Origin of the sequence: Limnohabitans sp. Rim28, from assembly GCF_000293865.2 — a bacterium.
In the GTDB taxonomy this organism is placed as follows: Bacteria; Pseudomonadota; Gammaproteobacteria; order Burkholderiales; family Burkholderiaceae_C; genus Limnohabitans_A.
In genome coordinates this window covers 57,672-115,342 of record NZ_ALKN02000001.1, presented here as the reverse complement: position 1 = coordinate 115,342, position 57,671 = coordinate 57,672, and the positions used below count along the sequence as shown (strand labels likewise).

At 58.3% G+C, this 57,671-nt stretch carries 49 protein-coding genes and 1 tRNA gene (2 of these 50 cut by a window edge); 19 read left to right on the top strand and 31 right to left on the bottom strand.

Going from position 1 to position 57,671, the window contains the following annotated elements:
* The 4 genes in view from B472_RS00510 to B472_RS00495 are tightly spaced (at most 28 nt apart) and all read right to left on the bottom strand, a layout consistent with a single transcriptional unit that may run on beyond the window.
* Nucleotides 1-90, bottom strand: the 5' end (the start) of a protein-coding gene (locus tag B472_RS00510) for a rhodanese-related sulfurtransferase (RefSeq protein ID WP_026039711.1). The gene continues 864 nt to the left of window position 1, outside the view; 90 of the gene's 954 nt are visible here — the first part of the coding sequence; the start codon lies at nucleotides 88-90; its stop codon lies off the left edge, out of view.
* 28 nt (nucleotides 91-118) lie between these two features.
* Nucleotides 119-406, bottom strand: a complete 288-nt coding sequence (locus B472_RS00505) for a DUF1330 domain-containing protein (RefSeq protein ID WP_019427859.1) — start codon at nucleotides 404-406, stop codon at nucleotides 119-121.
* Between the two features lie 9 nt (nucleotides 407-415).
* Nucleotides 416-1,507: a patatin-like phospholipase family protein gene (locus B472_RS00500; protein WP_019427858.1), complete on the bottom strand. Its 1,092-nt coding sequence runs from the start codon at nucleotides 1,505-1,507 to the stop codon at nucleotides 416-418.
* Nucleotides 1,508-1,511: 4 nt separating this feature from the next.
* Nucleotides 1,512-3,878: a Tex family protein gene (locus B472_RS00495; protein ID WP_019427857.1), complete on the bottom strand. Its 2,367-nt coding sequence runs from the start codon at nucleotides 3,876-3,878 to the stop codon at nucleotides 1,512-1,514.
* A gap of 212 nt (nucleotides 3,879-4,090) precedes the next feature.
* On the opposite strand from B472_RS00495, the gene B472_RS00490 reads away from it, so the two are divergent.
* Nucleotides 4,091-4,483, top strand: a complete 393-nt coding sequence (locus tag B472_RS00490; RefSeq protein ID WP_238147351.1) for a hypothetical protein — start codon at nucleotides 4,091-4,093, stop codon at nucleotides 4,481-4,483.
* 55 nt (nucleotides 4,484-4,538) lie between these two features.
* Here the strand turns inward: B472_RS00490 and B472_RS00485 are convergent, their stop codons facing one another.
* The 15 genes from B472_RS00485 to B472_RS00415 all read right to left on the bottom strand — a co-directional run bounded on the left by B472_RS00485 (nucleotide 4,539) and on the right by B472_RS00415 (nucleotide 21,447).
* On the bottom strand, nucleotides 4,539-5,444 hold the full coding sequence (locus B472_RS00485) for an SDR family oxidoreductase (RefSeq protein WP_019427855.1): 906 nt from the start codon (nucleotides 5,442-5,444) through the stop codon (nucleotides 4,539-4,541).
* Nucleotides 5,441-6,376 (bottom strand): glutathione S-transferase family protein, encoded by a 936-nt coding sequence (locus tag B472_RS00480; RefSeq protein WP_019427854.1) that lies wholly within the window; start codon nucleotides 6,374-6,376, stop codon nucleotides 5,441-5,443. Before B472_RS00480 ends, B472_RS00485 begins: the two co-directional genes overlap by 4 nt.
* A 10-nt stretch (nucleotides 6,377-6,386) precedes the next feature.
* A complete protein-coding gene (locus tag B472_RS00475) occupies nucleotides 6,387-7,403 on the bottom strand; it encodes an NADP-dependent oxidoreductase (RefSeq protein WP_026039710.1) in 1,017 nt (338 codons plus the stop codon).
* 102 nt (nucleotides 7,404-7,505) lie between these two features.
* Complete coding sequence (locus B472_RS00470; protein WP_019427852.1) at nucleotides 7,506-7,928, bottom strand: PaaI family thioesterase; 423 nt, start codon at nucleotides 7,926-7,928, stop codon at nucleotides 7,506-7,508.
* A 16-nt stretch (nucleotides 7,929-7,944) separates the two neighbouring features.
* Complete coding sequence (locus B472_RS00465; RefSeq protein ID WP_019427851.1) at nucleotides 7,945-8,736, bottom strand: SDR family oxidoreductase; 792 nt, start codon at nucleotides 8,734-8,736, stop codon at nucleotides 7,945-7,947.
* Between the two features lie 28 nt (nucleotides 8,737-8,764).
* On the bottom strand, nucleotides 8,765-9,067 hold the full coding sequence (locus B472_RS00460) for a Dabb family protein (RefSeq protein WP_019427850.1): 303 nt from the start codon (nucleotides 9,065-9,067) through the stop codon (nucleotides 8,765-8,767).
* Nucleotides 9,067-10,908, bottom strand: coding sequence for an acyl-CoA dehydrogenase (locus B472_RS00455; protein ID WP_019427849.1), 1,842 nt, complete (start codon nucleotides 10,906-10,908; stop codon nucleotides 9,067-9,069). The genes B472_RS00460 and B472_RS00455 overlap by 1 nt, the downstream gene beginning before the upstream one ends.
* Nucleotides 10,909-11,006: 98 nt before the next feature.
* Entirely contained in the window at nucleotides 11,007-12,182 is a 1,176-nt protein-coding gene (locus B472_RS00450; protein ID WP_019427848.1) for an acetyl-CoA C-acyltransferase, read from the bottom strand.
* Nucleotides 12,183-12,241: 59 nt separating this feature from the next.
* Nucleotides 12,242-14,353 carry a 3-hydroxyacyl-CoA dehydrogenase NAD-binding domain-containing protein gene (locus B472_RS00445; RefSeq protein ID WP_019427847.1) on the bottom strand — a complete coding sequence of 704 codons (2,112 nt, stop codon included), beginning with the start codon at nucleotides 14,351-14,353 and terminating at the stop codon, nucleotides 12,242-12,244.
* 126 nt (nucleotides 14,354-14,479) lie between these two features.
* Complete coding sequence (locus B472_RS00440) at nucleotides 14,480-15,175, bottom strand: ABC transporter ATP-binding protein (protein WP_019427846.1); 696 nt, start codon at nucleotides 15,173-15,175, stop codon at nucleotides 14,480-14,482.
* Complete coding sequence (locus B472_RS00435; protein WP_019427845.1) at nucleotides 15,175-15,945, bottom strand: ABC transporter ATP-binding protein; 771 nt, start codon at nucleotides 15,943-15,945, stop codon at nucleotides 15,175-15,177. The genes B472_RS00440 and B472_RS00435 overlap by 1 nt, the downstream gene beginning before the upstream one ends.
* A complete protein-coding gene (locus B472_RS00430) occupies nucleotides 15,942-17,234 on the bottom strand; it encodes a branched-chain amino acid ABC transporter permease (protein ID WP_019427844.1) in 1,293 nt (430 codons plus the stop codon). The genes B472_RS00435 and B472_RS00430 overlap by 4 nt, the downstream gene beginning before the upstream one ends.
* A gap of 3 nt (nucleotides 17,235-17,237) precedes the next feature.
* Nucleotides 17,238-18,272, bottom strand: a complete 1,035-nt coding sequence (locus tag B472_RS00425) for a branched-chain amino acid ABC transporter permease (protein ID WP_019427843.1) — start codon at nucleotides 18,270-18,272, stop codon at nucleotides 17,238-17,240.
* A gap of 187 nt (nucleotides 18,273-18,459) precedes the next feature.
* Nucleotides 18,460-19,692, bottom strand: coding sequence for a branched-chain amino acid ABC transporter substrate-binding protein (locus B472_RS00420; RefSeq protein ID WP_019427842.1), 1,233 nt, complete (start codon nucleotides 19,690-19,692; stop codon nucleotides 18,460-18,462).
* 126 nt (nucleotides 19,693-19,818) lie between these two features.
* Nucleotides 19,819-21,447 carry a 3-(methylthio)propionyl-CoA ligase gene (locus tag B472_RS00415; RefSeq protein ID WP_019427841.1) on the bottom strand — a complete coding sequence of 543 codons (1,629 nt, stop codon included), beginning with the start codon at nucleotides 21,445-21,447 and terminating at the stop codon, nucleotides 19,819-19,821.
* 120 nt (nucleotides 21,448-21,567) lie between these two features.
* Here B472_RS00415 and B472_RS00410 point away from each other — a divergent pair, with 120 nt between their 5' ends.
* The 6 genes from B472_RS00410 to B472_RS00385 all read left to right on the top strand — a co-directional run bounded on the left by B472_RS00410 (nucleotide 21,568) and on the right by B472_RS00385 (nucleotide 27,322).
* Nucleotides 21,568-23,115 carry a YdiU family protein gene (locus B472_RS00410; RefSeq protein WP_026039709.1) on the top strand — a complete coding sequence of 516 codons (1,548 nt, stop codon included), beginning with the start codon at nucleotides 21,568-21,570 and terminating at the stop codon, nucleotides 23,113-23,115.
* Complete coding sequence (gene msrB / locus B472_RS00405; protein WP_019427839.1) at nucleotides 23,112-23,519, top strand: peptide-methionine (R)-S-oxide reductase MsrB; 408 nt, start codon at nucleotides 23,112-23,114, stop codon at nucleotides 23,517-23,519. Before B472_RS00410 ends, msrB begins: the two co-directional genes overlap by 4 nt.
* 43 nt (nucleotides 23,520-23,562) lie before the next feature.
* Nucleotides 23,563-24,120 (top strand): septation protein A, encoded by a 558-nt coding sequence (locus B472_RS00400; protein WP_019427838.1) that lies wholly within the window; start codon nucleotides 23,563-23,565, stop codon nucleotides 24,118-24,120.
* On the top strand, nucleotides 24,117-24,389 hold the full coding sequence (locus tag B472_RS00395) for a BolA family transcriptional regulator (protein ID WP_081504987.1): 273 nt from the start codon (nucleotides 24,117-24,119) through the stop codon (nucleotides 24,387-24,389). Before B472_RS00400 ends, B472_RS00395 begins: the two co-directional genes overlap by 4 nt.
* 84 nt (nucleotides 24,390-24,473) lie before the next feature.
* Complete coding sequence (locus tag B472_RS00390; protein WP_019427836.1) at nucleotides 24,474-25,247, top strand: peptidylprolyl isomerase; 774 nt, start codon at nucleotides 24,474-24,476, stop codon at nucleotides 25,245-25,247.
* A 92-nt stretch (nucleotides 25,248-25,339) separates the two neighbouring features.
* Nucleotides 25,340-27,322 (top strand): U32 family peptidase, encoded by a 1,983-nt coding sequence (locus B472_RS00385; RefSeq protein WP_019427835.1) that lies wholly within the window; start codon nucleotides 25,340-25,342, stop codon nucleotides 27,320-27,322.
* An 11-nt stretch (nucleotides 27,323-27,333) separates the two neighbouring features.
* On the opposite strand, the gene B472_RS00380 is transcribed toward B472_RS00385, so the two are convergent.
* The 6 genes from B472_RS00380 to B472_RS00355 form a co-directional block, all read right to left on the bottom strand.
* Nucleotides 27,334-27,684 (bottom strand): cystatin domain-containing protein, encoded by a 351-nt coding sequence (locus B472_RS00380; protein WP_019427834.1) that lies wholly within the window; start codon nucleotides 27,682-27,684, stop codon nucleotides 27,334-27,336.
* Between the two features lie 18 nt (nucleotides 27,685-27,702).
* Nucleotides 27,703-31,101, bottom strand: coding sequence for a DEAD/DEAH box helicase (locus tag B472_RS00375; protein WP_019427833.1), 3,399 nt, complete (start codon nucleotides 31,099-31,101; stop codon nucleotides 27,703-27,705).
* Nucleotides 31,102-31,113: 12 nt separating this feature from the next.
* Complete coding sequence (gene purL, locus B472_RS00370; protein WP_019427832.1) at nucleotides 31,114-35,133, bottom strand: phosphoribosylformylglycinamidine synthase; 4,020 nt, start codon at nucleotides 35,131-35,133, stop codon at nucleotides 31,114-31,116.
* A gap of 196 nt (nucleotides 35,134-35,329) precedes the next feature.
* On the bottom strand, nucleotides 35,330-36,673 hold the full coding sequence (locus tag B472_RS00365; protein WP_019427831.1) for an NAD(P)H-dependent oxidoreductase: 1,344 nt from the start codon (nucleotides 36,671-36,673) through the stop codon (nucleotides 35,330-35,332).
* Nucleotides 36,670-37,542 carry a phytanoyl-CoA dioxygenase family protein gene (locus B472_RS00360; RefSeq protein WP_019427830.1) on the bottom strand — a complete coding sequence of 291 codons (873 nt, stop codon included), beginning with the start codon at nucleotides 37,540-37,542 and terminating at the stop codon, nucleotides 36,670-36,672. The genes B472_RS00365 and B472_RS00360 overlap by 4 nt, the downstream gene beginning before the upstream one ends.
* Entirely contained in the window at nucleotides 37,539-38,225 is a 687-nt protein-coding gene (locus tag B472_RS00355) for a GntR family transcriptional regulator (protein ID WP_019427829.1), read from the bottom strand. The genes B472_RS00360 and B472_RS00355 overlap by 4 nt, the downstream gene beginning before the upstream one ends.
* A 156-nt stretch (nucleotides 38,226-38,381) precedes the next feature.
* Between B472_RS00355 and map the strand changes: the two genes are divergently transcribed.
* Genes map through B472_RS00340 form a run of 3 tightly spaced genes read left to right on the top strand, consistent with a single transcriptional unit; the run spans nucleotide 38,382 to nucleotide 42,414 of the window.
* On the top strand, nucleotides 38,382-39,197 hold the full coding sequence (gene map / locus B472_RS00350) for a type I methionyl aminopeptidase (RefSeq protein ID WP_019427828.1): 816 nt from the start codon (nucleotides 38,382-38,384) through the stop codon (nucleotides 39,195-39,197).
* Nucleotide 39,198: 1 nt separating this feature from the next.
* Nucleotides 39,199-41,838 carry a [protein-PII] uridylyltransferase gene (locus tag B472_RS00345; RefSeq protein WP_019427827.1) on the top strand — a complete coding sequence of 880 codons (2,640 nt, stop codon included), beginning with the start codon at nucleotides 39,199-39,201 and terminating at the stop codon, nucleotides 41,836-41,838.
* A 9-nt stretch (nucleotides 41,839-41,847) separates the two neighbouring features.
* The gene (locus B472_RS00340) at nucleotides 41,848-42,414 is read left to right on the top strand and encodes a flavin reductase family protein (RefSeq protein ID WP_116798546.1); all 567 of its coding nucleotides are present in this window, start codon (nucleotides 41,848-41,850) and stop codon (nucleotides 42,412-42,414) included.
* 51 nt (nucleotides 42,415-42,465) lie between these two features.
* Here B472_RS00340 and B472_RS00335 read toward each other — a convergent pair whose 3' ends face one another.
* On the bottom strand, nucleotides 42,466-44,868 hold the full coding sequence (locus tag B472_RS00335; protein WP_019427825.1) for a YgiQ family radical SAM protein: 2,403 nt from the start codon (nucleotides 44,866-44,868) through the stop codon (nucleotides 42,466-42,468).
* Nucleotides 44,869-44,934: 66 nt separating this feature from the next.
* On the bottom strand, nucleotides 44,935-47,208 hold the full coding sequence (locus tag B472_RS00330; RefSeq protein ID WP_019427824.1) for an arginine/lysine/ornithine decarboxylase: 2,274 nt from the start codon (nucleotides 47,206-47,208) through the stop codon (nucleotides 44,935-44,937).
* A gap of 196 nt (nucleotides 47,209-47,404) precedes the next feature.
* Between B472_RS00330 and B472_RS00325 the strand changes: the two genes are divergently transcribed.
* Nucleotides 47,405-47,495 (top strand) — tRNA-Ser (locus tag B472_RS00325).
* A gap of 106 nt (nucleotides 47,496-47,601) precedes the next feature.
* Here the strand turns inward: B472_RS00325 and B472_RS00320 are convergent.
* The 4 genes from B472_RS00320 to B472_RS00305 all read right to left on the bottom strand — a co-directional run bounded on the left by B472_RS00320 (nucleotide 47,602) and on the right by B472_RS00305 (nucleotide 51,160).
* Nucleotides 47,602-48,768, bottom strand: a complete 1,167-nt coding sequence (locus B472_RS00320; RefSeq protein WP_019427822.1) for a branched-chain amino acid ABC transporter substrate-binding protein — start codon at nucleotides 48,766-48,768, stop codon at nucleotides 47,602-47,604.
* Between the two features lie 111 nt (nucleotides 48,769-48,879).
* Nucleotides 48,880-49,143: a hypothetical protein gene (locus B472_RS00315; protein ID WP_019427821.1), complete on the bottom strand. Its 264-nt coding sequence runs from the start codon at nucleotides 49,141-49,143 to the stop codon at nucleotides 48,880-48,882.
* Nucleotides 49,140-49,574, bottom strand: a complete 435-nt coding sequence (locus tag B472_RS00310) for a DNA polymerase III subunit chi (RefSeq protein ID WP_019427820.1) — start codon at nucleotides 49,572-49,574, stop codon at nucleotides 49,140-49,142. Before B472_RS00310 ends, B472_RS00315 begins: the two co-directional genes overlap by 4 nt.
* Before the next feature lie 23 nt (nucleotides 49,575-49,597).
* Complete coding sequence (locus B472_RS00305) at nucleotides 49,598-51,160, bottom strand: leucyl aminopeptidase (protein WP_019427819.1); 1,563 nt, start codon at nucleotides 51,158-51,160, stop codon at nucleotides 49,598-49,600.
* A 24-nt stretch (nucleotides 51,161-51,184) separates the two neighbouring features.
* On the opposite strand from B472_RS00305, the gene lptF reads away from it, so the two are divergent.
* From lptF to def, 8 genes are all read left to right on the top strand, one after another.
* Nucleotides 51,185-52,294, top strand: coding sequence for an LPS export ABC transporter permease LptF (gene lptF / locus B472_RS00300; RefSeq protein WP_019427818.1), 1,110 nt, complete (start codon nucleotides 51,185-51,187; stop codon nucleotides 52,292-52,294).
* Entirely contained in the window at nucleotides 52,291-53,397 is a 1,107-nt protein-coding gene (gene lptG / locus B472_RS00295) for an LPS export ABC transporter permease LptG (protein WP_019427817.1), read from the top strand. The genes lptF and lptG overlap by 4 nt, the downstream gene beginning before the upstream one ends.
* Entirely contained in the window at nucleotides 53,394-53,795 is a 402-nt protein-coding gene (locus B472_RS00290) for a sirohydrochlorin chelatase (protein WP_019427816.1), read from the top strand. The genes lptG and B472_RS00290 overlap by 4 nt, the downstream gene beginning before the upstream one ends.
* Before the next feature lie 35 nt (nucleotides 53,796-53,830).
* The gene (locus tag B472_RS00285) at nucleotides 53,831-54,772 is read left to right on the top strand and encodes a CysB family HTH-type transcriptional regulator (protein ID WP_019427815.1); all 942 of its coding nucleotides are present in this window, start codon (nucleotides 53,831-53,833) and stop codon (nucleotides 54,770-54,772) included.
* Nucleotides 54,773-54,779: 7 nt separating this feature from the next.
* Nucleotides 54,780-55,949, top strand: coding sequence for a pyridoxal phosphate-dependent aminotransferase (locus B472_RS00280; protein WP_019427814.1), 1,170 nt, complete (start codon nucleotides 54,780-54,782; stop codon nucleotides 55,947-55,949).
* A 62-nt stretch (nucleotides 55,950-56,011) separates the two neighbouring features.
* A complete protein-coding gene (locus B472_RS00275; RefSeq protein ID WP_133176043.1) occupies nucleotides 56,012-57,022 on the top strand; it encodes an alpha/beta fold hydrolase in 1,011 nt (336 codons plus the stop codon).
* 31 nt (nucleotides 57,023-57,053) lie between these two features.
* Nucleotides 57,054-57,449, top strand: a complete 396-nt coding sequence (locus B472_RS00270; RefSeq protein ID WP_019427812.1) for a 5-fold beta-flower protein — start codon at nucleotides 57,054-57,056, stop codon at nucleotides 57,447-57,449.
* A 10-nt stretch (nucleotides 57,450-57,459) separates the two neighbouring features.
* Nucleotides 57,460-57,671 carry the start of a peptide deformylase gene (gene def / locus B472_RS00265; RefSeq protein ID WP_019427811.1) on the top strand. Its footprint extends 328 nt past the window's final position, so 212 of the gene's 540 nt are visible here — the first part of the coding sequence; the start codon lies at nucleotides 57,460-57,462; its stop codon lies off the right edge, out of view.

The window sequence follows — 57,671 nt, the reverse complement described above, 5'->3', positions numbered from 1 at the left end:
GGCTTGTAGAGGTGCTTGCAGATCGACGAAATCAGGCAGATCGACAAATTTATAGAGCGCAGCAGTGAGGAAAAGGGATTCTTTCAACATGCCATGATTATCCGCTTTGCCAACAGGGTCATGTGGCATAAGTGACCAAAACGACATCGGCGGCTTGTTGGCGCAATGGAATCAATTTCTGGTAATCCGCAGATCCATGCCAGCCCTCTGCCGCTGGCATAGAGGGGAAACGAATCACCACGATGTCAGGATGTGGGCAAACACCCGAAAAGGCGTTGACCTGCTCTCCTCGAAAGACCAGTTCTCCCCCAAAAGGCAGCAAGGTGGCCAAAACCTGCGATCGGTATTCGGCCCATTTCTCTGGGTTTTTCACAGTCATTTGACCGACGACGTAGGCTGGGGTCATGGGAAATCCTTAAAGCGCTTGAACCCAAGAGGGATCGGGCTGATGCAACCAGGCGTTGAATTCATCGGCCAATTGCTGACTGGCGCTTGTGGCTGCCGACCACACTTTCACCCTGCCCGCCACATCGCGGTCGTAATGCACAAAATCGTGACGGTCCGGCAATTTACCGTTGGGCAGTGTTTTGACCCATTCGGGGTTGGGGGCCAGAACCACGATGTTGTCTAAAAAGGCGGTCGAGCCATGCCGCCACTTGAGGGCTTTGTCGAGCCAGCCGGGCACCACATTTTTTTGGAAATGCGGATACAGAACAAGGGTGCGTTCCTGGCCTTGCTCGGGCTTTTGCGCGGTCCAGTTGAGGTGCAAGTGGTAGTCGGTGATGCCGCCATCCCAATACGCGCCTCTTGGTGCGCCGGGTATGTCGTGCACGGCTTTCAGGGCAAATGGAATGGCGCAACTGGCTTGAAGGGCGGCCATGAAGTTGCCCTCCTCCAGATTCACCGTCCGGGTGCGAAAGTCTCGCGCGTCAAACGGCAATGGCGCACCCTGCCCAGAAAAAACCACGCGCTCGAGCCAGGCGCCCAAAGCTCTGCGGCTGAGTGCGTTGCTGAGGTAGGCACCGGCATAGCCCAATGGTGTGGCCAGGGGATGTTCGCGTTGCAACATGTGCCGCCCTCGTGAGGTCACGATGTGCAATCGAAAGCGCGGGTGGCTCAGAACCTCGCCGATGCGCCCGCCATAAAAGGCTTGCAGGCTTTGGCCAAATGCATCGCTCACCTGTTGGGCGCTCACACGCTTTTTGCCCGGCTCTGGTTCGTAATGCTGGTGAATGTAATCGTGCTCCAGCCGTTCAAATGCGGCGACAGGATGTCTCAAACAAGCTGTGGCCATGCGCCATGCGCCGATGGAGGCGCCCACCAAATCCACCGATTGGGTACTCTTGAGCAACCATTCACCAAAGATCAAGCGGTCAAGTGGCCCCAAAATCAGGCCTTTGGGCCCGCCCGCCGCACCAGGAACAACGCCGATGTGCTCTGGTCGCAGGCCGTGTTCGCGGATGTGGGTCAATGCCTTGGGGCCAGCATGAATGTGAAGCGCGCGCATGGGCTTACTTCTTGAGGTCTTGTAACTTGGCAAAAGCACTGGCCATGGCCGAGCCCGATGAGGTCGAAGCTGTGGGGGGCGAGGTGTAACTGCCACCGCCTCGCTGGCGCTGCTCGCGCCCTGCCCCTTCAAACTTGTTGTCTCTGGGGCCATCCCGCCTTGTGGGCGCAGCATCGAGCTTCATGGTCAGGCTGATGCGCTTGCGGGCCACGTCGACTTCAAGCACCTTGACCTTGACGATGTCGCCGGTCTTGACCACTTCGCGGGCGTCGCTCACAAACTTGTTGGCCAGCTGGCTCACATGGACCAAGCCGTCCTGGTGCACGCCCAGGTCCACAAACGCGCCAAACTGGGCCACGTTGCTCACGGTGCCCTCCAAGGTCATGCCTTCTTTCAGGTCTTTGATGTCTTCCACGCCGTCGGCCAAGCGAGCCACTTTGAAGTCGGGTCGCGGGTCGCGGCCCGGTTTTTCCAGCTCACCCAGAATGTCTTTGATGGTGATGGCACCGAATTTATCGTTCACAAACAGCTCAGGCTTGAGCGTTTTGAGCACATCCGAGCGGCCCATGATGTCCTGAATGGGCTTGGCGGTTTTGACGATGATTTGCTCGACCACCGGGTAGGTTTCGGGGTGAACGCCCGTCATGTCCAACGGGTTGTCGCCGCCGCGAATGCGCAAAAAGCCCGCACTTTGTTCAAAGGTCTTGGCACCCAAACCCGTCACTTTGAGCAAGTCTTGGCGGGACTTGAACACGCCGTTGGCATCGCGCCAGCGCACCACAGCCTTGGCCACGCTGCCCGACAAGCCCGACACGCGGGTGAGCAAGGGCACGCTGGCGGTGTTGAGGTCGACGCCCACCGAGTTCACGCAGTCTTCCACCACCGCGTCCAGGGTTTTGGCCAGCTCGCTTTGGTTCACATCGTGCTGGTACTGGCCCACGCCGATCGCTTTGGGGTCGATCTTGACCAACTCTGACAGCGGGTCTTGCAAGCGACGGGCAATGGATGCCGCGCCGCGCAGGCTCACGTCCACATCGGGCATCTCCTGAGAGGCGAATTCACTGGCCGAGTACACCGAAGCGCCCGCCTCGCTGACCACCACCTTCTGAATCTCCACGCCCTCGCGCAACTTGGCCAATTGCTTGATCAGGTCGCCCGCCAGTTTGTCGGTCTCACGGCTGGCTGTGCCGTTGCCAATGGCGATCAGGTTGACCTGGTGCTTTTCACACAGCTTGGCCAGTGTGAAGAGTGAACCCTCCCAATCCTTGCGCGGCTCATGGGGGTAGACGGTGGCCGTGTCGACCAGTTTGCCGGTGGCGTCGACCACCGCGACTTTCACGCCGGTGCGGATGCCCGGGTCCAGGCCCATGACCACGCGCGGGCCAGCGGGCGCGGCCAACAGCAAGTCGCGCAAGTTGTCGGCAAACACCTTGATGGCGACTTTTTCGGCCTCTTCGCGCAAACGGGTGAACAAATCGCGCTCGGTGGACAGGCTCAACTTCACGCGCCAAGTCCAGGCCACGCATTTGCGGATCAGGTCGTCCGAGGGGCGGGCCGCATGGCTCCAGCCCAGGTGCAGCGCGATCTTGCCTTCGGCGATGCTCGGTTTGCCGGGCTCAGGCTCGACGGGCAGCACCAGCTTGGCGTCGAGCATTTCGAGTGCACGACCGCGAAACACCGCCAAAGCGCGGTGGCTGGGCACGCGACCCATCGGCTCGTCGTAGTCAAAGTAATCTCGGAACTTGGACACATCGGCGTTGTTTTCGTCCTTGCCATCGGCCAGCTTGCTTTTGAAAAGGCCCTCGTTCCACAGCCATTCGCGCAGGGCTTGCACCAGTGATGCGTCTTCGGCCCAGCGCTCGCTCAGCAGGTCGCGCACACCGTCCAGCACAGCGGCGGTGGTGGTGAAGTCGGTACCTTCCATCGCGCCTGCCGCCAGCACAAAGGCGGCGGCTTCGGCATGCGGGTCCAGGCGCGGGTCGGCAAACAGTTTGTCGGCCAGCGGCTCCAGACCGGCTTCGCGGGCAATCATGCCCTTGGTACGGCGCTTGGGCTTGAAGGGCAAATACAAGTCTTCCAGCTCTTGTTTGGTGGGCGCGGCGTCAATGGCTGCCAGCAATTCGGACGTCATCTTGCCCTGTTCGGTGATGCTTTTGATCACAGCGGCGCGGCGTTCTTCCAGCTCGCGCAAGTACCCCAAGCGCGACTCCAGCTCACGCAACTGGATGTCGTCCAGTCCATCGGTCACTTCTTTGCGGTAACGGGCGATGAACGGGACCGTGGCGCCGCTGTCCAGCAACTCTACTGCTGTCTTGACCTGATCAGGGCGAATTCGGATTTCAGTGGCCAGTTGGGCCAGGATTTTCTGCATGTTTCAGGTCACTGCGGGAATAAAAAACAACGAGTTTGCCACATGCATTGCGCGCTGATCCTGTCTCCAGATGCATGCACGACAGCCCCGATCCGTGTCGAATCAACAATACAAACAAACAACTGCAAAATTTAAAAAAACAATTTTCAATGTAACTTTCCCCATTTAAAGTCATAACAAACTGTTAAAATTGGCAATTGATGGAGTTAACCATGAAATTCGCCATAAGCAAATATTGCATAACTTTTATCATGACCTTGAAGGGCTTGGCGGTCGCTTTCTTGATGCTCACATTGTCAGGATGCCAAGTCATGGGTGGCGGTGTCATCCCAGCCTCTGAATATGAAACCTTCACACCCAAATCTGCAGAACAGCGGATGATGAAAGAAGTCAAACTGCGCTGGGAGGTTCGGGAGGATGTGGCCCAGTTCTGTGCCCAATCCATTGGCATGGGCCGCGAGCAGGCTTACATCACGCCACCCGTGGCGTGTGCCGTCTGGCATGTGGCCAGTAAAGAATGTGTGATCGTGACCGGGACACGCACCAACCATGTGGCTCTGGGCCACGAGGTACGTCACTGTTTCGAGGGCCATTTCCACAAGTAAAAAGGCCCCGCGTTGGAAACGCAAGGCGCCTGTGGCCTTGTGCCTCAGAGCAGGATCAGGCCGAACGAAGCGCTTTTCTGAGGCCCTCACCAACATCAGGGCGGGCGGCAAACGGATCAGGCGGGTTGTTGCCCATCACGATGGCTTCCATGCGGCTTTGCACGTTGCCCAGGGCCTGAGGGTGGCTGTAGATGTAGAACTGGTCAGCCGCCACCGCGTCAAACACTTTTTGCGCCACGTCGGCGGCCGAGACTTTGCCGCTGCCAACCGCTTTGTCGCTCTGCGCTTGCCCAATCAATTGGCTGGCGGTGGGCTTGTCGGCAGCCAGGTCAGCTGGGCGGTTGCGGTGGCTTTGGCTGATGCCGGTGGGCACAAAATAAGGGCACAGCACGCTGGCGCTGACCTGGTCGCTGACCAGGTGCAGGTCTTGGTAAAGGGTTTCGGTCAACGACACCACAGCGTGTTTGCTGACGTTGTAGATGCCCATGTTGGGCGGTGTGAGCAAACCGGCCATGCTGGCGGTGTTGACGATGTGGCCGCGATAAGCAGGGTCGGCCTTGGCGGCCTCCAGCATCATCGGGGTGAACAGGCGCACACCGTGCACCACGCCCCAGAGGTTGACACCCAACACCCACTCCCAGTCGGCCACGGAGTTTTCCCACACCAAGCCCCCTGCCCCCACGCCCGCGTTGTTGAACACCAAGTGCGGTGCGCCAAAGCGTGCTTTGACATCGGCCGCCAGTTGCGCCATGGCTTGGGCGTTCGACACGTCCACCTTGCGAGCCAGCACCTGAGCGCCTTGGGCGGTCATTTCGGCCTCGGCCTTGTCCAACGCGTCTTGCTGCACATCCACCAACACCAGGTTCATGCCCAGCTTGGCACCAATGCGGGCGCATTCCAGGCCAAAGCCTGAACCTGCACCGGTCAGGACCGCGGTTTTGCCTTTGAAGTTTTCGATCATGGGGAAACCTTTTTCAATGTGAAGCCCACGCGGGGGAAGTGAACATGGCAGGTGCCCGCGCGGTCGTCGCTGCGGCGCAAGGTGTATCGGGTACTTGTTGCCGCAACCAGCTCGCCTTGGGTGGGCTCCATCCCAAAGTTGTCAGCCGCGATCACGACCTGGTGACCCAGGGCGATCCCGTGATCGTCTTGAAAGACCTCGGCTTGAACGGCGACAGGCGTTGCGCTGTGGGCGGTTTGCAAGGCTTCTTCAGCGCTGCATTTGCCGACAGTGCCATGGCCGATGGCCTTCATGCGGGCCATCCAGCGTTGAATTTCGGGCGTCGCATCCAAAATGCCCGCCAAAGCGGGTGTGCGCTCTTGCGTGAACCAAATCGGGTGATACACCGCAAAGTCGGCCACGCAAGGCTGGCTGCCAAACAAAAAATCTTGACGGTGCAGCATGCTGTCGATGCGGCGCAGATAGCTCTTGTAAGTGCTGGTGGCGTCCGAGGATGCCATGCGCGCTGCGCCACCGCGCATGGCGGTGCGGTCGGCCACAAAAGCCTGCACGCCTTCAGCGGGTACGCCCGCAAACACTTGGGCCACGCCCGCAGGTTGGAAGTTGTAGGCCATCGAAGCCGTGAACAAGGCGCTGTCGGCCCAATGCGCCACGATGCGCGCCGCGCCTTGGACGGCTTCGGGGTAGAGCGTAGGCGTGGGGGCGATGTGCTCCAACACATCGCCAATCAGGGCGGTGTCGCAGTAGATGTCCGCGCCGATCTGCAGCACCGGCGTTTTGCGGTAACCGCCCGTGAGCGCCGTCAAGTCAGGCTTGGGCATGACCATCGGGATGAATACGCTCTTCCAGGCCAGTTGCTTGTGGCCCAGTATCAACCGAACCTTTTCAGCAAAAGGCGAGGTCGGGTAGTGGTGCAAGATCAGATCGGACATGCGGCCAGCCTCAGACCAGCTTGACCAGTTGCTTGCCGAAGTTCTTGCCTTTCAGCAGTCCCAGGAAAGCCTCTGGCGCAGCCGCCAAGCCTTTGGCCACGGATTCGCGGGGGCGCAGTTTGCCGGTCCCCACCAAGGTGCCCAGTTCCTGCAGCGCCTCGGGCCAGACTTCCATGTGTTCGCTGACGATGAAGCCTTCGATCTTCATGCGGTTGACCAAAATCAGTGCCGGGTTGGCCATGGGCAGCGGCGCGCCGTCGTAGCCGGCGATCATGCCGCACACGGCGATGCGTGCGAACGCGTTGGTGCGCAACATCACCGCGTCCAAAACCATGCCGCCCACGTTTTCAAAGTGGCCGTCGATGCCGTTCGGGCAGGCTTCGCGCAGGGCTTTGGACAAGCTGATGTAGTCCTTGTGTTCTTTGTAGTCGATACAGGCGTCAAAGCCCAGTTCTTTGACCACGTAATCGCACTTGTCTTTGCCGCCTGCGATGCCCACCACGCGGCAACCACGCGCTTTGGCCAGAGCGCCATAAGCGCTGCCCACAGCGCCGCTGGCCGCGCTCACGGTGACGGTTTCACCGGCTTTGGGCGCAATGATCTTGACCAAACCGTACCACGCGGTCACGCCGGGCATGCCGACTGCGCCCAGGTAATGCGACAAGGGCACGTGGGTGGTGTCGACTTTGCGCAGCGCACCCAGCACCGTGGCATCCACCACGCTGAACTCTTGCCAGCCGCCCATGCCCACAACCTGGTCACCGGCTTTGAATTTGGGGTGGCGGCTGTCCACCACCTCGCCCACGGTGCCACCGATCATGACCTCGCCCAAGGGCTGGGGAACGGCGTAGCTTTTGCTCTCGTTCATGCGGCCACGCATGTACGGGTCCAGGCTCAAGAAATGGTGGCACACCAAAACCTGGCCGTCTTGCAGCTCGGGCAGTGGCACCTCGATCAATTTGAAGTTGGCCGTGGTGGCTTCGCCTTGGGGGCGGTTGTCGAGAACGATGCGGTGGTTGATGGTCATGGTGGTTTCCTGGTTGATCAATGGTGAAGAGAGGGTCCATCGCGGTCAAAGACCGCTTCTACAAAAACTGCGGGTATCGCTGTAATAAAAAGGGCACATGGCTCAGTCTGTGGCCGGTGCTTGGGCCGCGCGGCGGGCCACATATTTGAAGGTGCCCGTGGCGTGGGCGCACATCTGGCCGTCGGCATCGAACACTTTGCCTTCGGTGAAAGCCATGCTGCGTGTGCGGTGCAGCAGCTGCCCAGTGGCCTTGAGCACATGGCCTGGAGCGACTTTGGCGGGGCGCATGAAGCTGGTTTTCATCTCGATGGTGACCACGCCCATGTCGGGCTCGACGCTGCGGGCGGCAGTGGCCATGACCACATCCAGCAAGGCCATCACCGCGCCGCCGTGCGTGACATCAAACGAGTTGAGGTGCTCTGGCTTGGGTGCGTGGTGAAGCTCGGATCGACCGCCTTCGAACTTTTCGAGGGTGAAACCCAGATGCTCCACAAAAGGAATCTTCACGCCAAAAGGAATGCTCATGTTGGATGGCCTGAAATCAACCACCAATGATGGCGCTGACGCCACCGTCCACCGCCATCCACTGGCCGGTGATGTGTTTGCCGGCGTCAGATGCCCACAAAACGGCCAAGCCCTTGAGGTCTTCGTCGTCACCCAAACGGCGCAAAGGTGCGCCTTGGGCCATTTTTTCGGCACCCATTTTTTCGAGGAGCCCATGGGTCATTTTGCTGGGGAAAAAGCCGGGACATATGGCGTTGACGGTGATGCCGTGCTCGCCCCACTCGCCCGCCAAAGCGCGGGTGAAGTTGACCACCGCGCCTTTGGAGGTGTTGTAGGCAATCGTCTTCATTTCGGACGGGTTGCCGGCCAGCCCAGCAATGGAGGCCACATTCAGGATGCGACCCTTGCCACGCGGGATCATGCAACGCTGGGCCACCTCTTGCGAGAGGATGAAGTACCCGCGCACGTTCAGGTTCATGACCTTGTCCCATGCTGCGATGGGGTGTTCTTCGGCGGGGGCACCCCAAGTGGCGCCCGCGTTGTTGACCAAGATGTCGATCGGGCCCATGCGCTCGATGGTTTCGGCCGCCAAGCGTCGGATGTCTTCTTCCTTGCCGCAGTCGGCGGCGATCCAACGGGCGTCGATGCCTGCGGCTTGCAGTTCGGCGGCGGCTTGCTCCAAGTCTGCGGCTTTGCGCGAGCTGAGCATGATCTTGGCGCCGGCCTCGCCCAGGGCATGGGCCATTTGGAGGCCCAGACCCCGAGAGCCGCCTGTGACCAAGGCGACCTGACCGGTCAAATCGAACAATTGTTGGATGGTGCGTGCCATGCTAAAAATCCTTTCTGGGTGCGTCAGTTCAGACCATGAAATCCATGCAGCGTCGCTCTTTGACGATCGCTTTCATGAAGGGCTTGATGGCCAGATGATCGGGGTGATTTTGGTAAGCCGCTAGCACCTGCGCGTCATCCAGCAGCATGTGCAGCACCAAATCGTTGGTGCAATCCATGCCCGGGGTGGCGGTGGCGACTTCAAAAGCACGAATGCCCGGCACCACCTCGGCGCAAGAGAGCAAAAGCCCCTTGGCCTTTTGAAGATTGACGGCCTTGTCGGCCCCTTCAGCTTGCTCGTGCAAAGTCCACATCACGATGTGTCGGATCATCAAAAGGCCTCCTCGGGCAAGTCGGCGCAAGTCGCATCGCGGCTGCACACCACATTCAGCCAAGCACCGATCTTGGGCAGCTCGTAGCGGAAGAAGTAGAGGCATGCAGCGCGTCGGCCTTGGGCGGCTGGGCTGTTGTCGTTGCCGAGGCTGTTAGCCACATCGAGCCAGATCCAGGCGATCACGGTGTGACCAAAGGCCTGTAAATACGGCACGGCGTTGGCCAGCGCTTGCGCGGGCTCGGCGCCTGTCCAAGCTTGTTGGGTGGCTTGGCCCACTTGCTGCAGGGCATCACGCAAGGCGGCGGCCTCTGGGCCCCAGCTGCCTTCGGCTTTGGTGGCCGTGGACAGCATGCGCTCTGCCAGCAACTTCAGGCCCCGGCCGTTTTCCATCAAGACCTTGCGGCCCAACAGGTCCATGGCCTGGATGCCGTGCGTGCCTTCATGGATCATGTTCAGACGGTTGTCGCGCCAGTACTGCTCCACCGGAAAGTCGCGGGTGTAACCGTAGCCGCCATGGATTTGAATGGCCAAGCTGTTGGCTTCCAAACACCACTCGCTTGGAAAACTCTTGACGATCGGCGTGAGCACCTCCAAGAGCAAACGCGCCACATCGGCCTCATCCGCTTGACCGGTGTGCTGCTCGTCCACCAAACGGGCGCAATACAAAGCCAGAGCCAGCGCACCTTCGCTGTAGGCCTTTTGCGCCAAAAGCATGCGTTTGATGTCGGCGTGCTCAATGATGCGCACCTGCGGGCGACCAGGGTCTTTGCCCCCAGCCCCGGTGGGTCGGCCCTGCGGGCGGTTTTTGGCGTAATCCAGGCTGGCGTAAAACCCAGCCATGCCCAACATGGTGGCCGCCATGCCCACGCCGATGCGGGCCTCGTTCATCATGTGGAACATGCAACGCAGGCCTTCGCCGGGCTTGCCGACCAAATAGCCCACGGCGCCGCTTCCGGCGCCGTCCAAGCCTGCGCCGGCTTCACCGCGCACGGGGTACTTGCCTTCGCCAAAATTGAGCAGCGTGTTGGTTGTGCCACGCCAACCGCATTTGTGGTTCAAGCCGGCCAAAGCCACGTCGTTGCGCTCGCCCGTTAACTGGCCATCCACGCCCACCAGCTTTTTAGGCACGATGAACAAGGAGATGCCTTTGACACCCGGGATCAGTTGGCCTGAGCTGTCCGGAATTTTGGCCAGCACCAAATGGATGATGTTCTCAGACAGCTCGTGCTCGCCCGAAGAGATCCACATCTTGTTGCCCTTGAGGCGGTAACGTGCGCCCAGCGGGTCGGCCTCAAAACCTTCGCCATCGGGTGTGGCGCGGGTCGTCACATCGCTGAGGGATGAGCCCGCTTGCGGCTCTGACAGGCACATGGTGCCCGAAAAGCGCCCTGAAAATTCGTTGGCCGCAAACACCTGCTTTTGCAGATCGGTGCCATGCACCATCAGCAAATTGGCGTTGCCGCTGGTGAGCATGCCCGAGCCGATGCTCACCGAGGCCATGGCAAAAAACGCGTTGGCTGCGGCCTCGACCGTGTAGGGCAATTGCATGCCGCCCATCTCGTAGTCTTGCGCGGCGCTCAGCATGCCCGATTCGGCATAGGCTTTGTAAGCCTCGTGCGTGGCTTGGGGCAGGATGACTTTTTCGCCATCAAAGTGCGGTTCTTGCGTGTCCACCAGCCGGTTGAACGGGGCGTATTTTTCGCGGGCGATGCGCTCGCAGGTGTCGAGCACCGCGTCAAAAGTCTCACGCGAATGGTCGGCAAAGCGCTCGCGGCTTTGAAGTGTCTCCACCTTCAGCCAGTCGTGGAGCAGAAAATCAACGGTGGGGCGCAAGCTCATGTCGGTTCGTCTCTTCCAAATGAAAAAGGGCAAGAGGCATCATGCCCCCTGCCCCTGTTCGCATCAGCCATCCAGGCGACAGCCGATGCCGTTCACACTCACAGCACTTCAAAAATGCCGCAGGCGCCCATGCCGCCGCCAATGCACATGGTCACCGCCACGCGCTTGGCACCACGTCGTTTGCCTTCGATCAAGGCATGGCCTGTCAGGCGCTGGCCCGATACGCCGTAGGGGTGACCCACCGCGATGGCGCCGCCGTTGACGTTCAAACGGTCCGCTGGAATGCCCAGTTTGTCGCGGCAGTACAGGACCTGCACCGCAAAGGCTTCGTTCAGTTCCCACAGGTCAATGTCATTGACGCTGAGGCCCAAACGCGCCAAGGCTTTGGGCACGGCATACACCGGGCCAATGCCCATCTCATCGGGCTCACAACCGGCCACCGCAAAACCCAAGAAGCGGCCCATGGGTTGGAGGCCACGCTGTTCGGCCAGCTTTTCGTCCATCAACACGCAAGCGCCTGCACCGTCGGAAAACTGGCTGGCATTGCCCGCTGTGACCAATCCACCGGGCAGTGCCGAGCGCAGGCCACTGATGGCTTCGACGGTGGTGCCTTCGCGCAGACCTTCATCAACACTCACTGTGACTTGCTTGGTGGTCAAACCCATGACCTTGTCCACCACACCCGCTGTCACGGTGATGGGTGCGATTTCGTCACTGAACAAGCCTGCTGCTTGCGCAGCGCAAGCCTTTTGCTGGCTGGCTGCGCCATACGCATCCATCACGTCACGGCTGATTTTGTAGCGTTTGGCCACTTGCTCAGCCGTTTGGAGCATGTTCCAGTAAATCTCAGGTTTCATCTTGGCCAAGGCCAAGTCCTGCATCATGTGCAGGTTCATTTCTTGCTGGACGCAAGAGATGCTTTCAACGCCACCCGCGACATACACCTGGCCTTCGCCAGCAATGATGCGCTGAGCCGCCAAAGCGATGGTTTGCAGGCCCGAGGAGCAAAAGCGGTTCACAGTCATGCCCGATACCGAAATGGGCAAACCGGCCTTGAGGGCGATTTGGCGTGCGATGTTCGCACCCGTGGCGCCTTCGGGGCTGGCGCAACCCATGATGACGTCCTCCACCTCAGCGGCATCAATGCCTGCGCGGGCCACGGCGTGTTGAACGGCATGCCCGCCCAAAGTGGCGCCATGGGTCATGTTGAAGGCACCCTTCCAGCTCTTGGCCAATGGGGTGCGTGCGGTGGATACGATGACAGCATTCGTCATGATGAAAACCTTTCATGTGGGCTAACGGTCCAAAAACCGCTTTCCCGAAAATTAAAAAATCAGTTGAATGTCTTGCCTTCGGCCACCAAGCGCGCCAACAAAGGTGCGGGTTGCCAAAACTGGGCGTCGTCGTGCGGGTTCTTGGCAAAGCGCTTCATGGCTTCGGCCACATTGAACAAGCCGATGGTGTCGGCGTAATTCATGGGGCCACCGCGCCAAATCGGGAAACCATAACCGGTCAGGTAGACCATGTCGATGTCGCTGGCCTTGCTGGCAATGCCCTCCTCCAGGATGTGCGCGGCTTCATTGACCAGCGAATACACCAAGCGCTGCACAATTTCCTCGTCTGAGATTTTGCGTGGCGTGATTCCGAGGTGAGCGCGGTGTTTTTCGATCATCTCGACCACCACGCTACTCGGGATCGCATCGCGTTTGCCGGTCTGATAGTCGTACCAGCCGGCGCCTGTCTTTTGACCATAACGGCCCATCTCGCACAACAAGTCAGCGGTTTTGCTGTACTTGAGGTTGGGCTTTTCGGTGTAACGGCGCTTGCGGATGGCCCAGCCGATGTCGTTGCCTGCCAGATCGCCCATGCGGAAGGGGCCCATGGCAAAACCAAACTTTTCGACCGCTTTGTCGACTTGGGCTGGCGTGCAACCTTCTTCGATCAGGAATCCGGCTTGGCGGCTGTACTGCTCGATCATGCGGTTGCCGATGAAACCATCGCAAACGCCAGACACCACAGACGTCTTCTTGATTTTCTTGCCGATGGCCATCACGGTGGCCAAAACGTCTTTGCCCGTCTTTTCGCCACGAACGACTTCCAGCAGCTTCATCACGTTGGCGGGGCTGAAGAAGTGCATGCCCACCACGTCTTGTGGGCGCTTGGTGAATGAAGCGATCTGGTTCACGTCCAAAGTGGAGGTGTTGGACGCCAAAATCGCGCCGGGCTTCATCACACGGTCCAGTTCTTTGAAGACGGCTTCTTTCACGCCCATTTCTTCAAACACGGCTTCAATCACCAAATCGGCCTGACCGATGTCGTCATAGCTCAGCGTGGTGGACAACAGTGCCATGCGCTCGTCGTACTTTTCCTGTTTGAGCTTGCCTTTTTTGACTTGCGCTTCGTAGTTTTTGCGGATGGTGGCAACGCCTCGGTCCAAGGCTTCTTGCTTCATCTCGAGCATCTTGACCGGGATACCCGCGTTCAGGAAGTTCATCGAGATGCCGCCGCCCATGGTGCCGGCACCGATCACGGCGATGCTCTTGATGTCGCGCTTGGGGGTGTCTTCGGGCACATCAGGGATTTTGCTGGCCGCACGGTCGGCCATGAAAATGTGGCGCAATGCGCGGCACTCGGGGGTCCACATCAAATTGATGAAAATTTCGCGCTCAAAGACCAAACCGTCTTCGAACTTCTTCTTGGTGGCCGCCTCCACAGCATCCACGCATTTGGCTGGAGCCGGCAGGTTTTTGGCCATGCCTTTGACCATGTTGCGGGCAAACTGAAAGTAAGCGTCGCCTTGGGGGTGCTTGCAGGGCAAATTGCGCACCAAGGGCATGGGCGCACCATCGGCATGGGCCGCAGCCACTTTTTTGGCCATCGCCAAAGCCTCTTCAGCCAAAGATTCTGCCGATTGGGCCATGGCATCGAACAACTTTTGGCCAGGCAACATGGCCAGCATCTCGCTCTTGATGGCTTCGCCGCTGACGATCATGTTGAGGGCAGGTTCGACTCCGATGACGCGGGGCAAACGCTGCGTACCACCTGCGCCAGGGATCAAGCCCAATTTGACTTCAGGCAAGGCAATGGATGTGCCGGGTGCGGCAATTCGGTAGTGGCAGCCCAGTGCCAGCTCAAGACCCCCACCCATCACCACCGAATGCATGGCAGCAACAACAGGCTTGGCTGAATTTTCGCAAGCGCGGATCACACTCAGCAAATTGGGTTCTTGCAGTGCCTTGGGAGAGCCAAATTCACGAATGTCGGCACCGCCCGAAAAGGCCTTGCCCGCTCCGGTGATGACGATGGCCTTGACGGCGGGGTCGTTGTTGGCTTTTTCCAGGTTATCGGTGATGCCCACACGCGTGGACAGCCCCAAACCGTTGACGGGCGGGTTCATCAGAGTGATGACCGCGACATCACCGTGGACTTTGTATTCAGCTGTCATGCTGGAATTCCTTAGAAAGAAAATGAAAAAAGAACGACCGTTCGTTTATGGGCATTGTAGGCACAAAAAAAGGGCAACCAAAAAAATTTTTGTCGCCCCAGAGACCCGTCCCTCACCTGACGGTGATCAGACCTCGAGCCATTCCTTGCGGATGTAATTGTTGGCCCGCAGTTCATCAGGGGTGCCCTCAAACACGATGCTGCCATGACCCATGACCAAGGCCCGGTCAGAAATGTTCATGGCAATGGTCAGTTTTTGTTCAATCAAGAGCACAGACACGCCTCGAGTTTTCAGGCTTTGTAGAAACTGTCCGACCAGTTCAACGATTTTGGGCGCCAGACCTTCTGTAGGTTCGTCGATGATGATCAGATCCGGATCGCCCATCAATGTTCGGCACAAAGTCAGCATCTGTTGCTCGCCGCCAGACAGCACGCCGGCTTCGGTGTGCTCGCGCTCCCTCAGCCGTGGGAACATGTTGAACATGTCTTCAAATGACCAGCGACCATTTTTGCCACTGCGCTTTTGACCGAGTTGCAAATTTTGATGAACAGTGAGTTTGGGGAAGATCTCGCGATTTTCAGGCACATAGCCCAAACCTTGGTGAGCGATTTCAAAGGCCTTTTTGCCTTGAATCGCTTGACCTTTCCAGTCAATTCGACCTTGGCACTCCACCAAACCCATGATGGCTTTGGCCGTGGTGGATCGACCTGAACCGTTGCGGCCCAAAAGGGCCACGATCTCACCCGGTGCCACGTCGAAATTCACACCATGCAAGACATGACTTTTGCCATAAAAAGCGTGCAGGTTTTCAATTTTCAGCATCAATGGCCTCCTGCTTGGTTGTCAGCAACCGGTGAGCCCAAGTAGGCTTCCTGCACTTTGGGATTGGCACGAACCAATTCGGGCGTGTCAAAGGCGATCACTTCGCCGTAAACCACCACCGCAATTTTGTCGGCCAAGCCAAAAACCACACCCATATCGTGTTCCACCGTGAGCAAAGTTTTGCCCACAGTCACTTCTTTGATGAGTTGAATGAAACGTGAGGTTTCGCTTTTGCTCATGCCCGCAGTCGGTTCGTCCAGCAAAATGACATCGGCGCCACCTGCGATCGTCACGCCGATTTCCAGCGCACGTTGTTCGGCATAGGTCAGGTTCATGGCCAAGACATCGCGCTTTTTGTCCAGGTGGATCATCTCCAGCAGCTGGTCAGTGCGCTCATTGGCATCTTTCAATCCAGACAAAAATTTGATGAAGGTGTATTTGTAGCCCAAGCTCCAGAGCACAGCACAACGCAAATTTTCAAAAACACTCAACTTGGGGAAAATGTTGGTGATCTGAAAGCTGCGCGACAAGCCCATGCGGTTGATCTCGTAGGGCGTCTTGTTTTGGATGCGCTGACCGTTGAGCAAAATATCGCCGCTGGTGGGTCCAAATCGACCGCTGATCAAATTGAACAGCGTGGATTTGCCCGCACCATTGGGGCCAATCACCGCAATCCGCTCACCGGCCTCAACCGCCAGATCAACGCCACGGATGATTTCGGTTTTGCCAAAGCTCTTGCGCACATCTTTCAGTTCTAGGGCGTAACTCATACCGCAGTTTCCCTTCGCTTGATTTCTTTTTCGATTTCCGTCTGGATTTCACCCCAGTCACGGGCAAATTGGCGTCGCGTCAACTCGAACAAACCCAGGCCGGTCAGCATGACAAAAGCTGAGCCAAACCAGCTGTCAAGACCACGCGCATTCAGGCTGGCACCCATGAATTTCACGGTATCGCCTAAGGCTGAATTGAGCTGCAAGTGGTAGACCATTTCAATCATGGCGCCTGCGCCTGCGAGCATCACGATGGCTGTCACGCCCAAAGCCAAGTAGGTGGTCCAGAGTTGGCGCAACTTGCCAAACTTGGCAACACGCAAATTCATCATGATCAAACTGGCAATGCCACCGGGTGCGTACATCACCATGAACAAGAAAATCAAGCCCAGGTACAACAACCACGCCTTGGTCAACTCAGACAGGAGCACGAATGCGATGATCATCAGAATGCCCCCGATGATGGGGCCAAAGAAAAAGGTTGCGCCACCTAAGAATGTGAACAGCAGATAGGCGCCCGAACGGCCGGCACCCACGACTTCGGCCGTCACGATTTCAAAGTTAAGAGCGCCCAAACCGCCTGCAATGCCGGCAAAAAAACCAGAAATGATGAAGGCCGAGTAACGCACGCGTTGCGTGTTGTAACCAATGAACTCAACCCGCTCGGGGTTGTCGCGCACCGCATTCAGGATGCGGCCCAAAGGGGTTTGGGTAAAGGCATACATGAGCGCCACACACACAAAGGTGTAGATAGCGATCAGGTAATAAACCTGAATTTGTTGGGCATAGGTGATGCCGAAGAAGGCCTCACCGGTCACGCGGTTGCCCGAAACACCCGCCTCCCCGCCAAAAAACTCAGAAAACATGAGTGACATGGCAAACACCAACTCGGCCACACCCAAGGTGATCATGGCAAAGGGGGTGCCGGATTTGCGCGTGGTCACCCAGCCGAGCAGGATGGCAAAGCCCATGCCGGCCACTCCACCCACAATGGGCAGCAAACTCACGGGAATGTGCAATTTGCCGCCGGTGACAGCATTCAAGGCATGGATGGCCATGTAAGAGCCCAACCCCGTGTAGACCGCGTGGCCAAAGCTGAGCATGCCGCCCTGACCCAAGAGCATGTTGTACGAAAGGCAGGCAATGATGGCAATGCCCATTTGCGCCAACATGGTGATCGACAAGTTGCTGGTGAACACCAACGGCGCGAAGACCAACACCAGCGCAAAAGCGCTCCAGATGACCCAACGCCCAACGTTGTACGGTTTGAATTTGTAAACAGCTGCCATGGCTTAACCTTCGCGTGTGCCCAAGAGGCCCTTGGGCCGGAAGATCAGGATCAGAACCAAGAACAAGTAGGGCAAGATCGGTGCGACCTGTGAAATCGTCAGTTTTGCAAAAGAGTTTTCTTGCGTGGCGGCCGACAACGCCCAACCCATGTCCTTGGCCAGTGTGAGGAAAGAGTAATCAATGGCCACCGCAAAGGTCTGGATCACGCCAATCAAAACCGAGGCCAAGAAAGCGCCAGACAAAGAGCCCATACCGCCCACGACCACCACCACAAAGATCACCGAACCGACAGTGGCTGCCATGGCGGGCTCGGTGACAAAAGTGCTGCCACCAATGACACCGGCCAAGCCGGCCAAACCGGTGCCTGCCCCAAAAACCAACATGAATACCCGAGGCACGTTGTGGCCCAAGGATTCGACCATTTCGGGGTGCGTCAAAGCTGCTTGAATCACCAGACCAATGCGGGTGCGGGTGAGCAAGAGCCACAATGACAACAGCATCAAAACAGCCACCAACATCATGAAGCCACGCGTGGCCGGGAAAGGTGAACACACCAAACGAATAGCGGTATCTGCCGCGGTGCATGCCTCAGCTGGTGCGGCACCCCAAACAAAACTGAGACCATCCACCGAGTGGTTGATCAGGGTGAACGCCGAGCTGCGCAAAATTTCGGGGGGGGGAAACTCCACGGCCGTGCGACCCCAAACCAATTGAACCAATTCCAACACGACATAGGACAAGCCAAAGGTCACCAACAACTCCGGGACATGGCCAAAAGGATGAACCTTGCGCAGGGTGATGCGTTCGAAGACAGCGCCGCAAGCACCCACCAGCAATGGCGCGATCACCAAGGCGGGCCAAAAACCAATCCAGCCGGACAAGGTGTAGCCAAAATAAGCCCCGACCATGTAAAAACTGGCGTGTGCAAAATTGAGCACACCCATCATGCTGAAAATCAGCGTCAGGCCGGAGCTGAGCATGAAGAGCAACAGTCCGTAACTGAGACCGTTGAGCATGGAGATGATGAAAAACTCCATAAAAAACTTTCCAGACCTTCAAGGGTCTAACTGCGTTACCGAAAGTGGGTCAAACAACCAACCCAATAAGGGGAATCAAAAAACAAAAGACCCGATGAACGTGTGTTGATCGGGTCTGGGCCCACATTGCAGGGCAAAGACGAAGTGTCGATGCCCTGCAAGACTGAACAGCTTGGCTGTGTTGTGATCAGCCAGGACGCTTCATCTGGCAGCTGGTGGGCGTGCTGGAGACGAAGGATGGGAAATCTTTGACAGGAGCCAAAGTCATGCCAGTGTTTTCTGGGCTGTAAGGGAACTTCTTGTCCGCCTTTTGCCAGACCGTCATCCACAGAGGTTGTTGCAACTGGTGGTCGGTTTTGCGCATTTGCACTTCGCCGTGGTAGCTCTTGAAGGTCAAGCCAGAAAGAGCAGCCGCTACTTTGACAGGGTCGGTCGATTTGGCCTTGGCCATGGCCTCACCCAGAGCGCTGTAGATCGAAATCACAGAGCCTGTGTAGAAGTCATCGTTGAACTTTTGCTTGAACTCGGCCATCCATTTGCCCATGTCGCCACCCATGTTGTAGTGGTTATAGGAAATTTGGAAAACACGCCCAGCACCGCCTTGACCCAAAGCCGTCGGTGTGCCCGTCACACCGGTGTAATAGGTGTAGAACTTGCCGTTGTAACCCCCCTCGTTGGCCGCCTTGATGAGCAAAGCCAAGTCAGAGCCCCAGTTACCAGTGATCACGGTGTCGGCACCCGATGCCTTGATCTTGGCGATGTAGGGTGCGAAATCACGAACTTGTGCCAAGGGGTGCAGGTCTTCGCCAACGATCTTGACATCGGGCATCTTGCGTGCAAAGTTTTCTTTGGCATAACGCACCACTTGATGGCCGTGCGAATAGTTCTGGTTGAGCAGGTAGACGTTTTTGATGTCTTTTTGGTCTTTCATGAAGGTGGTCATGGCCTCCATCTTCATGGACGTGTCGGCATCAAAACGGAAGTGCCAGTAGCTGCACTTGCTGTTGGTGAAATCTGGGTCAACCGCAGAGTGGTTCAAGAAAATGATTTCTTTGCCAGGGTTGCGTTCGTTGTGTCTGTTCACGGCTTCGATCAGGGCGCCAGCAACCGACGAGCCGTTACCTTGGGTGATGTAACGCACGCCTTGGTCCATGGCGGCCTTGAGCGCGTTCAGGCTTTCGGCGGGGCTCAACTTGTTGTCGATGCCGATGACCTCAAACTTAACGCCTGCAGGGTTGGTTTTGCTGAACTTTTCAGCGAAAAACTGAAAGCTTTTGAGCTGGTTGCTGCCAACAGGTGCCATCAGACCCGATAGAGGATCAATCCAAGCTATTTTGACGGTTTCGCCTTTTTGGGCGTATGCGCCAAAGCTGCTGACGACCAAAGCGGTTGCCGCGATCAAACGGATGGTGGTTTTCATTTCAGGGTCTCCTGCGTTGTGAATCTAAAACATGCACAGCGTAACCGCTGGAAAATGAAAATCGCTCGGGGTTTGCCCCTAAGGCATATCACCCCCGCGACTTTTAATCTTCAATTCATGATGGTTTCAAAGCCCAGGCAACACGTAATGGCTCAATTGCTCACGCAGGCGTGTTTTGAGCATCTTGCCTGTGCCACCCAAAGGAATGGCATCGACAAAAACAACATCGTCTGGAATTTGCCACTTGGCCGTTTTCCCTTCATAAAAAGCGATCAGTTCTTCGCGACTGACCTCCAATCCGGGCTTTTTGACCACACACACAATCGGCCGCTCGTCCCATTTGGGATGCCGCATGCCGATGCACGCCGCCATGGCCACGGCCGGGTGGCCCATGGCGATGTTCTCAACATCGATGGAGCTGATCCATTCTCCGCCCGACTTGATCACGTCTTTGCTGCGGTCGGTGATTTGCATGAAGCCGTCGGCATCGATGGTGGCCACATCGCCAGTGGGGAACCATCCCTCCAACAAGGGGTCTCCACCTTCTTGCTTGTAATAAGTGGCAATGACCCAGGGGCCTTTGACGAAAAGGTCGCCAGCGGCTTTGCCGTCATGCGGCAATGAACGGCCATCGGCATCCACGATCTTCATGTCGATGCCGTAAATGCATCGACCTTGTTTCATGCGCAACTTCATTTGCGCGTCGGCAGGCAAGCCCAAGTGCTTGTTTTTCAAGGTGCAAACGGTGCCCAAGGGGCTCATTTCGGTCATGCCCCAAGCGTGCAAAACGTCCACCCCGTAATCCTCTCGGAAAGCATCGATCATGGCTGGCGGACAGGCCGAACCACCGATCACGGTGCGCTGAAGTGTGCTGAACTTCAGGCCTGCCGGCTTCATGTGACCCAGCAACATTTGCCACACCGTGGGAACACCGGCTGCAAAACTCACACCTTCGGATTCGATCAACTCGTAAACCGATTTGCCGTCCAAGGCGGGACCTGGAAACACCAGCTTGGCACCGGCCATGGCCGCACTGTAAGGAATACCCCAAGCATTGACGTGGAACATGGGCACCACAGGCAAGATGGCGTCTCTGGCAGATATGCACATGGAATCGGGCAATGCGGCTGCATACGCGTGCAAGACAGTCGATCGGTGACTGTACAAGGCACCCTTGGGATTTCCTGTGGTACCGCTTGTGTAGCAAAGGCTGCAAGCGGTGTTTTCATCGAGCTGTGGCCAAGCGTAAGTGTCGGCCTGTTGCCCCATCCAAGCTTCGTAGCTCAGCAAATTGGGGATGCCCGAGTCGGCGGGCAGTTTGTCGGCATCGCACAGGGCCACGTAATGGGTCACGGTCTTGCAATGGGCATGCAAAGCTTGGACCAAAGGCAAAAACGTCATGTCAAAACACAAGACTTGGTCTTCGGCATGGTTGGCAATCCAAGCCATTTGTTCAGGGTGCAGGCGCGGATTGATGGTGTGCAAGACGCGGCCCGATCCGCTGACGCCAAAATAAAGTTCCAGGTGACGGTATCCGTTCCAAGCCAAGGTGGCGATACGGGCCCCATGTGGCACGTTCTGAGCGTCCAGCGCGTTGGCCACTTGACGCGAACGGCGTGCCACCTGTGCCCAATTGCTGCGGTGAATGTCACCCTCGACACGCCGCGAGACCACCTCGCTGTCGCCATGGTGTTTTTCGGCAAAATCAATCAACGAAGAAATCAGCAATGATTGCTGTTGCATCAATCCCAGCATGGGGTGTCTCCTGTCCAGTGGATGTTTCTGAAACGGTTGATTGTGCACCCCGTGATTCAAAAGCCCTCCCCTAAAACCCGCCAAACAGCGGGTACTTGTCAAGGGCGTGACAATGGGCACATGACCATTGCTCCCTTGGATGTTCCTGTCCATCCGCCCCACGATCTGTCCGTTTTGAACTGGACCCATCGCTTGAGCCACTTAGGCCCGGACTTTTTCACGCCTTTGCAGCCCACCCCGTTGGCCGCCCCCACTTGGGCGGCTCGCAACGAAGCATTGCGTACAGAGCTGGGTTGGCCTGCCGCCTTGTTTGACGAAACCCATCTGCAAGCTTTGGGCGGCAATGCCTTGATGGCCGGTTCTATGCCTTTGGCCACGGTTTACAGCGGCCACCAGTTTGGCCAGTGGGCAGGTCAATTAGGGGATGGCCGGGCCATTTGGTTGGGTGAGGCGCAATCTGACCATGGGCCGCAAGAAATTCAACTCAAAGGCGCTGGCCGCACGCCCTACTCGCGTGGTGGCGACGGTCGGGCCGTTTTGCGGTCAAGCATTCGAGAGTATTTGTGCAGCGAGGCCATGCACGGATTGGGCATCCCGACCACCCGGGCCCTGAGCTTGGTCGCTTCGCCCGAGCCGGTGCGGCGCGAGACCTTGGAAACCGCCGCCGTGGTCGCCCGTGTGGCCCCCAGCTTTTTGCGTTTTGGGCACTTTGAACACTTTTCGGCCCAAGGCGACACCAACAAGCTGCGCACGCTGGCCGACCATGTCATTGCCCACCACCTGCCCGAGTGCCGCGAGCGAGCCGCGCAGTGGCAGGGCAATGTGTATGCGGCCTTGCTGGACGAGGTGCAAGAACGCACCGCAAAGCTGTTGGCGCAGTGGCAGGCGGTGGGTTTTTGCCACGGGGTCATGAACACCGACAACATGAGCGTCTTGGGCCTGACCATCGACTACGGCCCCTTCCAGTTCATGGACGGCTTTGACCCCGCTCACATTTGCAACCACTCGGACTACCAAGGCCGCTACGCCTATGGCCGCCAGCCGAATGTGGCTTACTGGAATTTGTACTGCCTGGCCCAGGCCTTGGCCCCGCTGATCGATGACCACGACATGACGCTGCAGGTGCTCGAGGTTTACAAAACCCTGTTTCCCCGCTGTCTGGGTGATGCCATGCGGGCCAAACTGGGCCTGGTCGGCGACCTGGCGCCCGAATCCGAACGCGAAGCCGATTGGACTTTGGTGGAAGACGTGATGCAGCACATGGCGGCCGAAAAAGTGGACTTCACGGTGTTCTGGCGGCAATTGAGCCAAGCGGTGTCGCTGCAATCGAAAAACGCGACTTTGACCGATGCGGGCTGGCGCAGCGTCACCGATCTGGTGCTGGACCGCCCCCGTCTGCAGGCCTGGCTAGCCCGTTATGGCGAGCGAGCAGGCCAAGGCAGCTTCGCGGCCATGGGCCAGCAGATGCTGCGCACCAACCCCAAGTTCGTCCTGCGAAACCATTTGGCCGAAATCGCCATTCGCCAAGCCCAACTGGGCGATTTTTCTGAAATCGAAGTCCTGCACAACTTGTTAAAGTCCCCTTTCGACGAGCATACGGGCTTTGAAGCCTATGCCGATTTGCCGCCAGATTGGGCGGGTCAACTTGAAATCAGCTGTTCCTCATGAGCAAAATCACAAAAACCGACCAAGAATGGCGTGACCTGCTGGCTGCCAAAGGCGCTGAGCCTGTGGCCTTTGCGGTCACGCGCCAAGCGGCGACCGAGCGCCCCTTCACGGGCAAATACGAAGGCCATTGGGCACGCGGCACCTACCGCTGCGTGTGCTGCGATGCCGAGCTCTTCAAATCCGACACCAAGTTTGACGCGGGTTGTGGCTGGCCCAGCTTTTACCAATCTTCCGTGGATGGTGCCATCGAGGACCGCGTCGACAACAGCCACGGCATGCGCCGGGTAGAAACCGTTTGCGCCCAATGTGGTGCCCATTTGGGGCATGTGTTCGAGGACGGTCCTGCACCGACCGGCTTGCGTTACTGCATGAATTCCGCTTCGTTAGACTTCGAAGCCTCTTGACCCCAACCGGCTGCGCACAAGGCGCGGTTTTTCCACGTTCCTCATGAAATTCGTTCTCGATTTTTTCCCCATCTTGTTGTTTTTTGGGGCCTACAAAATGGCCGACATCTACACCGCCACAGCGGTGTTGATGGGTGCAACTGTGTTGCAGACGGCCATCCTGTACAAACTCGAAGGCAAGCTCCAAACCATGCACAAGATCACGCTGGTGCTGGTGCTGGGCTTTGGTGCCCTGACGCTGAGCTTGCACGATGAGCGCTTCATCAAATGGAAGCCTACCCTTTTGTATTCAGGTCTGGCCATGGCCTTGGCTGTGGCGCACTGGTTTTTGAAAAAGAACTTTTTGCACCTGCTGTTGGGCCAACAATTGCAACTGCCCCACGCGGTATGGAACCGTTTGAACCTGTCGTGGATGGTTTATTGCATTTTCATGGCCACCATCAATGCCTATGTGGCCCACTATTTCAGCACCGAAGACTGGGTCAATTTCAAACTCTGGGGTTATGTTTTCCCCTTGGTGTTCATATTGGGTCAAGGAATTTACATTTCCAGATACCTGCCCAAAGACAACGACGCCACCCAAAATCCCGACAAAGAATGAACGCCATCCCCCTTCCCCTGAGTCAACAAATCCATGCGCGCTTGATGGAGCGGCTGCAAGCCACCGAGTTGCGTGTCCTTGACGAAAGTGCCGACCACGCCGGCCACATGGGCGCCAACGAGAGCGGCCAAGGGACACACATGCGTGTGTGCATTGCTTCCCCCTTGTTTGAATCGCTCAGCCGGGTTCAGCGCCATCGCCTTGTGTATGATGCGCTGCAAGATTTCATCGACCAAGGCTTGCACGCTTTGGCCATCGAACTGATCTGAATTGGGCCCGTCACAATTCGCCCACTTTTTGAATTCGTTTTTACTTTGACCTGTATCCGTCTCTTTGTATTTGAGGAAAACCCCATGAAAAAGCAATTGTTCAGCGCCGCTTTGGTGGCCCTGCTGGCCGCACCTGTTCTGGCGCAAAACCTGGCTGTGGTCAATGGCAAGCCGGTGCCATCGTCGCGCATCAAAGCCTTGCAGCAGCAAGTTGAAGCCTCTGGCCGGCCCATCACGCCTGAAATCATGGCCCAAATCAAGGAAGAGTTGATTGCCCGTGAAGTCTTCATGCAAGAAGCCCGCAAGCGTGGCCTGGACGCCTCGGACGACTACAAGACCCAGTTGGAACTGGCCCGTCAGACCATTTTGATCCGCCAATTGTTTGCCGATCATCAGAAAAAGAACCCGGTCACCGACGCTGAAATCAAAGCCGAATACGACAAATTCGTTGCTGCCAATGGTGGCAAGGAATACCGTGCCCGGCACATCTTGGTTGAAAAGGAAGACGAAGCCAAGGCATTGATCGCCGACATCAAAAAAGGCGCCAAATTTGAAGATTTGGCCAAAAAAGCCTCCAAGGACCCAGGGTCGGGTGCCAACGGTGGCGACTTGGATTGGGCGGCTGCCGGCAGCTATGTGGCCGAGTTTTCAGACGCGATGGTGAAATTGGCCAAGGGCCAGATGACAGACACGCCGGTCAAGAGCCAGTTTGGTTTTCACATCATCCGTGTGGACGATGTGCGCGAAGCCGATTTGCCCAAATTGAACGATGTCAAACCCCAGATTGCCCAGCAACTGCAGCAGCAAAAACTCAGCAGCTTCCAGGAAGGGCTGCGCAGCAAAGCCAAGATCCAGTGATCTGAATTGGACTGACTTCAAAAACGCGACTGAGGTCGCGTTTTTTGTCTCTGCGACGCTCTGTGACGAGCGCTCTGGGATAATCACAGCCCATGCAGCCTCACCAACTCGAACTCCTCGCCCCAGCCCGCACCTTCGACATCGGGATCGAAGCCATCAACCATGGCGCCGATGCGGTCTACATCGGCGGTCCCTCGTTCGGCGCTCGTTCCACCGCCGACAACTCGGTGCAAGACATCGCCAAGCTGGTGCAATACGCACACCGCTTTCACAGCCGCATTTTTGTCACGCTCAACACCATCTTGCGAGACGATGAATTGGAAGCCGCGCGAAAACAGGCCTGGCAGCTTTATGAAGCGGGCGTGGACGCGCTGATCGTGCAAGACATGGGCTTGCTCGAGATCGACATGCCGCCCATCCAGTTGCATGCCAGCACCCAGACCGACATCCGAACGCCCGAAAAGGCCAAGTTTTTGCAAGACGCGGGTTTGAGCCAGATCGTGCTGGCCCGCGAACTGACGCTGCCGCAGATCAGCGCCATCCGCGATGTGATCGACACCGACCGCACGGTGATCGAATTTTTTGTGCATGGCGCTTTGTGCGTGGCCTACAGCGGTCAGTGCTTCATCAGCCACGCCCACACCGGCCGCAGCGCCAACCGCGGCGACTGCTCGCAAGCCTGCCGATTGCCTTACGAAGTGAAAGATGCGCAAGGCCGCATCGTGGCGCACGACAAGCATGTGTTGAGCATGAAGGACAACAACCAAAGCGAGAACCTGCGCGACCTGGTGGACGCAGGCATCCGCAGCTTCAAAATCGAAGGCCGTTACAAGGACATGGCCTATGTGAAGAACATCACGGCCCATTACCGCAAGCTGTTCGACGAGGTGCTGACCGAGCGCCCCGAGCTGGCCGCCGCGTCTCATGGACGCACCACTTTCAGCTTCGAGCCCGACCCCAATCAGAACTTCAACCGAGAGTTCACCGACTACTTTGTGCAAGGCCGCAAGGAAGACATTGGCGCCTTTGACACGCCCAAGAACCCTGGCCAGCCGATTGGCTGGGTCAGCAAGGTCACGCCCGAGCATGTCGAGATCCACACCGATGAACCGTCTACCGAGTTGCACAACGGCGATGGCCTTTGCTACTACGACCTGCAAAAGGAATTGATCGGACTGCAGATCAACCGCGCCGAAGCGCAAAAAACCCCAGGTGTGTGGAAGTTGTTTCCCAAAGACCCGATGGCCGGCTTCAAGGACTTGCGCAAAGGCGTGCAGATCAACCGCAACCGGGACATGAGTTGGGTGCGTACGCTGGATAAAAAATCGGCTGAACGCCGTATGGGCGTTTGGATGCAATTGAGCGAGAGCCCAGCGGCCAAGGGTGATGGATTGCAGCTGACGCTGACCGACGAAGCCGGGCACGTGGGCACTGCGCAGCTGGCCATCGCCTGGCAAGCACCCCATGACGCGGCCCAAGCCGAGGACAAACTGAAAACAGCCTTGGGCAAATTGGGCGACACCTTGTTCGAGCCGCTCGATGTGCAGCTCACCCTGTCCCGACCCTGGTTTGTGCCCCCTTCACAGCTCAACGCTTTGCGCCGAGAAGCCTTGCAGGCACTGGAAACTGCACGCGCACAGGGTTTGCACCGTTTGCCGCGTGCTGTCCCGGTGGAACCGCCGGTCGCCTACCCGGAAGACACCCTCACTTACCTGGCCAATGTGTTCAACCAGAAGGCCCGTGATTTTTATGCCAAGCACGGTGTCAAGGTCATCGATTCGGCCTATGAGAGCCAGGAAGAACTCGGTGAAGTCAGCCTGATGATCACCAAGCACTGCGTGCGCTTCAGTCTGAGTTTGTGTCCCAAGCAGGCCAAAGGCGTGACCGGTGTGCAAGGCACGGTCAAAGCCGAGCCGATGCAATTGATCAACGGCAAGGAAAAGCTCACCCTGCGCTTTGACTGCAAACCCTGCGAAATGCATGTGGTGGGCAAGATCAAGAAGTCGGTGTTGAATGCCGTCCCGGAAAGCCCTGTTCAGTTCTACAAATCAGGCCCTGTGGTGGGTCTGCACTGATTCTGCGGGGATCAGTCCAGCCAAGCCCAAGACTGCAGTTTGTAAACCCCATCTGCTTGTCGCCAAACGAGGGCTTGGGCGCGCTGATGGGTCCCATCCAGCGTGACTTGCAAGGCCAGTTCAAACTGCAAGCCTGCCACGACTTGCTGACGGGCTTGGGTCACGTCTTTGTAAAGCACCCGTTGCTTGTTTTGGACCGCAAAGGTCTGCACCGCAAAACGGGCGGCTTCTTGCACATCGGGGCTGAAAGCATCGATCGAAACCCATGTGCCTGGGCCAGAGGGGCTGGCGGTCTCTGCAGGCCTCTCAGGACTGCAGGCTCCCATCGCAACGGCTGCCACGATCAACCAGGCTTTCAGCATCACCGTGCAGCCCCTGGATCAGCCCAAGGGCTTGAAGAGTTCATTCAGATCCGACTCCCCAAAGAGCGGTTCTTTGCGCTGTACAGCACCCGAGTACATGTCTTGCGCCAGTTGGGCTTTGCGCTCTTGCAGGGCCAGCATGCGTTCTTCAATGGTGCCCTGAGCCACCAGCTTGAGCACCCAAACGCTTTGCGTTTGCCCAATGCGGTGCGCGCGGTCGGTGGCTTGGTTTTCTACTGCGGGGTTCCACCACGGGTCGTAATGGATCACGGTGTCGGCCTGCGGCAGGTTCAGGCCCACCCCCCCCGCTTTGAGGCTGATCAGGAACAGCGGCACCTGCCCGCTGGTGAATTGGTCGATGATGGCGTCGCGATTTTTGCTTTGCCCCGTGAGCTTGACCCAGGGGATGCCCAGACGCGGCAGCTCTTGCTCGATCAAACTCAGCATTTGGGTGAACTGAGAGAACAGCAAAATCTTGCGCCCCTCGGCCACCATCTCGGGCAGCATGTCGAGCAACTGCGCCAGCTTGGCCGATTGCTGCACTTGGCGGGCCGCGCCCAGCTTGAGCAAGCGCGGGTCGCAACACACTTGGCGCAACTTCAGCAGTGCATCCAAGATGGTGATTTGCGATTTGGCCAAACCCTGCGCGTTCAGCGCGTCGCGCACGGTTTTTTCCATGCCCAAACGGATGGTTTCGTACAGGTCGGCCTGTTGGCCTTGCATCGGCACTGGCATCAGGGTTTCGATTTTGGGCGGCAGCTCACTGGCCACCACATCCTTGGTGCGGCGCAGCATGAAGGGGGTGATGCGCTTGCGCAGCTGGTCCATTTTTTCGCTGTGGCCTTGGCGCTCAATCGGGTTTCGAAAAAGCTCGCCAAAACGTTTTTGGCTGCCCAAAAAGCCAGGCATCAAAAAGTGGAACAGGCTCCAGAGCTCACCCAAGTGGTTTTCCATGGGTGTCCCCGACAGGCACAAGCGGTGTCGGGCCGGGATATCGCCCGCGGTTTGCGCAGCAGTCGTGTTGGCGTTCTTGATGTTCTGTGCTTCGTCCAGCACCAGCAGGTGCCAATCGGTGGCCATCCACAGATCGCGGTCGCGGTGCAGCAAGGAGTAAGGCGTGAGCACGATGTCAAAACCACGCAAGTCTTGGGCAGCGTCATGACGCGTCAGGCCGTGGTGAATGTGGGTGCGCAGGCTGGGGCAAAACCGGGCGGCTTCGCGCTGCCAATTGCCCAGCAAGCTGACCGGGGCCACGATCAGCGCGGGATGCGTCAGCCGTCCGGCTTCTTTCTCGGTCAGGATATGCGCCAGCGTTTGCAGGGTTTTGCCCAGGCCCATGTCGTCGGCCAAGATACCGGCCAATTGATGGGTGCGCAAGAACTGCAACCAGTTCAAGCCCTGCTGCTGGTAGGGCCGCAAGGTGGCTTGCAAACTGTCGGGCACCGGCACCCCAGGCAAGGTGCTGAGGCCGCGCATCTGCTGAACCAAATTCATCAGGCTTTGTGCGCCCGCCCAAGCGACCCCGTCGCCCAGCGAGGCAGCGGTGCGCAAAGCTTCCAGGCGCGACAGGCGCAACGCACCACCGCTCCAGTCACGCCCGCGCTCAGACACCAGCTCCATCAAGGTGCTCAGCCAAGGCTCAATCTTGGCCGTTGGCAACTTGACGAAGCCTTCGCCCTTCAGGTCGGGCAGGTACAAAAACGGCGGCAAGGCGGCCTTTTCACCCTCAGCGGTGGCGCTGCTGATGTGTGCCAGGGTCGTCAAAATAGTGGGCACCCAAGGCAGGATGTTGATGCGCTGACCGTCGATGTCCATGCCCAGCGACAAGTCAAACCAAGGAGAGGTTTCTGGCGCTTCGGCGTCACCCAATAAATCGATGTGCACGTCCTCGGCTTCGCGCAACCACGGGGTGTTGCCCGAAATGAAATGGACATCCAGACCTGCTTGGCGCAGCGGGGCAAAGTCACTCTCTACCCACGCCAGCCAGCGCTGCTGCGATTGATCAGGAGGCAAGACCAACATGTTGGCGTCTGAAGTGACCAGCCCTAAAGCGGCCAGAGCGTCCCAAGCTTTGCGCTCAGTGGGCAGATCCCGCTGCAACATGCGCGCTTGTGTGCCCTGCCCCACCATGACGCGGTTTTGGGAGCCCGGCCAAAAGCCGCGGTGGCCACCATAGTCAAAGGTCAATTCGGCCAAAAACAGGCCTTGCAAGCCCCGGTCAGCGGGGTGTGTGGGCGCAACCTCCAGCACAGCGCGGGGTCGAATGCCTCGAATTTCGGGCATTTTCTGGATCACGGGTGGCAGTGGGACTGGGCCCAAACGCTCGAGCAACTGGTTTTGAAACTTGAACGCCACACTTTCGGGCAACACGGGTGAGTTGGACAAGACTTGCAGCTCGTTGGCGCTCAGGCCCTGCGTATCCAGCGGGCCGCACAGGCCTTGCACCGGGTCCATGAAAAAAGGGGGCTGGTTCAAGCCAAAGACCACACCTTCTCGCATCGGCTGCATGCGAAGCTGCCAGCCATCGGGCTGGTGGTCATCGCTCTTGACTTCGCGCCATGTTCCCACCAAAGCTTCCGGGGTGTCTTGCCAGCGCAAAGCGATGCCATCGTCTGAGACCAAACGGCCGGTTTGGCTGCACAACTGCAACAACAATTGGCCGGGCATGCCGTGCAGTTTGACCTCACTTTGGAAGCCATAAGAGCTGAAACTGCTGGCGGCAGGACAGGCCTTCAACAGGTCAAAGATATCGCGGTCCAGCGTCGTGCTGGTTTGCCAAATCGGGTCGTGCGAAGAGGGCTCGCTGCTCAGTTTTTTGGCTTTTCCCCACTCGCCATTGCGCTTTTGCGCTGCCCTTTTGACGGCCAAATGAAACAATGGTTTGTAAGCGGTTTGCACCACCGACAAGCTGTACACAAACTGGTCGTGCGTGCTGCCGGGCAAGGTGTAGGCCGCTGGGCCATTGGCGTTCTCCAAGCGGGTAAGCCAATCGCGCACTTGGTATTCGGCCTGACTCAATGCACGCTCTTTTTCCATTTGCGAACGGCGCTCCAGCACTTCGGCCGAAGGCCCCTCTGGACCCCATTCGTTTTGCAGGTTCAAGCCTTGCATCGAGGCCAAAATGCCCAGCGCCGCCCCATGTTTGCAGTAACGACCCACTGGGCAAGTGCAACCGCTGCGCCATTCGCTGAGGTTGCCCCCCGCACTCACACGCAGTTCGGCATTGACCGAATAAGGCTGCGCATCATTGCCCTGAACTTGACCCTGCAGACGCCAGCCGTCGCCGTCAGGTGTCAGTTGCGAAAACAAGACCTTGTCTTGCAAATACAGGGTGGTGCCGCGAGACCAAGCGCCCTGGTCAAAGTAAAAAGCCAGTTGCGAAGGCGGGAACCATTGGGCCGGGTTGTTGGACTTCATGCGCTCTTGAGGTCAAGCCACCCACTTGCGGGCGTTTTGCCACACGCGCAGCCAGGGGCTGGAGTCGTTGATGTCGCCACTTGTCCAGCTCATCTGCACATTGCGGAACACGCGTTCGGGGTGCGGCATCATGGCCGTAAAACGCCCGTCCGCTGTGGTCACGGCGGTGAGGCCGCCCGCACTGCCGTTCGGGTTGAAAGGGTACTGCTCGGTGGCCTGGCCATGGTTGTCCACAAAGCGCATGGCGCCCAAAGCCTGCGCCGCATGGCCCCGGTGCTTGAAGTTGGCAAAGCCTTCGCCATGGGCCACCGCAATCGGCAAGCGGCTGCCCGCCATGCCCTGCAAAAACAAGCTGGGCGAATCCAGCACTTCGACCATGGACAGGCGGGCTTCAAAGCGCTCGCTCTGGTTGGTGGTGAAACGCGGCCAAGCTTCGGCGCCTGGAATGATGTCCGCCAATTCGGCAAACATCTGGCAGCCGTTGCAAACACCCAAACCAAAGCTGTCGCTGCGGCCAAAAAACGCCTTGAACTGCGCCGCCAGCGCTGGGTTGAAGGTGATGCTGCGCGCCCAGCCAATGCCAGCGCCTAAAGTGTCGCCATAACTGAAGCCACCGCAAGCGACCAAGCCTTTGAAGTCGGCCAAGTGGGCGCGACCCGATTGCAGGTCGGTCATGTGCACATCGTGCGACTCGAAACCGGCTTTGTGAAAGGCGTAAGCCATTTCGACATGCGAGTTGACGCCCTGTTCGCGCAAGATCGCCACTTTGGGGCGTGACAAATTCAGGAAGGGCGCGGCCACATTCTCGGCCGGGTCAAAACTCAGGGCCACATGCATGCCGGGGTCATCGGCACGGCCTGCGGCGGCGTGCTCGGCATCGGCGCAAACAGGGTTGTCGCGCAGTTGGCAAATCTTCCAGCTCACGCTGTCCCAGACTTGGTGCAGGTCTTCGAGCTTGGCTGAAAAAACCTCTTTCGTGTCGCGCCACACACTGAGTTCGCCCACGCCTTTTTGGATGGTCGATTGCACAGGCCGGGTCTTGCCAATCACATGCGTGTGCTTGGACAAGCCATGCTCGCGCAAGGTTTGCAGCACCGCATTGCGCTCGGCCGTGCGCACCTGCAGCACCACGCCCAACTCCTCGTTGAACAAGGCTTTGAGGGTGAGTTCGTCGCGTCGCGCACTGACCTGCCCGGCCCAGTTCTTGGCATCGCCATGGTCGGCGCGGCTGTCGCTGATGCCGTCGCCCTCCGTCACCAGCATGTCCACATTGAGCGCCACGCCCACATGGCCCGCGAAGGCCATTTCGGCCACAGCGGCCAGCAAGCCGCCATCGCTGCGGTCGTGGTAGGCCAGGATCTGGCCCTGACTGCGCAAGGTATTGATGGCTTGGACCAAGTTCACCAGCGCTTGCGGCTCTTCCAAATCGGGCACGCTGTCGCCAAACTGGCCCAGCACCTGACCCAGCACGCTGCCGCCCATGCGGTTTTGGCCTTGGCCCAGGTCGATCAGCAGCAAGCTGGTGTCGCCCTCTTGCGCATCCAGCTGCGGCGTCAAAGTGCCACGCACGTCGCTCAGGCTGGCAAAGGCGGTGACGATCAGGCTCACGGGTGAGGTGACTTTGTGGGTCTGTCCATCGGCCTGCCACTGGGTGCGCATCGACAAGCTGTCCTTGCCCACAGGGATGGAGATGCCCAGCGCCGGGCACAGTGCCATGCCGACGGCTTTGACGGTTTCAAACAAAGCGGCGTCTTCGCCCGGCTCACCACAAGCGGCCATCCAGTTGGCCGACAGTTTGACGCGGGACAACTCGATGGGCGCGGCCAGCAAATTGGTGATGGCCTCGGCCACCGCCATGCGGCCCGAGGCTGCGGCGTTGAGCGAGGCCAGCGGCGTGCGCTCGCCCAGGCTCATGGCTTCGCCAGCAAAGCTCGCGTAGTCGGCCAAGGTCACGGCCACATCGGCCACGGGCACTTGCCAAGGGCCAACCATCTGGTCGCGGTGCGTAAGGCCCCCCACGGCGCGGTCGCCGATGGTGATCAAAAAGCGCTTGGACGCCACCGTGGGGTGGCTCAGCACGTCAATCACGGCTTTTTGCAAACTCACGCCCGTCAAATCCATGGCAGGCGACTGGCGCACCACGGTCTGCACATCGCGGTGCATCTTGGGCGGCTTGCCCAAGAGCACGTCCATGGGCATGTCCACGGGCGACTCCTGGCCTGGGTCTTCCAGAACCAGCTGGCGCTCATCGGTGGCCACACCGATCACTGCAAACGGGCAACGCTCGCGCTCACAAAAGGCTTTGAACTGCGCCAATGACTCGGGCGCAATCGCCAGCACATAGCGCTCTTGACTTTCGTTGGACCAGATTTCTTTGGGGGACAGGCCGGACTCTTCGAGCTTGACGGCGCGCAAATCGAAGCGTGCGCCACGGCCCGCGTCATGGGTCAATTCGGGGAAGGCGTTGGACAAACCGCCCGCGCCCACGTCGTGGATGGCCAGGATCGGGTTGCCCCTACCGAAGGGGCCTCCATCTTTTCCTTGCGCCCAGCAGTGGTTGATGACCTCTTGCGCCCTGCGCTCGATCTCGGGGTTGCCGCGCTGCACCGAATCAAAATCCAGTTCAGCCGCGTTGGTGCCGGTGGCCATGGAGCTGGCCGCACTGCCGCCCATGCCAATGCGCATGCCAGGGCCGCCCAACTGGATCAGCAGGCTGCCTGCCGGGAATTGGATCTTTTGGGTTTGCTCGGCATCGATCTGGCCCAGACCGCCCGCGATCATGATGGGCTTGTGGTAGCCGCGCACCACGCCGTCCACGGTTTGTTCGTATTCCCGGAAATAGCCCAACAAGTTGGGTCGGCCAAATTCGTTGTTGAACGCCGCGCCACCCAAGGGGCCTTCGGTCATGATCTGCAAGGGGCTGGCGATGTGCACGGGCTTGCCGCCCGCTTGATCACTCATGCCGCCCCAAAGCTTGGACACAGTGAAACCACTCAAACCTGCCTTGGGCTTGGAGCCGCGCCCCGTGGCACCCTCGTCGCGGATCTCGCCGCCAGCGCCTGTGGATGCGCCAGGAAATGGCGAAATCGCGGTCGGGTGGTTGTGGGTTTCCACTTTCATCAGCACATGTTGCAGGGCTTGTTCGGCTTGGTAAGCCGCGCCCTTTCCGCTGCCATCATTGGCTGTTCGGGCCACAAAACGCTCCACCGTGTGGCCTGCCATCACCGAGGCGTTGTCGGAGTACGCCACCACGGTGTGCTGAGGACTGGTTTGGTGCGTGTGGCGGATCATGCCGAACAGGCTTTTGGGCTGGGCCACCCCGTCGATGGTGAAATCGGCGTTGAAAATCTTGTGGCGGCAGTGCTCGCTGTTGGCCTGCGCGAACATCATCAACTCCACATCGGTGGGGTTGCGCTTGAGACCCGTGAAAGCGGAGACCAAATAATCGATTTCGTCTTCGGCCAGGGCCAGGCCCCAGGTTTTGTTCGCTTCTTCCAATGCAGAACGGCCACCACCCAATACATCCACATGGGCCATGGGTGCAGGCTCCAGCGCCGTGAACAAGGCTTCGGCTTCATCGCGGCTGGGCATGGCCGACTCGGTCATGCGGTCGTGCAGCACGGCCGCCACCTGTTCCAACTGCTCGGGCCTCAACTTGGCGGTACTGAGCAAGCCCGATTTCATCGTCAAGCGGTATTCGGTCAGGCGTTCCACTCGGCGCACCCCCAACCCGCAGTTGTGTGCAATGTCGGTGGCTTTGGAGGCCCAAGGCGAGACGGTGCCCCATCGGGGGCTGACCACGATCAATGGGCCGTCAACCGGTCCGGTATAGGGTTCGCCGTAGGTCAACAAGGCGGACAAGGTCTGTTTTTGAGCGTCTTGCAGGGGCTGCACTGTGGCCACGAAATGCACAAAACGGGCGGAAATGCCCAGAATTTGCGGCGAAATGCTGGCCAAACGGGGCAAAAGCTGGGCAATGCGAAAGTCGCTGAGGGCGCTGGCGCCTTCAAAAGTCGTGATGTGCAGGGACACGGGGTGGCCTTGTAAAGAGACAGAAAACCGTCATTCCGGGGCCGCTGACTGGGGCTGGCCGGCAAAGGCGGTATTTTAACGGGGGAAACCCTTATCTGGAGTCAAGATGGACAGATCCATGACTGTCTTCATCCAGAAGAAAAAAGCCGTGCAGCGGATGCAACACGGCTTTCTGGATGTCCGACAAATGGACCGTTCAACCCAGCACCGAAGTCGCCTCCATCTCGCGCCGGATTTTGTAGGCGTGGGTGCTTGTGTCCATGGCCACGTCGTCCCAAGTGAGGCTTTGGCCTTTGGCCACGGGGCGAACGACCTTGACGCCGTGCGCCAAGCCCAGCGGCACCCCACCCATGCGCTTGGAGGTGGCGGCGGGCAGCAGCTTGCCCCATACGGTGTAGCCGCCCTCGCCGTCCAGCATATCGCCGGGTTTGAGGTCGCGCTTGGCGGTGGCCACCACGTCGGCGTTCCAGCCGATGGCCACGCCGGTGGGCTCGTTGCGCAGAGCGACACTGGCCACGCTCACGCCCACTTCCAGCCCAATCAGGTGCCAGCGCTTGTACAGCGTGAAGTAACGGCCCGAGGGGTCGGTGTGGGCGTTGTACTCTTCAAAACAGTTTTTGATGTAATCGGTCTCGGCCTCCACCGTGACCCACACGCCCATGCGGATGTCATAGGGGATTTTGCGGCCATCGGTTTCCAGGCTGGAAATCACCTCCACCATGCCCTTGCGCTCGAGCACGCCGCCTTCCGAGATGGGGCGGGTGACGTAGGGAATGTCTTCAACACTGGCAGGCGGGTAGAGCAAACCGTTGCTGGGCACGCCCAGGCCGGTGGCATTGGACACCGCCGTGCTCTCGATCGAGGGCTTGGAACCGTCCAAAAAGCTGTTGAACATTTTGGGGTTCAGACCCCCGCGCGCGGCTTGCTCGGGTGTGAGGCCGTAGTAGCCCCACACGGTTTCGGGCGTGGATTCGCTGAAGTGCGGCAGCCACTTGTGGCCACGGCCTGCCGCCACCACCGGAAAGCCGCAGGTGCGGGCCCAGTCCACCAGATCGCAAATGAGTGCAGGCTGGTCACCAAAGGCCAGCGAATACACCACACCTGCGGTTTGAGCGCGTGTGGCCAGCAGGGGGCCGCAAAAGGCATCGGCCTCCACGGTCACATTCACCACATGTTTGCGGTGGGCAAAAGCTTCCAAAATGTGGTCCACCGCGTGCAAGGGTGAGCCGGTGCATTCCACGACCACGTCCACCGCCGGGTGACGCACCAGGCTTTGCCAGTCATCGCCCACATGGGTGGTGCCGTGTTGGACGGCATCGTCCAGGCTGCGGGCCGACAGGCGCTCGGCCTCCCAGCCGACGCGGGCGAGGTTGGCGCGGGCGCCGTCGGGCGACAGGTCGGCAATGCCCACCAAATGCACACCGGGGGTGCGCGGAATTTGCGCCAAATACATGGCGCCGAATTTACCCGCACCAATCAGACCAATGCGGATGGGGCGGTTTTCTGCAGCGCGTTGCAGGAGTTTGGCGTGCAGGTTCATGCGGCTTCTTTCAACACATCCAACGAGGTTTTCAGGGCGCTTTCAGGCATGCCGGTCTTCCAGGGCAAGTCCACGGGGTAACTGTTCACCAAGCAGTCGTCGGGCAGGCAGCTGATGGGTGTGAAATCGCGGTGCGCGATGTATTCGGGTCGCTTGTGGCGGCGGATGTGGTTGGACACCGCACACAGGCTCAGGTACACACTCACTCGGTTCCAGGGCGACAAATTGCCGACCGATGCATGCACCAAGCAGCTGTGGAAGAGGATCATGGAGCCGGCTGGGCCCGTGGGGCTGACGATGCCACCCTCTTTGCCGCCGGCGCGCTCCACCAATTGGGCAATCAGGTCGTTGTCCACCGTCCACAAGGGGTAGCTGGTGGTCGACAGGTCATGTTTGGCTTCGACCACGCCTTTTTTGTGGCTGCCGGGGATGAACATCAGCGGGCCGTTGAAGGGGTTCACGTCGTCCAGAAAAATCGCCACGTTCATGGCCCGCTCGGTGGGCATCATGTCGTCGTTGAGCCAAGTGCCGTAGTCCTGGTGCCACTGCCACACATCGCCCTCAAAAGCCATCTTGCCGTTGATCTTGAATTGGTGCATGTACAGCTCTTCGCCAAACAGGTCTTGCACGGGCTCGATCATGCGGGGGTGCCGTGCCAATTTGGCAAAGGGCTCGCTGTACATGTGGGCCGCAAAGTTGGTGCGCACGGCGTCGCTGCCTTTTTCGCGCACGTTGTAGGCCTCGCGGCGGCTGTACAACTCCGGGACCGCGTCGGTCATGTTTTTGGTTTCTTCTGGGGTGAAGAGGCCAGGGAAAAACAAATAACCATCGCGGTCAAATTGTTCCAGTTGTTCGGGGGTCAGTCTCATGCTTGCGCTCCTGTTTGAAGGTGTTGAATTTGTTCGGAAAGTCGGGCCGTGAGTTGCACGCTGGCCTCATGGACGTGCTCTTGCACCAAGCGCACGGCCACATCGGCCTTGCCTGAGGCAATGGCTTGCGCAATGGCTTCGTGTTCGTCCCACACGGTTTGCCTCTGCTCAGATGACTGCAGCACCGCGCCCATGACCCGCTTGAGGTGGTGCCAGTGCAGCTCAATGCTTTGTGCAATGAGGGGGTTACCCGAAGCTTGGTAAATGGCACGGTGGAAAGCCAAATCGGCTTGGATCATGGCCTGCACGTCGCGCGTTTGGTGAACCCTGCGCCCTTGTTTCATGACCTCTGGGTCAATCTTGGCGCCCCGCTCGGCGGCCAAACGCACGGCCAGAGCATCCAGGCTGCCGCGCACTTGGTACACCTTGGCAATCCAGTTCACATCGAGTTGCGTGACCTGAACGCCTCGGCCAGGCGCGTCCTCGACAAACCCGTCTTTTTTGAGCAAACGCAGGGCTTGCAATACAGGTTGTCTTGACACTGCAAATCCTGCCGCAAGCTCTTCTTGGTTCAAGCGGGTGCCAGCTTGCAAGCTGCCTTCGCTGATGGCATCGAGCAATCGGGCATAGACCTGCTCCACCAAATCAGGCGCTGTCGTCAGTTGAATGCTTGGATTAGTCATCTCTGTATACAGAATACAAAAACCAGATGGGCTGCAGTGAGAGGGAAAACCCGATGACCAGGGTGCAAATCGGCCAAGGCGCCATCTCACGAAGGGCAAGAGGGGTCTTCAGGCACCCAGAACGAAAGCAGGGCTTGCGAATGGGATAATTGCGGCATGAGCATCACCATCAAAAGCAAGGAAGACGCCGCGGCCATGCGCATCGCCGGTCGTCTGGCCTCCGAAGTTCTGGACTTCATCACCCCTTTCGTCAAGCCCGGTGTCACCACCAACGAACTCGACAAGCTCTGCCACGACTACATCGTCGACGTTCAGCACGCCATCCCGGCCCCTTTGAACTACGCACCGGGCGGCTACAAGCCCTACCCCAAGTCCATCTGCACCTCGGTCAATCACCAGGTGTGCCACGGCATTCCGAACGACAAGCCGCTCAAAAAAGGGGACTCGGTGAACATCGACATCACGGTGATCAAAGACGGCTGGCACGGTGATACCAGCCGCATGTTCATGGTGGGAGATGGCACCATTGCCGCCAAGCGCTTGGCCGCCCTCACCTACGACGCCATGTGGAAAGGCATTGAGCAGGTCAAACCTGGCGCACATTTGGGCGACATCGGCCACGCCATCCAAAAGTTTGCCGAAGGCCACGGCTTTTCGGTGGTACGCGAGTTCTGCGGTCACGGTATCGGCCAGGTGTTCCACGAAGAACCCCAGGTGCTGCACTACGGCAAGCCAGGCACGCTCACCCAATTGGTCGCAGGCATGGTCTTCACCATTGAGCCCATGATCAACGCGGGCAAGCGCGACATCAAGGAAATGGGCGATGGCTGGACCATCATCACCAAGGACCACTCTTTGTCGGCTCAGTGGGAGCACACGGTGTTGGTCACCGAAACAGGCTACGAAGTGTTGACGGTGTCAGCGGGTTCGCCCGCCATCCCCAGCTTTGTGTCCGGCACCGCCGCTGCCTGACATGCAAACCCCTGCTCCGCTGGCCGATCTGGCCGTGCTGCGCGAGACCTACAAGCAAGACAAAGTCGCTGTGCTGTTGGGCTTGGCCAGCAGCACTTATGCCGCGCGGGGGCTCAAACAAACCTTGCGCCAGTTGTCGATCCTGGCCGACGGTTTGCTCATACAGCTGTGGCAGCAAGCGGGTTTTTCGCCAGAGCTTTGTTTGGTGGCAGTCGGTGGCTTTGGCCGCGCGGAGTTATTCCCCCAGTCGGATGTCGATGTCCTGGTGCTGTTGCCCAAGGGCGAGTCCCCCGAGCACACCCCAATGCTGCAAGCTCAGTTAGAGCGTTTCATTGGCAGCTGCTGGGACACGGGCCTGGACATTGGCTCCAGCGTGCGCACCGTCGAAGAATGCTTGGCCGAGGCCGCCAAAGACATCACGGTTCAGACGTCCTTGCTGGAGTCCCGCAGGGTCACCGGCAACACCCATTTGTTTGGTGATTTTCAGCAGCGTTTTCAAGCCGCCATGGACCCGCAAGCCTTCATGGTGGCCAAGACGCTGGAGATGCGCCAACGCCACAACAAGTTTGAGAACACCCCTTACGCCCTCGAGCCCAACTGCAAAGAATCCCCCGGGGGTCTGCGCGACCTGCAAGTGATCTTGTGGGTCGCCCGTGCAGCAGGTTTGGGCCACAGCTGGGACGAGTTGGCCCGCAAGGGTTTGGCCACCCCGCTTGAAGCACGCCAAATCAAACGCAACGAAGCCTTGCTCGGCTTGATCCGCGCCCGTTTGCACCTGCAAGCCAAGCGCCGTGAAGACCGATTGGTGTTTGACCTGCAAACCAGTGTGGCCGAAACCTTTGGCTTCAGCTCGGACGTGACACCTGAGGGCCGCTTGGCTTTGCGGGCCAGCGAGAAACTGATGCGCCAGTATTACTGGGCGGCCAAGGCGGTGACCCAACTCAACCAGATTTTGTTGCTGAACATTGAGGACCGCCTGAAGACCGAACGTGGCGAAAGCATTGACCATTTCCGTCCATTGAACGAACGCTTTTTTGAAAAAGCCGGTCTGATCGAAGTGGCCAGTGACGACTTGTACCAAAAGCACCCGCACGCCATCCTAGAAACCTTTTTGCTTTACCAAGCGACACCCGGCCTCAAGGGCCTGTCGGCACGAACGCTGCGGGCGCTGTACAACGTGCGCTCGGTCATGAACGGGCGGTTTCGGGCTGACCCGGTCAACCGGCAAACGTTTTTGCAGATCCTGCAGCAACCACAAGGCATCACACATGCCCTGCGCCTGATGAACGACACCTCGGTGCTGGGCCGCTATTTGTGGGTGTTTCGGCGCATCGTGGGCCAAATGCAGCACGACCTGTTTCATGCGTACACGGTGGACCAACACATCTTGATGGTGCTGCGCAACGTGCGACGGTTTTTCATGGCCGAACACACCCACGAATACCCCTTGTGCTCTCAGCTGGCCAGCGACTGGGACAAGCCCTGGATCTTGTATGCGGCCGCCTTGTTCCACGACATCGCCAAAGGCCGTGGCGGTGACCACTCCAAGCTGGGTTGCACCGAGGTGCGCACCTTTTGCAGGCAACATGGTGTCGACAAAGAAGACGCCAAACTGGTGGAGTTTTTGGTCAGCGAACACCTGACCATGAGCCATGTGGCCCAAAAAGAAGACCTGGGCAACCCGGAAGTCATTGCCCGGTTTGCACAACGGGTGGGCGACGAGCGGCATCTGACGGCGCTGTATCTCTTGACCGTGGCCGACATCCGGGGCACCAGCCCCAAGGTTTGGAACGCCTGGAAAGGCAAACTGCTGGAAGACCTGTACAAGGCCACTTTGCGTGTGCTGGGCGGCAGCGCCCCCGATGCCAACACCGAAGTGCAGGCCAGAAAACGCGAAGCCCTGATTGAATTGGCCCGCCAAGCACAACCTCACGAAGGCCACAAAGCCCTCTGGGACACCTTGGACGTGAGCTACTTCATGCGCCACGATGCCTCAGACATCGCATGGCACGCCAGGCAACTCTCGCGCCATGTGGCCTTGCCCGAAGCCTCACCAGCCCGTGCCATCGTGCGTGCCCGGCCATCCCCTGTGGGGGAAGGCTTGCAGGTTTTGGTGTTCACACCGGATCAGCCCGACTTGTTTGCCCGCATCTGCGGTCACTTTGACCAATCGGGCTTCAGCATCCTCGATGCACGGGTGCACACCACGCGCACCGGTTGGGCGCTGGACACGTTTCAAATCGTCACGTCCATGCTGCCCGAGCACTACCGTGAACTCATGACCATGGTCGAATCAGGTTTGGCACAAGCCCTCGATCAACAAGGCCCCTTGCCCACGCCATCGCGAGGCCGTGTGTCCAGGCGGGTCAAAAGCTTTCCCATCACCCCGCGCGTCAGCCTCAGCCCCGACGAAAAAGCCCAAAAATGGCTGCTCAGCATCTCGGCCAGTGACCGCATGGGCTTGCTCTACAGCGTTGCCACGGTGCTGGCACGTCATGGCATACAGCTGCACTTGGCCAAAATCAGCACCTTGGGCGAGCGGGTTGAAGACAACTTCCTCATCAGCGGCCCCGAGTTGCAACACAACCGGGCGCAAATACAAATCGAAACCGAGTTGCTGCAAACCTTGCAGCCCTCCTGAATGAAACCCATGAACCTGCCCCTGCCCAAGACTTCTCACATCACGACCCACGACCCTTATGCCGCTGACCGAGACTTGCCGCCCGGACGCCCAGAAAACACCGGTGACTATAAAAAAGCCTTGGCTTGCTTTGGCACAGGGGTGACCGTGATCACGGCTCACCACGACTGGCAAGACGTGGGCATGACCTGCAACTCTTTCAGCTCGGTGTCGCTCAACCCGGCCATGGTCTTGTGGAGCATCCGCAAAGCGGCCAGCAGTTTGATCGCTTTCACCGAATCGAATGGTTTCATGGTGAATGTGCTGGCGCACGACCAACAAGCGCTGGCCATGCAATTTGCCACTGGCACCATGACCGATCGTTTTATGGGTGTGCCGGCGGAACGACACCACAGCGATCGCCTGCGCTTGGCCGGCACAGTGGCATGGTTTGACTGCGACTTGCACCAACTGGTGGACGCAGGCGATCATTTGATTGTGCTGGGCAAGGTGCGCGATTACGGTTGGAACGACACCCCAGCATTGGCTTACAGCGCAAGCCAATTTGGTGTTTTCAATGCGGTGCCCGCCGCTTAAGCGGGGACCTTCTCAGGCGTTTCAGGGCATGGCCTGAATCTCAAAATGTCGTCAACTCTTGCGGCGCGGTGGTAAGCCCGTGTGCTGGGTGAGGAGCTGCCCTGCTTTGGGCTGAGCATTTGAAGCCCCCGCAGAGCGCTTGGCGGTTGACAAAGACACCGAGGACTTGGCCCCTGCACCCGTGCTGTTTTTGCGTCGTGCGCTTTGGTAGCCTTCTTCGGCCAATGGTTGCCAGCTGGGGATCAAGTGGTGTTTGCCATTGCCAATCAGGTCAGAACGGCCCATGGCTTTCAAAGCCTCTCGCAGCAACGGCCAGTTGTTCGCGTCGTGGTAGCGCAAAAACGCCTTGTGCAGGCGGCGGCGTTTGTCGCCTTTGACGACGTCGACTTTTTCACTGTCGCGGGTGATTTTGCGCAGCGGGTTGCGGGTGGAGTGGTACATGGCCGTGGCCGTGGCCATGGGGCTGGGGTAGAAGGTCTGCACCTGGTCGGCCCTGAAGCCATTCTTTTTGAGCCAGACGGCCAAGTTCATCATGTCTTCGTCGCTGGTGCCGGGGTGCGCGGCGATGAAGTAAGGGATGAGAAACTGCTTTTTGCCGGCCTCTTCGCTGTACTTGTCAAACATCTGTTTGAACTTGTCGTAGCTGCCGATGCCCGGCTTCATCATTTTGGACAGCGGACCGCCTTCGGTGTGCTCAGGCGCGATCTTGAGGTAACCGCCCACATGGTGCTGGACCAGTTCTTTGACGTACTCGGGGGACTGCACAGCCAAGTCATAACGCAGGCCAGAGCCGATCAGGATCTTCTTGATGCCCTTCAGATTGCGCGCCCGGCGGTACATGTTGATCAGCGGGCCATGGTCGGTGGTCAGGTTCTGGCAGATGCCTGGGAACACGCAGCTGGGTTTGCGGCAGGCCGACTCGATGGCTGGGCTCTTGCAACCCAGACGGTACATGTTGGCCGTGGGGCCACCCAGGTCAGAGATGACACCTGTGAAACCCTTGACCTTGTCACGGATCTCTTCCACCTCGCGGATGATGGATTCTTCAGAGCGGCTTTGGATGATGCGGCCTTCGTGCTCGGTGATCGAGCAAAAGGTGCAGCCGCCAAAGCAGCCACGCATGATGTTGACCGAGAAGCGGATCATCTCCCAAGCGGGGATTTTGGTCGCGTGGTCATGGCTGCCGTTTTCATCGGCGTAGCGTGGGTGTGGGCTGCGCGCATAGGGCAGGTCAAACACCAAGTCCATCTCGGCCGTGGTGAGCGGGATGGGCGGCGGTGTGATCCACACGTCGCGGGCGGTGGCGCCCTCCCCGTGCGCTTGCACCAAGCAGCGGGCGTTGCCGGGGTTGGTTTCCAGGTGCAGCACGCGGTTGGCGTGGGCGTACAGCACGGCGTCGCTTTTGACCTGTTCGTAACTGGGCAGGCGGATCACGCTCTTGTCGCGGGGCGGGACTTTGTGGGTGCCTTTGCCACGCAAAGCGGGGTTGGGCACAAAGGTGAGCGGCTGAATGGCCGCTTGCACGGTGCGGGCTTGGGCCACTGCGGCGGACAAATCGGCCTCGATGCCCTGCGTGCTTTTGGCGTTATGGCCCTCGGCCACTTCCTTGGCCTCTTCCTCTCGTGCACAGGTGGCGCCCTGCTCTCTCGCTTGATCCGAGATCATTAAATAGGGGTTGATGTGCGCCTCGACGTGACCGGGCGTGTCAACGCTGGTGGAGTCAATTTCAAACCAGCCGGAAGCCGATTCGTCGCCTTGGCGGCGCACAAAGGCTGTGCCTCGCACATCGGTGATTTTTTGCACAGCCTCTCTCGCCGCCAAGCGGTGGGCGATCTCAACAATCGCCCGCTCAGCGTTGCCATACAGCAGCAGGTCGCACTTGCTGTCCACCACCACCGAGCGGCGGACTTTGTCAGACCAGTAGTCGTAATGCGCGATGCGCCGCAGACTGCCTTCGATGCCGCCCAGCACAATGGGCACCTCAGGAAAGGCCTCGCGGCATCGCTGGCTGTAGACGATGGCGGCGCGGTCGGGGCGTTTGCCACCCACATCGCCCGGGGTGTAGGCATCGTCGGTGCGAATTTTGCGGTCCGCTGTGTAGCGGTTGATCATGGAATCCATGTTGCCGCTGGTCACGCCCCAAAACAGATTGGGTTTGCCCAGAGTCTTGAAGGCCTCAGCGCTGGTCCAGTCGGGCTGGGCAATGATGCCGACCCTGAAACCTTGGTTTTCGAGCATGCGCCCGATGACGGCCATGCCGAAACTGGGGTGGTCCACATAGGCATCGCCCGTGACCAGAACAATGTCACAGCTGTCCCAGCCCAGCAGGGTCATTTCTTCGCGGCTCATCGGCAAAAATGGGGCCGTGCCAAAGCGCTGAGCCCAGAACTTGCGGTAACTGGACAGCGGCTTGGCGTCGCGTGGGAAAAAAGAGACGTCTACAAAGGCGTTCATGGCAAGGCTATTGGGGTAACCCATGAGTGTAGGGGCACCGGGGTAGACCTGCGTTGGGGGTGGACATCAGGCCATGACGCAGTCAGCGTAGTAGCGTTTTTTGCCCTCATCGTCCGTGATCTCGACCAAACCATGAATATCGGTCTCAAACCCTGGGCACTTCTCGTTGAACTCGCGTGCAAACTTGAGGTAGTCCACGATCTTCTTGTTGAAGACTTCACCGGGAATCAAAAGCGGAATGCCCGGTGGGTAAGGCGTGACCAAGCCCACGGTGATGCGGCCTTCCAGGTGATCGATTTCCACCCGCTCGGTCTTGCGCTGGGCGATGTGGGCATAGGCGTCTGAGGGGCGCATGGCCGGAGCCAAATCCGACAAGTACATGTCGGTGGTCAAGATGGCGATGTCGTACTTGGCATACATCTCGTGCACATGCTGGCACAGGTCACGCAGGCCCATGCGCTCGTAGCGAGGATGCTTTTGGCAGAACTCCGGCATGATTTTCCACATCGGCTGGTTCTTGGCGTATTCGTCCTTGAACTGCTGCAGTGCGGTGAGCAAGGTATTCCAGCGGCCCTTGGTGATGCCGATGGTGAACATGATGAAGAAGCTGTAGAGGCCCGTCTTCTCGACCACCACACCGTGCTCGGTCAAAAACTTGCTGACGATGGACGCGGGAATACCGGTCTTGTCGAACTTGCCATCCAGATCGAGGCCAGGCGTGACGATGGTGGACTTGATCGGGTCCAGCATGTTGAAGCCATCGGCCAGTTGCTGACCAAAACCGTGCCACTTGCTGGCTTTTTTACGAGGGTCGTTGCGCAAGATCCAGTCGTCAGCTCGGCCAATGCCTTCTTCGGCAAACTTCTCGGGGCCCCACACTTTGAACCACCAATCCTTGCCGTATTCGGCATCGATTTTGCGCATGGCCCGGCGGAAGTCCAGCGCCTCGGCAATGCTTTCCTCCACCAATGCTGTGCCACCGGGTGGCTCCATCATGGCAGCAGCCACATCGCAGCTGGCAATGATGCTGTACTGCGGCGAGGTCGAGGTGTGCATCAGATAGGCTTCGTTGAACAAGTGCCTGTCGAGTTTGACGTTTTGGGCGTCTTGCACCAACACATGGCTGGCTTGGCTGATGCCGGCCAGCAACTTGTGGATGGATTGGGTGGCATACACCATGGACTCTTTGGGTCGTGCGCGCTTTTTGCCCATCGCGTGGTACGGGCCATAAAACGGGTGGAAAGCCGCGTGCGGGAGCCAAGCTTCATCGAAATGGAGGTTGTCGACGTAGCCGTCCAGCATGGACTTGATGGTCTCGGTGTTGTAGAGCACGCCGTCGTAGGTGGACTGCGTAAGCGTCATCACGCGGGGTTTGACCTTTTTAGGGTCCACACCCTTGAGCAAGGGGTTGGCTTTGATCTTGGCCATGATGGCCGCGGGCTCGAACTCGCTCTTGGGTATGGGGCCAATGATGCCGAAATGGTTGCGCGTGGGCTTCATGAAGACTGGCACAGCGCCGGTCATGATGATGGCGTGCAAGATCGACTTGTGGCAATTGCGGTCCACCACCACCACGTCACCCGGCGCCACGGTGTGGTGCCACACCATTTTGTTGGAGGTGCTGGTACCGTTGGTCACAAAGAAACAATGGTCTGCGTTGAAAATGCGGGCCGCATTGCGCTCGCTTTCGCCAATCGCGCCGTTGTGGTCCAGCAGCTGACCCAGCTCTTCCACCGCGTTACACACGTCGGCACGCAGCATGTTCTCGCCATAAAACTGGTGGTACATCTGACCGACAGGGCTTTTCAAGAAAGCCACTCCACCCGAGTGACCCGGGCAGTGCCAAGAGTAAGAGCCATCTTCCGCGTAATCAAGCAAGGCTTTGAAGAAAGGGGGTTGCACGCCCTCGAGGTAGCTTTTGGCCTCGCGGATGATGTGTCGCGCCACAAACTCGGGCGTGTCTTCAAACATGTGGATGAAGCCATGCAACTCACGCAAAATGTCGTTGGGCAAATGGCGCGAAGTTTTGGTCTCGCCATAGATGTAAATGGGCACATCGGCGTTTTTGCGCCGGACTTCGTCAATGAAGGCGCGCAAATTGATCACGGCCGGATCCAGGTCGGGTCCGGGTGAAAACTCTTCGTCGTCGATCGACAAAATGAAGGCACTGGCGCGGCTTTGCTGTTGGGCAAACTGCGACAAGTCGCCATAACTGGTCACACCCAGCACTTCCAGACCTTCAGCCACGATGGCGTCGGCCAATGCCCGGATGCCCAAGCCCGAGGTGTTTTCGGAGCGGTAGTCTTCGTCAATGATGACGATGGGGAAACGAAATTTCATGGGCTGATGGGGCGTTGTGCCGATGGAGGGACAAAGAAATTCAAACGAAGGCGAAGTTTAAGGATAAAAAGCCTCCGCAAAGCGCGTCAAACCACAAAATGGCAAAAAACTGGTCGTGCCAAGTCTTGAGAACCGTCACAACAATCGGCACCATGGGTCAAAAATCAAGGGATCCACTGCTACAATCTGCCCCTTCGGAGCGGTGGATGAGTGGTTTAAGTCGCACGCCTGGAAAGCGTGTGTGGGTTAATAGCCCACCGCGGGTTCGAATCCCGCCTGCTCCGCCAAATCAAAAAAGCCTGCACATGTGCAGGCTTTTTTTCGTCTGTGCTTGTCGTCAGGTGCCGAGAAGCACCCCACGGACATGCGCCCCCGACAAGCGGGGGCCGTCGATCAGCGAACCACAGCGATTTGTGAACGCTCGCCACCTTTGTAGGTGTACAGCGTCAAAGCGCCATTCTTGATGTCGCCCTTTTCATCAAAAGCGATGTCACCGGTCACACCTTTGTAAGTGATGCTCTTGAGCGCGGGCAAATACTTGGCTGGATCAGCAGAACCGGCATTGACCATGGCGGTGGCCATGACTTTGACCGCGTCATAAACATAAGGGGCATAAACCTGCACGTCGGCGTTGAATTTGGCCTTGAAGTCGGTACGGAACTTGTCCATGCCCACTTTTTGCTCGCCTTCGACACCACCGGCTTCAGCACACACCACGCCTTCATCCCGCATGGCGTCGCCCGCCAATTTGGCCAACTCCGAAGTGCAAATGCCGTCGCCGCCCATGAACTTGGCTTGGATGCCCAAGGACTTCATCTGGCGCAACATCGGGCCCGCCACAGCGTCCATGCCGCCAAAGAAAACGATGTCCGGCTTCTTGGCCTTGAGCGTGGTCAAAATGGCATTGAAGTCTGAAGCCTTGTCGGTGGTGAATTCATGACCCACGATGGCGCCACCGGCGGCCGTAACGGCCTTCTTGAACTCTTCAGCGACACCTTGACCGTAAGCGGTACGGTCGTCGATGACTGCAATGCTTTTGCCCTTCAGGGTTTCAACGGCGTATTTGCCCAGCGTGCCACCCAAGTGAACGTCGTCAGCCACCACACGGAAAGCCCCTGCATAGCCTTGACGGGTGTACTTGGGGTTGGTGGCCGATGGTGAGATCTGGGGAATACCGGCTGTGTTGTAAATCTGTGATGCAGGGATGGTGGTGCCCAAATTGAGGTGACCGATCACGCCATTGACTTTGGCATCCACCAATTTTTGTGCGGCTGCAGTGCCCTGTTTGGGGTCTGCTGCATCGTCTTCGGTCAGCAGCTCAAACTTGACGGTTTTGTCACCAATCTTCAGGCCAGCGGCGTTCAGCTCTTCAATGGCCATGCGTGCACCGTTTTCGTTGTCTTTGCCCAAGTGGGCAATGGCGCCACTGACCGGACCGACGTGGCCAATTTTGACAACCATCTCGTTGGAGACCACTTCTTTTTTGCCGCAAGCGGCCAAAGCAACGGCAGCAGCAGCCAAAGCCACCACAGTCAAAGAACGCGAACCAGAAAATTTCATAGATTACTCCGTACAAAAATTGCTTCAATCAAGCAAGCCTCAAAGATACTGCAAATTGAGGCACTTGTGACTCAGGGAAAACCAAAGTGACAGATTATGAAAAACACAGGCTCATGGCTTTGTGGGGGTGTTGGCCTTGTGATGCCAGGCTGTTTCCAAGGTGCGATGCACCAAACCTGCGGCCAAACGCTCAAATTCCGGACGGAGTTGCTGCAACAACTCGGCCGACAAAGCCATGAAGGCTTGTTTTTCTGCTGCACGGGCGTCTAAAGCGCACGCGACCGAAGACGGCACCTCGTCCATCTCTTGTGTCAAGGTGGGTATTTCGTCAGGCAAAGGACGAACCTCTGGCGTCGCATTCGATACAGCGTTCATGGCTCAGTGCTTTTGGATAAATCATGTTGCACCAGGTCGAAACCCAGGCTTTTGTAATGTTTCCACCGAAGACGCGCTTGGGCTTTGCCATGGTCGTCGCTGGAAACGATCTCGATCAGGCGCTGGAAACCCTCAAAACCTGAGGGCACGTCATCGCCGAGATTGACCAGCACGTCCTTCATTCCCCATGCCAGCGGGTCGGGACCGAGGCAAATGGGTGAGGCGCTTTGGACCTCGGGCGATGAATCTGAGGTGCAATGCGCCAAGAAAGCCACATCTTGGAAGCGCCACAGCTCGGCATCGAGTTGCCTCAAAGTGACCGGCGCCCCAACCACAGCAACACGCATGTTTTGAGAACGCGCTTTGCGCAGCAAGCGGCAGGTGTGCAGCAAGCGCTCGTGGGTGTTGAAGTGAAATTCGATGCGGATCATCAAATCGGTGGGTCAAAGGGTCTTCAGGCTTTTCGCAAAGCACGTGCTTTGGGCTTGGCGGGGACACGGCTGACGGGCGGGGTCGAGGGGTTCAGGCGCGGCCGTTTGGACTTCGCCACCAGTGACGGCTTGTCAGCGCCCGCAAGTTCGGTCAGGTATTGCAGCAGCAATCCCACTGGGCGACCCGTGGCCCCTTTGGCTGCGCCACTGCGCCATGCTGTGCCCGCAATGTCCAAGTGAGCCCAGGCAAAATTCTGCGCAAAACGCTGCAAAAACTTGGCCGCAGTGACCGATCCGGCCGCACGGCCTGCCACGTTGGCCACATCGGCAAAACGCGACTTGAGACCCTCGGCATAGTCTTCGTCCAAGGGCATGCGCCAGCAGGTGTCACCCGAAGTCTCCCCTGCTTGCTGCAACTGCAGGGCCAACGCATCGTTGCTCGAAAACAAGCCCGTGCGCACGGCGCCCAGAGCAATCACACAAGCACCCGTGAGGGTGGCAATGTCGATCACTGCCTGCGGTTTGAAGCGTTCGGCATAGGTGAGCGCGTCGCACAGCACCAAACGACCTTCGGCATCGGTGTTCAGGATTTCAATGGTTTGACCACTCATGCTGGTGACCACGTCGCCAGGCTTGACGGCCAGGCCATCGGGCATGTTTTCAGTGGCTGGAATCAGCCCCACCACGTTGAGGGTAGGCTTCAAGTAGGTCAAGGCCTTGAAGACGCCCAACACGCTGGCCGCACCGCCCATGTCGTACTTCATCTCGTCCATTTCTGGCGCGGGCTTCATAGAGATGCCACCCGTGTCGAAAGTGATCCCCTTGCCCACCAAAACAACAGGCGCTTGTGTGGCTGCAGCACCGTTGTAGCGCATGACAATGAACCTCAAAGGCTCGGCAGAACCTTGGGCCACCGCCATGAAGGCACCCATGCCCAACTTGGCCACCTCTTTGGGGCCCAACACCTCGCACTTGAACGCTTTGCCCTTGGCGATGTCTTTGGCAGCATGTGCCAAATGGCTGGGCGTGGCGTGATTGGCCGGGCGGTTGGCCCATTCTTTGGCCAACTCGACGCCGGAAACCAAGGCTTGGGCGTGTCGCACAGCGTTTTCGAGGGCCAGCGTGGTTTTTTCAGTGCTGACGGTCACTTGTTTGAGCAAACGGGTTTTAGGCTTGCTCAAAGTGGTGGTGTAGCTGTAACTGGCATCTGCCAGGCACGACAAAGCCAGTTGCAGGCCCTGCGACGTGACATCACCCACCACATGCAAGCCCAACTGTTTGACCTTGGCGGACTTGAGCGCGCTCCATGCGGTCTGAACGGCGCTTCGAATCTGGCCCGCTTGGTTTTGAGCAGTGCAGACCACGACCAAATGACGAGGCGTGATGCCTGGTTGGCAATAGAGCGTCAAGACGGCACCGGCTTTGAGTTCAAAATCGCCCTGCTCCATGGCTGTGGCCACCCAGCGGGTGACGGGGTCATGCCCCAAGGCCTCAGGCACCGTTTCACTGGGCCACAAAACGACCATGGCATCCAGTTGGCCCTGAATTGCACGGGCGAGAGAGAGCTTTTGGATTTCGAAGTTCATAATTCGGGTTTTCCTGTTTCGCCAATGTTATTCCATTCCTCATTACGCAAAGACTTGGCGCGCAACTTTGGTGCGACGCTTTTGATTCTCGTGACCATCGTCATGACGATCATCTTGATCCGCACCTTGGGACAAGCAAGTCGGGGCAGCGTGAACCCCTCAGAGGTTTTGCTGGTCATGGGCTTCAGTGTGCTGGGGCAAATGACCACCATCATCACCCTCAGCCTCTTCATCTCCTGTGTGGCCACTTTGTCGCGCATGTACGGTGAAAGCGAGATGGTCATCTGGTTTTCCAGCGGACAGGGTCTCGCCCAATTTATACGGCCCCTTTTCCGGTTTTCTTGGCCTATTTTTGTGGTGATTGGCCTGTTGTCACTTTTTGTCTGGCCCTGGAGCCATCAGCAAATCCAAGACTTGCGCCAGCGCTATGAAAAGAGAAACGACGTGGAGCGCATCGCCCCTGGCCAATTTCAAGAGTCGGCGGGCGGCAACCGCGTCTTTTTCATCGACAAAGACAGCCCGGGTCAAGAATGGGGCAACAATGTGTTCGTGTCCAGCCGTGACGGGCAGTTGGAAAGTGTGACCACGGCTTCGCAAGGACGCATCGAGATCGTTGGGTCGGACCGTTTTTTATTTTTGGAAAACGGCCAGCAATGGTTAACCCATTTGGACACCGGCGAGACGCGCTTGACCCAGTTTGAGCGTTACCAATTGTTGATCGATACCGACACGGCGCCCGATGGCGGTGTACGCAACAGCCGACAAAGCACCACGCTTCAACTGATCCAACAACCCAGCCCCAACAACCAAGCTGAATTGGCTTGGCGCGTTGGTTTGGTATTCACCGCCATCAACATGGTGCTGCTGGCCTTGGCCCTGTCTGCGGTGAATCCGCGTGTGGGCCGAAGTTACCACTTGGGGTTGGCCCTGTTCGTTTTCGTGGCTTATTACAACCTGTTGAATGTGGGTCAGAGCTGGATCAGTACGGGACGCGTCAGTGCGATCGGGTTTATTTTGGTGTTGCATGGTGGTGTTTTGGCGGTGTCCATGGTTTGGCTATCGTGGCGTCACATGAATTGGAGTTGGCGCAATGTTTTGCCTGATTTGCGCCATGCGAAAGGGGCGCCGGCATGAAAACCGTTCGTCGTTTGCTGTTCGGTGAAATCATCCGCGCAGTGGTGTTTGTGGCCTTGGGCTTTCTCGCGCTTTTCTTGTTTTTCGACATGGTCGATGAGCTGCAGTCACTGTCTCGCTTCGCCGGCCAGGGTTACCTGCTGCAACACGCGCTGCTTTTTATCTCCCTCAAAATTCCATCGCACCTGTACGAGTTACTGCCCATATCGGTTTTGATTGGCAGTATTTTTGTAATGGCACGCCTGGCGCAAAGCTCGGAATTCACCATTTTGCGTACGGGTGGTCTTGAGCCCTGGATGGCCTTGAGTTCCCTGCTCAAACTGGGTTTGATCTTCGTGGGCATGACCTTTTTTTTAGGCGACTACGCAGCCCCTTGGGCAGAGCGACAAGCCCAACAAATCAAAGCCCCCTTTCTAGGTCAACTGACCTTGGGGCAAACCGGCGCCTGGCTGCGCGAGAAACAAGGCAATCAGCAGTACGCCGTGAATGTGCGCCGCTTTGATGGCATTGACCAAATGGAAGATGTTCGCATCCATGCCTTCAACCAGACCGGTCAATTGCTGGCCATCACCCATGCCAAAAATGCGCAAATTCAAGCGGGGCAATGGCAGCTGCACCAGGTGAACCACAAGTCCATCACAGCAGGCAACACCCATCCATCGGTCCAATTCACAGCGGTCAAGACAGACCATGAGCGCTGGCCAACCGGCATCAGCTCCGACATGGTGGCCGCCGCCTTGCTCAGCCCAGACCGCATGAGCACTTGGGAATTATTTGGTTACATGCGGCATCTGTCCGTGAACAACCAAAACGCGCAACGCTACGAAATCGAGTTTTGGCGCAAGGTGTTCTACCCTTTGAGCTGTCTGGTCATGTTGGTGCTGGCACTGCCGTTTGCTTACCTTCACTTCCGATCCGGTCAAATCGCTGGACATGTGTTTGGTGGTGTTTTGGCGGGCATCAGCTTTGCGCTGCTCAACAACGTGTTCAGTTTCATCGGCAACTTACAAAACTGGCAGCCGCTGCTCACATCGGCTGCGCCAGCGCTTTTGTACAGTGCCGTTTCTTTGGCCGCTTTTTGGTGGATGGTGCTTCGGCGATGAACCCCAGTTTTGATTCTGGCACCGGTGTGGTGCTGTTTGCGCACGGATCGCGCGACCCCTTATGGCGTCTTCCGATTGATGCTGTGGCCGAACGCATGAAAGCCACCTACCCCGAATTGCCGGTGGCCGTGGCTTTTCTGGAACTGACACAACCCGATTTGCCCAGCACCATTGAGCAGATGATGAAACAGGGCTTGTCCCATGTGCGCATCGTCCCCATGTTTTTAGGCGTTGGTCGACATGCCCGCGAAGACTTGCCCGAGATCGTCCACGGCTTGTCCGAGGCTTACCCGCAGATGCGGTTCGAGTTGCTCCCTGCGATGGGTGAACATCCCGCCATGACCTCGCTCATGGCCCGCATTGCAGCGGGCCATGAAAATCCAGCAATAGACATTTAAAGCATAATTCAGGTCGGCCATATAACAATACGAACATGAACCTGCACCAATTTCGCTTTGTCCAAGAAGCTGCCCGCCGCAACCTGAATTTGACGGAAACCGCCAAAGCTTTGCACACCTCGCAACCAGGCGTGTCCAAGGCCATCATTGAGCTGGAAGATGAATTGGGCATCGAGATTTTTGCGCGGCATGGGAAACGCCTCAAACGCATCACCGAGCCCGGTCAACACGTGTTGCAAAGCATTGAATTGATTCTGCGCGAGGTGAACAATCTGAAAAAGATTGGCGAACAATTCAGCACCCAAGACAGTGGCACTTTGTCCATTGCCACGACCCACACACAAGCACGCTACGTGTTGCCCATGCCGGTGGCCAAGTTGCGTGAAAAATACCCCAAGGTCAACATCAGCCTGCACCAAGGCGCGCCCGATCAGGTCGCCAAAATGTTGCTGGACGATACCGCTGAAATCGGCATTGCCACCGAATCCTTGTCGGCCTACGAGGACCTGGTCACCCTGCCCTGCTACGAATGGCAACACGTGTTGGTCCTGCCTTTGGATCACCCTCTCACTGCAAAAACCCATTTGTCACTGGAAGACCTGGCCAGCGAACCCCTGATCACCTACCACCCCTCTTTCACGGGTCGCAGCCGCATTGACCAAGCTTTTGCTGCGAAGAAGATCACGCCTCGCATTGCCCTGGAAGCCATCGACTCGGACGTCATCAAGACCTATGTGCGGCTGGGGCTGGGTATTGGCATCGTGGCCGAGATGGCCGTCAAAGATGACCCGGTCAAAGACTTGGCGGTACGACCGCTCGGTGCTTTGCTGGGCATGAATGTGGCCCGTGTGGCCTTCAAGCGGGGCGCTTACTTGCGCCAATTTGTCTACCAATTTGCCGAAATGCTGAGCGACCGACTGACTGCCCCCTTGGTCGCACGGGCCATGACCGGCCATGTCAACGATTACGAACTTTGAAACTGCCATGAACGCACGCACGCCTGCCATCGTCTCCAAAGCGCCCAACATGGGCACCACCATCTTCACCGTCATGTCGGCCTTGGCCGCAGAAAAAAAAGCGGTCAATCTGGGGCAAGGCTTTCCGGACTTCCCCTGCGACCCACGCCTGCCTGCCTTGGTCAACGACGCCATGTCTGAAGGCCTGAACCAATACCCACCCATGACGGGTGTGGCCCCTTTGCGCGAAGCCGTCTCGCGCAAGATCCAAAGCCTCTACGGCAGGCACTATGACCCTGCGAGCGAGATCACGGTCACCGCGGGCGCGACCCAAGCGATCTTGACCATCCTGTTGGCCATCGTGCATCCGGAGGACGAGGTGATCGTGCTCGAACCCTGCTACGACAGCTATGTGCCCAACATCGAGTTGGCGGGCGGTGTGGTGGTGCGCGTGCCGCTCACGCCAGGCACATTTCGGCCTGACTTTGACAAAATCCGCGCCGCCATCAACCACCGAACACGGGCGATCTTGATCAACTCACCGCACAATCCGAGCGGCATGATCTGGTCTCAGCAAGACATGCTGACCTTGCAAGAAATCCTGGCCCCTACCAACATCGTCCTGATCAGTGACGAGGTCTATGAGCACATGGTTTATGCGCCAAACCAACACTGGAGCTCTGCGCACTTCGAAGGTTTGGCCGCCCGCGCCTTCATCGTGTCGAGCTTTGGCAAGACCTACCATGTCACGGGTTGGAAAGTGGGCACTGTGGCAGCGCCAGCGGCTTACACCGCCGAATTTCGCAAAGTGCACCAGTTCAATGTCTTCACCGTCAACACGCCCATGCAGCACGCGTTGGCGCGTTTCATGGCCGACCCTGCGCCCTATTTGGAATTGCCCGCTTTTTACCAACGCAAGCGCGATTTGTTCCGTGCGGGCTTGGCGCAAACACACTTCAAATTGTTGCCTGGCGAAGGCACGTATTTTCAGTGTGTGGACATCTCGAATTTGAAAGTGCCCGAGAAAAACCTCAGCGAAGCTGATTTTTGCAAATGGCTGACCACAGACATTGGGGTCGCCGCGATTCCGCTTTCGGCTTTCTATGGCAACGGGTTTGACCAGAAAGTGATCCGCTTTTGCTTTGCCAAACAGGACGACACCCTGCTCGCTGCTTTGGACAAGCTCAAAGGCCTGTAAGCCATGGGGTGGTCACCTTGAGCTTTTTGGCGGTGTTCAAGCGCACGTGCGGATCATGGGTCATGGCCTTGGCGCTCTTGGGTTTGACCGCCTGCGCACCCAGTCCGGCACAAGTGACCGCGCAGCCCCTGCGCGACCATGCCTCATCCTCGAGTGCCACAGCGCCTTTGCCGCTGCGGTTTGAACTGGCGAATGGCGAAAATTTGGCCGGACGCGTCTGGCAACACGCTCAACCTCGTCACATTGTGCTGGGCGTGCACGGCTTCAATGATTACAGCAAAGCCTTTGAATCCCTCGCGCAGCATTTGAGGGCTGAACTGGGGGCCACTGTGTATGCCTACGATCAGCGCGGTTTTGGGGCCAACCCTGAACCTGGCATTTGGCCGGGCACGGATCCGCTGCTGGCCGATTTACGGCGCATCTCTGCCCAACTGCGCTTGCAGCACCCCGGCTTACCACTGACGGTTGTGGGTGAGAGCATGGGCGCTGCCTTGGTCTGGGTGGCAGCCTCTGAAGCACCCGGCTTGGTGGCCGACCAAGTGGTGCTCAAGGCCCCTGCTGTCTGGGGTGCCAACAGCATGCCTTGGTTCCAACGGTGGGGCTTGCAATTCATGAATGCCGTGGCCCCTGACATGACATTCACGGGCCGTGGCGTGCAGTCGCTGGGCATCACCCCCACCAACGACCCTGAAGTCTCGCGCGACCTCAGCCGCGACCCGCTGTTCATCAAAGCGACACGCGTCAGCAGCTTGGCCGGTGTGACATCGTTGATGGGTCGGGCCCAAAGCCTGAGCGATGTGCCCCCGCAGCGCAGTCTGGTGCTTTACGGCTTGCGCGACCGCATCATCCCACCGGCACCTGTCTGCGATTGGTTGACGCACCTGAACGCCTCAGGCTCAGCCAGAAACACGCTCGATTTTGCAATTTACCCGGAAGGCTGGCATCTGTTGACGCGCCAGCTGCAAACCCATCAAGTGCTGCTCGACCTTGAGCAGTGGTTGGTGCAACACCCTCTGGCCACGCAGACCAATGTGCAACAAGCCCAAGTTTCGGTATGCGCCAAGCTGCCTTGACGCATTGAGCCGCTTTGGGATTCTTTTTCTGATGTCAAAAAGCGCCATTGCCGCCTTACTCATCGTTTTATGGATGATGTCCGCTGCTTTTGCGCAGCGCATGTACGACAGCACGGGTCGTTCGCTGGGCCGGGTGGAAGCTGAGCGGTTTTACAGCGCTTCTGGCCAATTCATAGGGCGGGTTGACGGTGAGCGCGTCTATGACAACGCTGGGCGCCAGTTAGGGCGCATCGACGCCAACAGGGTCTACAACGCCTCGGGTAGCCAAACGGGGCGAATCGATGGAGACAGGCTTTACAGTGCCTCTGGCATGCAGTTGGGCCGCATCGATGGTGATCGCCTCTACGATGGCTCAGGTCGTCAGATTGGCCGCGCCGATGGCCTTCGACGCATGCAGATGATTGTGTTCTTTTATTTTTTCATGTGAGTTTGCCAAGATGACTGTTCGTGACATCCTCAAAATGGGCGACCCGCGACTGCTTCGCACCGCAGAGCCTGTGACCGCTTACAACACCGCCGAGCTGCAAGCCTTGATCGCCGACATGCACGACACCATGGTGGCGGTCAATGGGGCGGGTCTGGCCGCGCCTCAAATTGGGGTCAATCTGCAACTCGTGATGTTTGGCAGTTCGTCCGTGAACCCGCGCTA

Coding starts and splice junctions, on each gene's coding strand:
- B472_RS00280 (WP_019427814.1), top strand. CDS start 54,780: ATGAACGCACGCACGCCTGCCATCGTCTCCAAAGCGCCCAACATGGGC.
- B472_RS00435 (WP_019427845.1), bottom strand. CDS start 15,945: ATGAGTTACGCCCTAGAACTGAAAGATGTGCGCAAGAGCTTTGGCAAA.
- B472_RS00310 (WP_019427820.1), bottom strand. CDS start 49,574: ATGATCCGCATCGAATTTCACTTCAACACCCACGAGCGCTTGCTGCAC.
- B472_RS00270 (WP_019427812.1), top strand. CDS start 57,054: ATGTCAAAAAGCGCCATTGCCGCCTTACTCATCGTTTTATGGATGATG.
- B472_RS00500 (WP_019427858.1), bottom strand. CDS start 1,507: ATGCGCGCGCTTCACATTCATGCTGGCCCCAAGGCATTGACCCACATC.
- lptG (WP_019427817.1), top strand. CDS start 52,291: ATGAAAACCGTTCGTCGTTTGCTGTTCGGTGAAATCATCCGCGCAGTG.
- B472_RS00470 (WP_019427852.1), bottom strand. CDS start 7,928: ATGAGCATTCCTTTTGGCGTGAAGATTCCTTTTGTGGAGCATCTGGGT.
- B472_RS00360 (WP_019427830.1), bottom strand. CDS start 37,542: ATGAGACTGACCCCCGAACAACTGGAACAATTTGACCGCGATGGTTAT.
- B472_RS00415 (WP_019427841.1), bottom strand. CDS start 21,447: ATGCTGGGATTGATGCAACAGCAATCATTGCTGATTTCTTCGTTGATT.
- B472_RS00365 (WP_019427831.1), bottom strand. CDS start 36,673: ATGAACCTGCACGCCAAACTCCTGCAACGCGCTGCAGAAAACCGCCCC.
- B472_RS00420 (WP_019427842.1), bottom strand. CDS start 19,692: ATGAAAACCACCATCCGTTTGATCGCGGCAACCGCTTTGGTCGTCAGC.
- B472_RS00305 (WP_019427819.1), bottom strand. CDS start 51,160: ATGAACTTCGAAATCCAAAAGCTCTCTCTCGCCCGTGCAATTCAGGGC.
- B472_RS00390 (WP_019427836.1), top strand. CDS start 24,474: ATGAAAAAGCAATTGTTCAGCGCCGCTTTGGTGGCCCTGCTGGCCGCA.
- B472_RS00490 (WP_238147351.1), top strand. CDS start 4,091: ATGAAATTCGCCATAAGCAAATATTGCATAACTTTTATCATGACCTTG.
- B472_RS00410 (WP_026039709.1), top strand. CDS start 21,568: ATGACCATTGCTCCCTTGGATGTTCCTGTCCATCCGCCCCACGATCTG.
- B472_RS00395 (WP_081504987.1), top strand. CDS start 24,117: ATGAACGCCATCCCCCTTCCCCTGAGTCAACAAATCCATGCGCGCTTG.
- B472_RS00460 (WP_019427850.1), bottom strand. CDS start 9,067: ATGATCCGACACATCGTGATGTGGACTTTGCACGAGCAAGCTGAAGGG.
- B472_RS00450 (WP_019427848.1), bottom strand. CDS start 12,182: ATGACGAATGCTGTCATCGTATCCACCGCACGCACCCCATTGGCCAAG.
- B472_RS00380 (WP_019427834.1), bottom strand. CDS start 27,684: ATGCTGAAAGCCTGGTTGATCGTGGCAGCCGTTGCGATGGGAGCCTGC.
- B472_RS00465 (WP_019427851.1), bottom strand. CDS start 8,736: ATGGCACGCACCATCCAACAATTGTTCGATTTGACCGGTCAGGTCGCC.
- B472_RS00400 (WP_019427838.1), top strand. CDS start 23,563: ATGAAATTCGTTCTCGATTTTTTCCCCATCTTGTTGTTTTTTGGGGCC.
- B472_RS00285 (WP_019427815.1), top strand. CDS start 53,831: ATGAACCTGCACCAATTTCGCTTTGTCCAAGAAGCTGCCCGCCGCAAC.
- msrB (WP_019427839.1), top strand. CDS start 23,112: ATGAGCAAAATCACAAAAACCGACCAAGAATGGCGTGACCTGCTGGCT.
- B472_RS00445 (WP_019427847.1), bottom strand. CDS start 14,353: ATGACAGCTGAATACAAAGTCCACGGTGATGTCGCGGTCATCACTCTG.
- B472_RS00375 (WP_019427833.1), bottom strand. CDS start 31,101: ATGAAGTCCAACAACCCGGCCCAATGGTTCCCGCCTTCGCAACTGGCT.
- B472_RS00290 (WP_019427816.1), top strand. CDS start 53,394: ATGAACCCCAGTTTTGATTCTGGCACCGGTGTGGTGCTGTTTGCGCAC.
- B472_RS00345 (WP_019427827.1), top strand. CDS start 39,199: ATGCAAACCCCTGCTCCGCTGGCCGATCTGGCCGTGCTGCGCGAGACC.
- B472_RS00495 (WP_019427857.1), bottom strand. CDS start 3,878: ATGCAGAAAATCCTGGCCCAACTGGCCACTGAAATCCGAATTCGCCCT.
- B472_RS00340 (WP_116798546.1), top strand. CDS start 41,848: ATGAACCTGCCCCTGCCCAAGACTTCTCACATCACGACCCACGACCCT.
- B472_RS00440 (WP_019427846.1), bottom strand. CDS start 15,175: ATGCTGAAAATTGAAAACCTGCACGCTTTTTATGGCAAAAGTCATGTC.
- B472_RS00330 (WP_019427824.1), bottom strand. CDS start 47,208: ATGAAATTTCGTTTCCCCATCGTCATCATTGACGAAGACTACCGCTCC.
- map (WP_019427828.1), top strand. CDS start 38,382: ATGAGCATCACCATCAAAAGCAAGGAAGACGCCGCGGCCATGCGCATC.
- B472_RS00430 (WP_019427844.1), bottom strand. CDS start 17,234: ATGGCAGCTGTTTACAAATTCAAACCGTACAACGTTGGGCGTTGGGTC.
- B472_RS00275 (WP_133176043.1), top strand. CDS start 56,012: ATGGCCTTGGCGCTCTTGGGTTTGACCGCCTGCGCACCCAGTCCGGCA.
- B472_RS00425 (WP_019427843.1), bottom strand. CDS start 18,272: ATGGAGTTTTTCATCATCTCCATGCTCAACGGTCTCAGTTACGGACTG.
- B472_RS00455 (WP_019427849.1), bottom strand. CDS start 10,908: ATGAGCTTGCGCCCCACCGTTGATTTTCTGCTCCACGACTGGCTGAAG.
- B472_RS00335 (WP_019427825.1), bottom strand. CDS start 44,868: ATGAACGCCTTTGTAGACGTCTCTTTTTTCCCACGCGACGCCAAGCCG.
- B472_RS00385 (WP_019427835.1), top strand. CDS start 25,340: ATGCAGCCTCACCAACTCGAACTCCTCGCCCCAGCCCGCACCTTCGAC.
- B472_RS00480 (WP_019427854.1), bottom strand. CDS start 6,376: ATGTCCGATCTGATCTTGCACCACTACCCGACCTCGCCTTTTGCTGAA.
- B472_RS00315 (WP_019427821.1), bottom strand. CDS start 49,143: ATGAACGCTGTATCGAATGCGACGCCAGAGGTTCGTCCTTTGCCTGAC.
- B472_RS00355 (WP_019427829.1), bottom strand. CDS start 38,225: ATGACTAATCCAAGCATTCAACTGACGACAGCGCCTGATTTGGTGGAG.
- B472_RS00320 (WP_019427822.1), bottom strand. CDS start 48,768: ATGAAATTTTCTGGTTCGCGTTCTTTGACTGTGGTGGCTTTGGCTGCT.
- lptF (WP_019427818.1), top strand. CDS start 51,185: ATGTTATTCCATTCCTCATTACGCAAAGACTTGGCGCGCAACTTTGGT.
- B472_RS00485 (WP_019427855.1), bottom strand. CDS start 5,444: ATGATCGAAAACTTCAAAGGCAAAACCGCGGTCCTGACCGGTGCAGGT.
- B472_RS00505 (WP_019427859.1), bottom strand. CDS start 406: ATGACCCCAGCCTACGTCGTCGGTCAAATGACTGTGAAAAACCCAGAG.
- B472_RS00475 (WP_026039710.1), bottom strand. CDS start 7,403: ATGACCATCAACCACCGCATCGTTCTCGACAACCGCCCCCAAGGCGAA.